Annotated in this window: 32 protein-coding genes, 1 tRNA gene and 1 pseudogene; 24 read left to right on the forward strand and 10 right to left on the reverse strand. The window is 60.2% G+C overall.

The features are described from left to right. The first annotated feature begins 383 nt into the window (after positions 1-383). The 8 genes from ACTNBY_RS07330 to ACTNBY_RS07365 all read left to right on the forward strand — a co-directional run bounded on the left by ACTNBY_RS07330 (position 384) and on the right by ACTNBY_RS07365 (position 8295). The gene (locus ACTNBY_RS07330; RefSeq protein ID WP_441063950.1) at positions 384-1466 is read left to right on the forward strand and encodes a DMT family transporter; all 1083 of its coding nucleotides are present in this window, start codon (positions 384-386) and stop codon (positions 1464-1466) included. Positions 1467-1649: 183 nt separating this feature from the next. Beyond that, on the forward strand, positions 1650-2573 hold the full coding sequence (locus ACTNBY_RS07335) for a PTS mannose/fructose/sorbose transporter subunit IIAB (RefSeq protein ID WP_154518543.1): 924 nt from the start codon (positions 1650-1652) through the stop codon (positions 2571-2573). Positions 2574-2609: 36 nt separating this feature from the next. Continuing rightward, positions 2610-3404 carry a PTS mannose/fructose/sorbose/N-acetylgalactosamine transporter subunit IIC gene (locus tag ACTNBY_RS07340; protein WP_154518546.1) on the forward strand — a complete coding sequence of 265 codons (795 nt, stop codon included), beginning with the start codon at positions 2610-2612 and terminating at the stop codon, positions 3402-3404. A gap of 13 nt (positions 3405-3417) precedes the next feature. Continuing rightward, positions 3418-4251, forward strand: a complete 834-nt coding sequence (locus ACTNBY_RS07345) for a PTS system mannose/fructose/sorbose family transporter subunit IID (RefSeq protein WP_154518549.1) — start codon at positions 3418-3420, stop codon at positions 4249-4251. A 198-nt stretch (positions 4252-4449) separates the two neighbouring features. Next, positions 4450-5433, forward strand: a complete 984-nt coding sequence (locus ACTNBY_RS07350; protein WP_441063951.1) for an SIS domain-containing protein — start codon at positions 4450-4452, stop codon at positions 5431-5433. 156 nt (positions 5434-5589) lie between these two features. Further along, positions 5590-6219 carry an HAD family hydrolase gene (locus ACTNBY_RS07355; RefSeq protein ID WP_441015582.1) on the forward strand — a complete coding sequence of 210 codons (630 nt, stop codon included), beginning with the start codon at positions 5590-5592 and terminating at the stop codon, positions 6217-6219. Between the two features lie 206 nt (positions 6220-6425). Then, the gene (locus tag ACTNBY_RS07360; protein ID WP_441063952.1) at positions 6426-7433 is read left to right on the forward strand and encodes a YitT family protein; all 1008 of its coding nucleotides are present in this window, start codon (positions 6426-6428) and stop codon (positions 7431-7433) included. Between the two features lie 142 nt (positions 7434-7575). Beyond that, positions 7576-8295, forward strand: coding sequence for a GntR family transcriptional regulator (locus ACTNBY_RS07365; RefSeq protein WP_427719478.1), 720 nt, complete (start codon positions 7576-7578; stop codon positions 8293-8295). A 24-nt stretch (positions 8296-8319) separates the two neighbouring features. On the opposite strand, the pseudogene ACTNBY_RS07370 reads toward ACTNBY_RS07365, so the two are convergent. Further along, a pseudogene (locus ACTNBY_RS07370) lies at positions 8320-8385 on the reverse strand (hypothetical protein); the annotation flags it as partial. A 308-nt stretch (positions 8386-8693) separates the two neighbouring features. Here ACTNBY_RS07370 and ACTNBY_RS07375 point away from each other — a divergent pair. The 3 genes from ACTNBY_RS07375 (at position 8694) to ACTNBY_RS07385 (ending at position 12547) form a co-directional block, all read left to right on the forward strand. Continuing rightward, positions 8694-10676, forward strand: coding sequence for a RecQ family ATP-dependent DNA helicase (locus ACTNBY_RS07375; protein WP_441063954.1), 1983 nt, complete (start codon positions 8694-8696; stop codon positions 10674-10676). Between the two features lie 2 nt (positions 10677-10678). Beyond that, on the forward strand, positions 10679-11434 hold the full coding sequence (locus ACTNBY_RS07380; RefSeq protein WP_441063956.1) for a GntR family transcriptional regulator: 756 nt from the start codon (positions 10679-10681) through the stop codon (positions 11432-11434). A 144-nt stretch (positions 11435-11578) separates the two neighbouring features. Further along, positions 11579-12547 carry an SIS domain-containing protein gene (locus ACTNBY_RS07385; RefSeq protein WP_441063957.1) on the forward strand — a complete coding sequence of 323 codons (969 nt, stop codon included), beginning with the start codon at positions 11579-11581 and terminating at the stop codon, positions 12545-12547. Between the two features lie 381 nt (positions 12548-12928). Here ACTNBY_RS07385 and ACTNBY_RS07390 read toward each other — a convergent pair whose 3' ends face one another. Continuing rightward, positions 12929-13906 (reverse strand): L-lactate dehydrogenase, encoded by a 978-nt coding sequence (locus ACTNBY_RS07390; RefSeq protein WP_441063958.1) that lies wholly within the window; start codon positions 13904-13906, stop codon positions 12929-12931. A gap of 211 nt (positions 13907-14117) precedes the next feature. Here ACTNBY_RS07390 and metA point away from each other — a divergent pair, with 211 nt between their 5' ends. After that, a complete protein-coding gene (metA, locus tag ACTNBY_RS07395) occupies positions 14118-15044 on the forward strand; it encodes a homoserine O-acetyltransferase MetA (RefSeq protein ID WP_427719472.1) in 927 nt (308 codons plus the stop codon). An 85-nt stretch (positions 15045-15129) separates the two neighbouring features. On the opposite strand, the gene ACTNBY_RS07400 is transcribed toward metA, so the two are convergent. Then, positions 15130-15726: a 5-formyltetrahydrofolate cyclo-ligase gene (locus tag ACTNBY_RS07400; protein ID WP_441063960.1), complete on the reverse strand. Its 597-nt coding sequence runs from the start codon at positions 15724-15726 to the stop codon at positions 15130-15132. A gap of 389 nt (positions 15727-16115) precedes the next feature. Next, positions 16116-19160 carry an insulinase family protein gene (locus tag ACTNBY_RS07405; RefSeq protein WP_441063961.1) on the reverse strand — a complete coding sequence of 1015 codons (3045 nt, stop codon included), beginning with the start codon at positions 19158-19160 and terminating at the stop codon, positions 16116-16118. A gap of 569 nt (positions 19161-19729) precedes the next feature. On the opposite strand from ACTNBY_RS07405, the gene ACTNBY_RS07410 reads away from it, so the two are divergent. Next, the gene (locus tag ACTNBY_RS07410; protein ID WP_441063962.1) at positions 19730-21196 is read left to right on the forward strand and encodes an ATP-binding protein; all 1467 of its coding nucleotides are present in this window, start codon (positions 19730-19732) and stop codon (positions 21194-21196) included. Between the two features lie 100 nt (positions 21197-21296). Here the strand turns inward: ACTNBY_RS07410 and ACTNBY_RS07415 are convergent, their stop codons facing one another. Together ACTNBY_RS07415 and dcm are read right to left on the reverse strand one after the other, a co-directional pair. Next, on the reverse strand, positions 21297-21788 hold the full coding sequence (locus tag ACTNBY_RS07415; protein ID WP_441063964.1) for a hypothetical protein: 492 nt from the start codon (positions 21786-21788) through the stop codon (positions 21297-21299). Positions 21789-21913: 125 nt separating this feature from the next. Next, the gene (gene dcm / locus ACTNBY_RS07420; protein ID WP_441063966.1) at positions 21914-23176 is read right to left on the reverse strand and encodes a DNA (cytosine-5-)-methyltransferase; all 1263 of its coding nucleotides are present in this window, start codon (positions 23174-23176) and stop codon (positions 21914-21916) included. Between the two features lie 141 nt (positions 23177-23317). Here dcm and ACTNBY_RS07425 point away from each other — a divergent pair, with 141 nt between their 5' ends. After that, on the forward strand, positions 23318-24823 hold the full coding sequence (locus ACTNBY_RS07425; protein WP_441063968.1) for a Sau3AI family type II restriction endonuclease: 1506 nt from the start codon (positions 23318-23320) through the stop codon (positions 24821-24823). 55 nt (positions 24824-24878) lie between these two features. Here ACTNBY_RS07425 and ACTNBY_RS07430 read toward each other — a convergent pair whose 3' ends face one another. Then, entirely contained in the window at positions 24879-25565 is a 687-nt protein-coding gene (locus tag ACTNBY_RS07430) for a DUF5710 domain-containing protein (protein WP_441063969.1), read from the reverse strand. Between the two features lie 387 nt (positions 25566-25952). Between ACTNBY_RS07430 and ACTNBY_RS07435 the strand changes: the two genes are divergently transcribed. Then, entirely contained in the window at positions 25953-26966 is a 1014-nt protein-coding gene (locus ACTNBY_RS07435) for a hypothetical protein (protein WP_441063971.1), read from the forward strand. A 545-nt stretch (positions 26967-27511) separates the two neighbouring features. On the opposite strand, the gene ACTNBY_RS07440 is transcribed toward ACTNBY_RS07435, so the two are convergent. Continuing rightward, positions 27512-27586 (reverse strand) — tRNA-Val (locus ACTNBY_RS07440). A gap of 290 nt (positions 27587-27876) precedes the next feature. Between ACTNBY_RS07440 and ACTNBY_RS07445 the strand changes: the two genes are divergently transcribed. The 3 genes from ACTNBY_RS07445 to glmM all read left to right on the forward strand — a co-directional run bounded on the left by ACTNBY_RS07445 (position 27877) and on the right by glmM (position 32679). Then, entirely contained in the window at positions 27877-28899 is a 1023-nt protein-coding gene (locus ACTNBY_RS07445) for a DMT family transporter (protein ID WP_441063972.1), read from the forward strand. Between the two features lie 150 nt (positions 28900-29049). After that, positions 29050-31344, forward strand: coding sequence for a DUF4012 domain-containing protein (locus ACTNBY_RS07450; RefSeq protein ID WP_441063974.1), 2295 nt, complete (start codon positions 29050-29052; stop codon positions 31342-31344). A 3-nt stretch (positions 31345-31347) separates the two neighbouring features. Further along, entirely contained in the window at positions 31348-32679 is a 1332-nt protein-coding gene (gene glmM, locus ACTNBY_RS07455) for a phosphoglucosamine mutase (protein WP_441063975.1), read from the forward strand. Positions 32680-32884: 205 nt separating this feature from the next. Here glmM and ACTNBY_RS07460 read toward each other — a convergent pair whose 3' ends face one another. After that, positions 32885-34459, reverse strand: coding sequence for a carboxypeptidase M32 (locus ACTNBY_RS07460; protein WP_441063976.1), 1575 nt, complete (start codon positions 34457-34459; stop codon positions 32885-32887). Positions 34460-34964: 505 nt separating this feature from the next. On the opposite strand from ACTNBY_RS07460, the gene pheS reads away from it, so the two are divergent. The 6 genes from pheS to ACTNBY_RS07490 all read left to right on the forward strand — a co-directional run bounded on the left by pheS (position 34965) and on the right by ACTNBY_RS07490 (position 42565). Further along, positions 34965-36041: a phenylalanine--tRNA ligase subunit alpha gene (gene pheS / locus ACTNBY_RS07465; RefSeq protein WP_154517607.1), complete on the forward strand. Its 1077-nt coding sequence runs from the start codon at positions 34965-34967 to the stop codon at positions 36039-36041. Between the two features lie 181 nt (positions 36042-36222). After that, positions 36223-38676, forward strand: coding sequence for a phenylalanine--tRNA ligase subunit beta (pheT, locus tag ACTNBY_RS07470; RefSeq protein WP_441063977.1), 2454 nt, complete (start codon positions 36223-36225; stop codon positions 38674-38676). A gap of 246 nt (positions 38677-38922) precedes the next feature. Beyond that, complete coding sequence (gene cbiM / locus ACTNBY_RS07475; protein WP_441063979.1) at positions 38923-40008, forward strand: cobalt transporter CbiM; 1086 nt, start codon at positions 38923-38925, stop codon at positions 40006-40008. Continuing rightward, on the forward strand, positions 39986-40822 hold the full coding sequence (locus ACTNBY_RS07480; protein WP_441063980.1) for an energy-coupling factor transporter transmembrane component T family protein: 837 nt from the start codon (positions 39986-39988) through the stop codon (positions 40820-40822). The genes cbiM and ACTNBY_RS07480 overlap by 23 nt, the downstream gene beginning before the upstream one ends. A 44-nt stretch (positions 40823-40866) precedes the next feature. After that, a complete protein-coding gene (locus tag ACTNBY_RS07485; protein WP_441063981.1) occupies positions 40867-41637 on the forward strand; it encodes an energy-coupling factor ABC transporter ATP-binding protein in 771 nt (256 codons plus the stop codon). A 79-nt stretch (positions 41638-41716) separates the two neighbouring features. After that, positions 41717-42565, forward strand: coding sequence for a hypothetical protein (locus tag ACTNBY_RS07490; RefSeq protein WP_441063983.1), 849 nt, complete (start codon positions 41717-41719; stop codon positions 42563-42565). On the opposite strand, the gene ACTNBY_RS07495 is transcribed toward ACTNBY_RS07490, so the two are convergent. Beyond that, positions 42562-43299 (reverse strand): hypothetical protein, encoded by a 738-nt coding sequence (locus tag ACTNBY_RS07495; RefSeq protein ID WP_441063984.1) that lies wholly within the window; start codon positions 43297-43299, stop codon positions 42562-42564. The two genes, ACTNBY_RS07490 and ACTNBY_RS07495, sit on opposite strands and share 4 nt — an antisense overlap. Positions 43300-43552: the final 253 nt, after the last annotated feature.

The raw sequence follows: 43552 nt of genomic DNA on the forward strand, positions 1-43552 counted from the left end.
GCGGCGCGGCTGCGCCTATGGCACTTCAACATCATTGTCGCAGCCCCGACCCGCGGTCACGAGCGGGGGCTCCTATCTTTTTAGTGCCCTCGGATTGGGTCATAGTGTCTGACGTTGCCAAAGCATCGGCGTCGCCTTGGTCCAGATGTGGCAGTTGAGGACGTTCCCTTTCTGCCGGCAGTTGGGGACAGTCCTAGTCGTTGGGAACGTACTTAAACGACTAGTCATTCAGGAACGTCCCCAATGACTAGTCGTTTAAGTACGTCCCCAATGAGTATGTGGGGGAGCAGATTTTTCCGTTCGGCGATTTGTGGCTTGAAAAATGTATATAACGACTATAACGTAGTATGAAACATATTGGAAACAATACCGAGGAGGCTGCGTTGAAGAAAAGCAATCTGGGCTATGTGCTGGTGCTGATCGCCGCGCTTATGTGGGGCAGCATCGGAATCTTTGTAAACGGCATCTCGGCCATGGGTGTTTCGTCTCAGAGCATGGCGGCCTTTCGCCTGTTGGTCGGAGCGCTTATCTTGGCGCCGGTCCTGATGTTTATGGGCTGCCGCCCGGGTGAGGGGTCTACCGTGGCTCAGGGTCCGCTGACCCTGTTCAAGGCAAGCCCTAAAGAGCTTGTTCCCTGCGCGCTTGTCGGTATCGTCGGTTTGGCCGCCGCCAACACCTGCTATTACGAGTGCATGGGCGAGGTGGGCATGTCCACGGCCTCGGTGCTGCTCTACACCTCGCCGGTGTTTGGCGTCATGCTCGGCCGCGTGCTTTATCGCGAGGACGTGACCCCTAACAAGCTCGTTGCCATTGTCTTTAACATCGTTGGCTGCGTGCTTGCAGTGACCAATGGCGACCTTTCCGGTTTTCATTTTTCGGTTTGGGGCGTCACGTCGGGTGTGATTGCAGGCCTTTGTGGTGCGTCGCTCGCGGTGTTTAGCCGAATAGCAACCAAGACGGTCCACCCGCTGGCTGTCACGTTTTGGGGCTTTGTTTTTGGCGGTGCGGTTATGGCAGCTATCGCGGTTCCGTGGCCAGATGTCGCCGCGGCAATGTCGCCACAGCTGCTGCTGCTGTTCCTTGGCTTTGGACTCATCCCCACAGCCGTGGCTTACATCTTATATATGCAGGGTCTGTCCATGGGGCTCGAGACGTCGAAAGTTCCCGTCGTAATGTCATTCGAGACAGTTGTCACCGTACTGCTGGGCATTGGTGTCTACGCCGAGCCCGCCGGCGCGATCAAAGTCCTGGGCATCGTGCTGGTGCTCGCGTCCATCCTGATTATGAATACCGACTTTTCCAAGCTGCGCAACAGTGTGTTTGTCGGTCATGTCATTGAGAGCATGACCTTTAAGCCCAACGCGTGGTGGACGGAGAAATCGCAGGACATGGATCTGTTTAAGGAACGCACCGGCATCGCGCTGGAGCCCACCGTACAGGAAAGTCCCTGGTACTTCGTGCGATAGGGAATTGCGTGCGGCATCCGACCTGGGGTTATCCAGCCAGGGCCCGCCTACCCAGCCCCAATGTTTCGAGTACGTTAACCCCGTAAACGGTCGATTTTTAACCGCGAACGGTCTTTATAGTAATTATCAATGTAAGTAGCGTATAAGACGTTATAATGACCATAACGAAAAGGAGGAGGCAAGATGAATCAGATCATTCTCGCATCTCATGGCGGCCTGGCCGCAGGCGCCAAAGACACGCTCGAGATGGTTCTCGGCGACGTGTCGAACGTCCACGTCGTGTCGCTTGCTCGTGACGACAAGGAGCCCATCACCAATAAGGTGGACGCCATGATCGCCACGTTCAACGCGGACGACACCGTCTATGTGCTGACCGATATGCTCGGCAGCTCGGTCAACAACAGCATGGTCGAGCTTTCCAAGAACGGCACGAAGTTCACGGTTGTCAGCGGTTTCAACATCCCGCTGGCGCTCACGCTCGCTATGAGCCCCGCCCCCGTCAAGGGCACCGAGCTCGCGGCCCTCATCAACGAGGCCCGCACTGGTCTGACCAACCCCAACGCACCGGTCGAGGCCGTCGCGGCTCCCGCCAAGAAGGCCAAGGCGTCCCGTCACAGCTCCGGTCCCGCCAAGATCGTCCTCGCACGTCTTGACTACCGTCTGCTGCACGGCCAGGTCGTCTTTACCTGGACCACCAAGGTTCAGGCCGAGCGCATCATCGTCGTCGACAACGCTGCCGCCAACGATGACATCAAGAAGGGCGCTCTTAAGCTGGCCAAGCCCCAGGGCGTGCGCCTGAACGTCTTCACCGTCGAGCGCGCCCTCGCCAAGATGGACAAGCTCAACACCCTTGGCGAGCGCGTTATGTTCGTCTTTGGCAACACTGCCGAGATGCTGCAGTTCTGCCAGGGCTACAAGCTCGACGCCATCAACCTGGGCGCCACCGCCAACCACGACGGTGCCGATCAGGTCGGCGGCAAGGACAGCTCCGTCTTCTTCGACGCCACCCAGAAGGCCGACATCAACCAGCTGCTCGACATGGGCATCAAGCTCTATGTCCAGCAGACCCCCACGTATCAGAGCGTCGACATCGACGCCAAGCTGTAGTCAACCAGGCTTTTGCCTGACTGAAAGGAGAAGGGTATGAATACGTTCATCAGTGCGGTGCTCGTCGGCCTCGTCGGCGTGTTCTGCATGTGGGACTCCCGCCTGCTCGGTCGTCTTAACTTCGAGCAGCCCCTCGTTGGCGCTACGCTCGTCGGTCTGCTGCTGGGCGATGTGCCCACCGGCCTTGCCGTCGGTGCCGCCGTCGAGCTGGTGTCCATGGGCCTGGTGCAGGTCGGTGCTGCCGTTCCGCCCGATATGGTCCTGGGCGGCATCGTGGCCGCTGCCTTTGCGTGCCTGACCGATGCTTCCGCCGAGACCGCCATGACGATCGCCATCCCGGTCGCCGTCCTGGGTCAGCTCCTCGGCATCGTGTTCCGTTCCATCATCGCCGCCCTCACCCATGTGGCAGATAGCGCGATCGATAACGGAAAGTTCAAGACCGCCTACCGTATGCACATCTGCGTCGGCACTGGTCTGTACGCCGTCATGTACTTCCTGCCGATCTTCCTCGCCGTCTTTGTTGGCACCGACCTGGTTCAGGCCATCGTCAACATGGTTCCCGAGTGGCTGTCCACTGGTCTTAACGTTTCGACCAAGATCATGACCGCCTACGGCTTGGCCCTGCTGCTCACCATGATGATCAAGAAGGGTATGACTCCGTTCCTGTTCATCGGCTTCCTGCTCGCCGCTTACCTCAACCTGTCCGTCATCGCGGTCGCTCTGATCGGTGTGTGCCTGGCTGTCGTCTTCATGGGCTTCAAGTTCAACGGTTCCCATGCAGCCGCCGGTGTCGATTCCGACTACGATCCGCTCGAAGACGACGAAGACTAAGGAGGAACACACTATGGCAACCGCAACCAAGGACGTGTCCCTGAACAAGAAGGTCAGCCAGTTCTTCTGGCGCTCCTGGGCCATCCAGGCCTCTTGGAACTACGAGCGTCAGATGAACATGGGCTTCCTCTATGGCATGGTTCCCACGCTCGATCGCCTCTATCCGGATGAGTCCGACCCCAAGCAGCTTGCTGCCAAGAAAGAGGCTTATCGCCGTCACATGGCGTTCTACAACTGCACTCCGCAGACGAGCGCTTTCGTCCTGGGCCTCGCCGCCTCCATGGAGGAGGAGTACGCCAAGGATCCCGAGAACTTCGATCCCGATTCGATCAACGCGGTCAAGACCTCCCTCATGGGCCCGCTTTCCGGTATTGGTGACTCCTTCTTCCAGGGCACCATCCGCGTTATCGCCTTTGGTCTGGGCGTTCAGCTGGCTCAGCAGGGCTCCATCATGGGCCCGATCCTGGCCATGCTCATCTCCATCGTGCCTTCCGTGCTGATCACGTGGTTCGCAGCCAAGATGGGCTATCAGGGCGGCCACGAGTACCTGAGCAAGCTTCAGGGCGGCGACCTCATGGAGAAGCTCATGTATGTCTGCGGCATCGTGGGTCTTATGTCCGTGGGCGGCATGATCGCTACGCTGATCGGCGCCACCACCCCGCTGCAGTTCGCTGACGGCACCGTCGTGATCCAGGACATCCTGGACGGCATGATGCCCCAGATGATTTCCCTTGGCCTCACCGGCCTTATGTACTGGCTCATCAAGAAGAACGTCAACACCGGTTGGCTTCTTGTGATCGCCATCGTGGGCGGCATCGCCCTCTCCGCGGCCGGCATCCTGGCCTAGTCGCGCCCAAGCGTCTAACCGCTTTCCCCGGGGAGCCTGCCTGGCATCCCATACCCCAGGCAGGCTTCCATCCCTAAATGTGTCAAAGGGACAGTCCCTATGTCACATCTTCAATGGGCCGGCGACTCGGTCCAAATCACGGTAATCCTGCGCACGTCCGGCAAAGTGGCGCCGCAAAAATCGAAAGGAATGTGTCAGATGTACGAGATCGACCTTAACCTCCCTAAGCAGATCGTCGCTGACGTCCTGTCCAACCACGAGATCCACAGCGTCGCCTTCGTTGGCTGCGGCGCTTCCATGTCCGACCTTTACCCCGCCAAGTACTTCCTGGCCAACAACACGGACAAGCTGAACGTTCAGATCTTCACCGCAAACGAGTTCAACTACGACACACCCTCCTGGGTCAACGAGCACACCTTCGTGATCACCTGCTCCCTCGGTGGCTCCACGCCCGAGACCGTCGAGGCCAACAAGACCGCCAAGAAGCACAACTGCCCGGTCGTCTCCCTCACCAATAAGGCCGGCTCCGCTCTGACCGTCGACGCCGACCACGTCATCATCCACGGCTTCCACGCCAACTACGCTGCCAAGTGTGAGAAGCCCGGCTATGCCATCGCTCTTGCTCTCGAGATCCTTCAGCAGACCGAGGGCTATGACCACTACGAGGACATGATCACCGGCCTCACCAACGTCTTCGACCTCTGCGAGAACGCCGCTCAGTCCGCCAAGGGTCTTGCCAAGCAGTTCGCCGAGGACTTCAAGGACGACAAGATGATCTACTTCATGGCTTCCGGTGCCTCCGAGAAGATGGCTTATTCTCACGCCGCCTTCCTGTTCACCGAGATGCAGTGGATTGACGCCGCCGCCTACAACACCGGCGAGTACTTCCACGGCCCGTTCGAGGTTTCCACCGAGGGTAAGCCCTACGTCTTCTTCATGTCCGATGGCGCTACCCGTCCGATGGACGCCCGCGCCCTCACCTTCCTTAAGCGCATGGGCGCCAAGGTCGCTCTGATCGACTCCAAGGACTACGGCCTGGCTGACGCCGTGCCCGCGAGCGTCGTCACCTACTTCAACCCGCTGCTGCACCTCGCCGTTATGCGCGAGTATGGCAACCAGATCGCCGAGGCCCGTCAGCACCCGCTGACCATGCGTCGCTACATGTGGAAGCTTTCCTACTAATCACAAGTAAGTAGACCTTACGGGTTGATTGAGAGGGGATGGGGTTTTCGCCCCGTCCCCTTTTTTGCTTTGGGGGCGTGTTTGTCGCGCCGCAAACCCCAGATAAAACCTACCAAAATAAACCTGTCCCTTTTTGGCAGGTGGAAGGAGGAGCGTATGATCAAGGCGGTGCTGTTTGACATGGACGGCGTGCTGGTCGATACCGAGTGGTTCTACAACCGTCGCCGCGTGGCGTTTATGGAAGAGAAGGGGTTCCACTTTGACGAGATCCCCGACCTTTCGGGGTCTAACGAGCCGGCCATTTGGAAGGCGCTGGTGCCCGACGATGTTGAGCTGCGTGAGCGCCTGCGCGTGGAGTACAAGCAGGTCTACAGCCCGCACCACCCCGTTCCGTATGCCGAGCTTCTCAACGAGCAAACGGAGCCGGTGATGCGTGAGCTGCATGAGCGCGGCGTGAAGTGTGCCATCGCGAGCTCGTCCTATCGCGAGCTGATCGACGAGCTGGTGGAGATTGCCGGCATCGCCGACGTGCTGGACTACACCATCAGCGGTCACGAGTGCAGTGCGTTTAAGCCCGACCCCGAGATCTACCAGCGTGCCATGGAGGCGCTGGGGGTGGAGCCTTCCGAGTGCCTGGTTATCGAGGATTCGCCTCTGGGCATCGAGGCTGGCAAGCGCTCTGGCGCCCGCGTCCTGGCGCTGCGTCCGCACGAGGGCGTCAACCTGGACCAGTCTGCCGCCGACGTTGTCATTGACAATCTGTGTGACATCCTACCTGCCATTTAGGGACAGGTTTATTTTGGCAGGTTTTATCTGGGCAAATGCCGAATTCGCCGTGAAGGGATCGCTCTCTTCACGGCGTTTTTCTTTTGAGCGGCCTCACGGTCCTTCTGATGGTTGTCGAGAGAGGGTGAATTGAGGCGCCCCCGCACGCTCCATGCTACAATCGCGGGCATGCCCCACAACTATATCTGCCTTCGAAAGGAGCCTGCGTGGCGGATGCCATCGATCAGCTCACGGACCGCGTGCTCGTACTCGGCCGCCTCACCATCGTCCGCCGTGCCATTACTGCCGTGGCAGTCACGGTCTCTGCCGTTCTCCAGACATTCCTGATCCAGGCGTTCATTCGGCCCGCTGACCTGCTTCCGAGCGGTTTTACCGGCGTCGCGGTCCTTCTCGATCGCGTTACCTCGCTAGGCGGCGTTCACATCGACATCTCGCTCGGTATGCTCGCACTCAACATCCCCGTGGCGCTCCTATGCTGGAGCGGCATTAGCAAGCGCTTTGTCCTCTTCTCGATGATGCAGGTTGTGCTCTCGTCGCTGTTCCTCAACGTCTTTCACTTTGCGCCGTTTTTAGGCGACAAGATCATGCTCATCATTTTTGGCGGCGTGGTCTCGGGCCTGGGTGCTGCCATCGCGCTTAAGTCCGGCGCATCCACCGGCGGCACCGACTTTATCGCGCTGTGGGTCTCCAACCACACAGGCAAGACCATCTGGGGCGTCATCTTTGGCTTCAACTGCTTTATCCTGGCAATCTTTGGTTTTATGTTTGGCTGGGACAAGGCGGCGTATTCCATTGTGTTTCAGTTTATTTCGACCAAGACCATCGACAGTTTCTATCATCGCTACGATCGTGTGACGCTGCAGATCACGACGCGTAAGGCAGACGAGGTCATGACTGCCTACGTAAACCATTTTCAGCACGGCATTAGCTGCGCCGAGGTCGTCGGCGGATACAGCCGCGAGAAGATGTACCTGCTGCACACCGTTGTCTCGACCTACGAGAGCCAGGACATTATCAGGCTGGTATGCGAGGTTGATCCCGGCGCCGTGATCAACGTGTTCCACACGCTCAACTTTGTGGGCGGTTGGTGGGGCGGTCATGTCGACGAACCCATGCCCACGGCTGTTCCTGATCCCGACAAGCCCGCACGCATGGCCAGCAGGCAGGTGCGCCTCAGCGAACAGGACAGCTTGCAGCAGGACGACGGCAAGTAAGGTATTTGGCATTTTGCCGGCTCTGCTCAATCCTGTCCCTTTTTGGTAGGGAGGGTGTATCGTTTTATCGTTATGAGGTAACATAAAACTAGACGTTATATACGTATTTGTTATCCCGATATTTCGATAAGAGTGATTAGATATGCCTGCACCCAAAAATGCGCCGCTGTACCAGCAGATTTACGACGAAATCAAGGATTCGATCGAGAAGGGTGTTTATGCACCCAAGGAGCGTATCCCGTCCGAGCTTGAGCTTGCCGAGCAGTACGAGGTGAGCCGTATTACGGTGCGCCGCGCCGTAGAGGAGCTGTGTTCCGATGGCTATCTGGTTAAACAGCAAGGCCGTGGCACGTTTGTCTCCACGCCGCACATCAACCGCCAGTTTCATGCCTCGATGCTGCAGACGTTTACCGCGCTGTGTGCCGACAATGGCATGAAGGCCGGCGCGCATGTAATCGATCGCCAGATCGTTCCGGCGCGCCAAAACGAGATGGAGTTCTTTGGCCTGCAGAAGGATGCGCTGCTGCTGCATATCAAGCGCGTGCGTACGGCCGACGGCGAGCCCATCTTTGAGGAGAACATCTTTGTGCCCTTTGATGCCTACCGTGAGCTGTTGACGGCCGATCTTGAGGACAAGTCGATTTTTGCCGAGGTCGAGCGTGTTGGTGGAACGCCGATTGCCTCGGTTGGCTACCGCACGGTCGAGGCCGTTCGCGCCAATGCCGAGCAGGCGGCCGAGCTGGGCATCGCTCCGCACGATCCGCTGCTCAACCTGCGTGCCGGCTTTACCGGTCCCAATGGCGAGCCGGTTTTGCTCGGCAAGCAGTACTACGTGGGCAGCCGCTACGTCATGGTCATATAAGTTACGCGGTTTTACCAAACCGCGTAACGGCTCGACGCTACGCCTTTGGTTCCGCCGTTCTAACGAACGGCGGACCGGTCGACGCTGCAAACGCCCCTAAGCGGCAATCTGACGTTCAATCGTCGGTCGCGTACCGAAGTACGCTTCCCTCCTCTTTCACGTCACCTTGCTCGCTTAGGGGCGTTTTCGCTGACTTATGCTCAACCAGCGACGTTTCCGCGCTTGTCAAGAATGTCCCCAATGACTACCCACCGTTTTTGGCCTGTGTACGGGTTCAAAGTGGGAGATTATCCACGCTCGTTCCCATCGGATTACATTGCCCGTGGCCGGCAGCCGTGCGGCACCGGTCCGCGTGGCGGCGTATAATCGGCGGCAGATGACTTGGACGTTAGGAAACCATGACCGATAGCATGCAGCAGATGGCGCTCGATACGCTCGGCGCCTATTTTGGCTACACCTCGTTTCGCCCGGGGCAGGACCGCATGGTCGATGCGATCCTTGCCGGCCGCGATGCGCTGGGCGTTATGCCCACGGGCGCCGGCAAGTCCATTTGCTACCAGGTGCCCGCGCTCATGCTGCCCGGTATCACCTTTGTGGTGAGTCCGCTGCTGTCGCTTATGGAGGATCAGACCCGTGCATTGCTCGCGGCGGGTGCGCGACCCAGCTATCTCAACTCCAGTCTTACTCCGGCCCAGCAAAACACCGTGCTCAAGCGGGCGCGCGAGGGCCGCTACCAGCTTATGTACGTGGCGCCCGAGCGTCTGCTCGAGCCGCGCTTTTTAGCTTTTGCGCGGGAGGCCGCGGCCGCCGCCGGCATTGGCGTGCCGCTCGTGGCCATTGACGAGGCCCACTGCGTAAGCCAGTGGGGCCAGGATTTCCGTCCCGCCTACCTGCAGATTCGCGAGTTCATCGATTCCCTGCCGCAGCGCCCCATCGTGGCGGCCTTTACCGCTACGGCGACCGAGCGCGTGCGTGCGGACATTCAGCAGATGCTCGGCCTGCAAAACCCCGCGACGGTGGTGACGGGCTTCGATCGCAAGAACCTCTACTTTGGCTGCGAGGAGATGGGCGACAAGGCCAAGGCCGCGTGGGTGCGCGACTATGTGATCGCACATTCGAGTGAAAGCGGCATCGTGTATTGCTCGACTCGCAAGACCGTCGATGCGCTGGCAAGCGAGCTTGCCGAGGCGCTGGGCTCCAGCGGCATTCGCGTTGGCCGCTACCATGCCGGCATGGGCAACGACGCCCGCCGGCAAAGCCAGCGCGCCTTTATCGACGACGATATCCAGGTAATGGTTGCCACCAACGCCTTTGGCATGGGTATCGACAAGCCCAACGTGCGCTACGTGATTCACAACAACGTGCCCGAGAGCATCGAGGCGTACTACCAGGAGGCGGGCCGAGCCGGCCGCGATGGAGACCCAGCCAGCTGCCATTTGCTGTGGAACGGCAATGATTTTCGCATGCGTCGCTTTTTGATCGATCGCGGCGATGCTGCCGACGAGGCGCTCGATGACGAGCAACGCGCGTGGGCGCTCCAGAATCGATACCGCCTGCTCAGCCAGATGGAGGGCTACTGCAATACCACCGGCTGCCTGCGCGAATACATGCTGCGCTACTTTGGCGACGAGGCTGCGGCCGAGCATACCGCCGAAGCCGGTGCTAGCGGTGCCGCCACGGACGACGCCGAGGGCTGCGGCAACTGCAGCAACTGCCTCACGCAGTTCGAGGTCGAGGACGTCACCGATATGGCCCGCGCCGCCGTGCGCTATGTGGCTACGCGTCCCATGCGTTTTGGCAAGTCGCTGATCGCCGACGTGCTCCACGGCGGCAACACCGAGCGCATTCGCCAGATGCATCTGGACGAGGACCGCGGCTACGGTGAGCTGTCGAGCGAATCGGTCGGGCGCATCAAGGACATCATCGGGCAGCTGTGCGGCCGCGGTTATTTGGCAACCTCACAGGGACAGTACCCGGTCGTGGGACTGGGCCCGCGTGCCGGCGAGGTCGAGGACGAGGCGTTTGCCTTTACCGTTAAGCGTCGTGCATCCAAGCGCAAGGCCTCGGCCCGCGCCCGCCGTGCGGTGGATCTGCTACGCGAGGAGGCCGAGCTGGATCAGCGCCCGCGCGTGGGCGACGATGCCGAGCTGTTCGAGCGCTTGCGGGCACTCCGCAAGGAGATTTCGACCGAGCTGGAGATGGCGCCGTACATGGTCTTCTCCGATAAGGCCCTGCGCGGTCTGTGCCGCCTGCGCCCTCAGACGCGCGACGAGCTTATCCGGGTCAACGGCATTGGCGAGAAAAAAGCCGACGCCTTTGGCGAGCAGTTTATGGCGGCGATTGAAGAGTTTGAATCCGAGCATGCACGGGATGGAGCGTAACGATGGCAGCCGATAGCAAGACCGACCGTACTGACGTGTCCGCCGTGCCGCTGTACCAGCAGGTTATGGACGACCTAAAGGGCGAGATCGCGCGCGGCGTGTACGCTGCCGGCTCGCGCATTCCTTCCGAGATGGAGCTCGCGAAGTCCTACGGCGTGGGGCGCATTACCGTGCGTCGCGCCATTGAGGAGTTGTCGCGCGCGGGATATCTCAACCGTCAGCAGGGGAGGGGCACGTTTGTGTGTGCGCCCAAGCTCAAGCGCAAGATTGTCCAGAAAGGCGACGTCCAGAGTTTTACCGAGGGCTGCGCTGCCAACGACATGGCGGCCGGAGCGCGCCTGGTGTCGCGCACGGTGATTGCGGCGACGCGCGAGGACGCGGCTTTTTTTGGCGTGGAACCCGGCTGCGAGCTCATCGTGGTCGAGCGCGTGCGCACGGCCGATGGCGTGCCCGTCATGCTCGAGAACAACGCCTTTGTGCTGGCCGACCATCCCTATCTGCAGCAGCTTGCCGACGAGGACCTCACCGACAATTCGATTTTTGCGCTCGTTGCCGTGCATTCGGGCCGCGCACCGCTCAAGTCCGATCCCTGTACCGTGGAGATCGCGCTCGCTGATGTTCAGACGGCCCCGCTGTTGGAGGTGCCGGTCGGCGAGCCGCTCTTTTATATGGAGGCGTACTTTACCGATGCGGACGAGCGGCCCTTGCTGCTCGGGCGCCAAAAGATCGTGGGGTCGCGCTACGTGTTCGACATCTAACGTCCATAGATAGAACAATACAGAACAAGTTTGGTGAAATGAATTCACCTGTGACAGCTTGCGTGCTATAAATAGGACAACATAGAACGACCGCAGGTACGAGCTGTCGACGCTCAAAGCCGCCACACAGGGAGGAATGTCACCGTGAACGCGCACGATCTGGTTCAGGAAATTATCGAGCGCAAGGGTAAGATCGAGAATGTCTTTTGGATCGCCTGCGGCGGTTCGATGATTGACCTTATGCCGGCCAATGAGCTGCTCAAGCGCGAGGCAACCACGTTTGCCTCGACGGTCTACACGGCGCGCGAGTTTTGCCTTATGGCCCCCAAGAGCCTAGGGCCGAAGTCACTCGTCATCGCCTGTAGCCACAGCGGTAACACGCAGGAGGTCGTCGACGGCTGCGAGATGGCGCTGGCCGCCGGTGCCGAGGTCGTGACTATGACTGACTACGCGGGCTCCAAGATCGATAACGGCAAGTGGACCACCTGGGTTTACCCGTGGGGCAAGGGCGAGTCGCAGGCCGAAGTTCCGCAGGGCATCGGCGCTCTGATCGCCGCCGAGCTGCTCGACCAGCAGGAGGGCTACGAGGCGCTCGCCGACATGTACGCCGGCCTTAAGCAGATGGACGCGCTGCTGCCCGCTGCCCGCGAGAAGGTCAACGCCGAGCTGGGCGATCGCTTTGCCGAGCTCTGCCAGCAGCACAAGTTCTTCTATATCCTGGGCTCCGGCCCCAACTTTAGCCAGACCTACGCCATGGCCATCTGCTCGCTCATGGAGATGCAGTGGCAGCACTGCTGCTACATCCACTCCGGCGAGTATTTCCACGGTCCCTTCGAGGCTACCGAGCCCGGCGTGTTCTACTTTGTGCAGCTTGGCGCTGGCGAGTGTCGTCCCATGGAGGAGCGCGCACTGGCATTCCTCAACACACACACCGATACAGTCATGGTGCTCGATGCGCTTGAGTACGGCGTGGGCGAGGTGCCTGCCAGCGTGCGTTCGTACCTGGAGCCGATCTTCTTCTATGCGATGAGCTGTGAGCTGCGCGCCGCCCGCGGTAAGGTATTTGACCACAGTCCCGAGGTTCGCCGCTACATGGGCGTCGAGCAGTACTAGGTAACGGGGAACGCGATTTTTCATGACGGGGCCTTCGCCAAGCGCGGGCCCCGTTTGCGTTACGGCGCCCCTTTTTGTTTGTCGAAAACGAAGTCAAATACTTTTCTCGAGAAGTGAACGACCTATTTTGGACCCCCGAAACATCGACATTTTTTGGCGCCAAAACAGCAGGAAAATCTTAATGAAACTGCAGGAAATGGTCTCCACAAAGTGCCGATGCTTCGAGGGCTCGTTTTTGCTCGTTCACTTTTCGGGAAAAGTATTAGACCTAAATCTGCAAGCGTGTCGCGTGAGTCAAAAAGCGGGCCGCGCCGGTGGGTTTCCGGCGCGGCCCGCTTTACATTGTGTCCGTATGAGTGAGTTGTCGCATCAACCGGCGGACTACTTGGCGTCGTAGGCCTCGGCGTCCCACCAGTCGAGCTGGGCGATGTTGTCGCGGATATGCTGACAGCTCTTGTGGAAGCCCTCGAGCTCGTGCTCGGAAAGGTCGAGCGTGTAGACCTCCTCGACGCCCTCGGCGCCGATCACGCACGGCAGGGAGGTAAAGATGCCCTCCTCGCCATACTGGCCGGTCATAAGCGTAGAGGCCGAAAGCACGGCATGCTCGTTGTGCAGCACGGCGGCGCAGACGCGCGCGGCGGAGTTGGCAACGGCGTACTCGGTGCACTGCTTGCCGGCGTAGGTCACATAGCCGCCCTTGCGTGCGAGCTCCTCGACCTCCATGTGGTCGAAGGCGTACTTGTCGGGGTTCTCGGCCTGAAGCTCGTTGAGGCTCTTGCCGGCGATGGTTGCGGCCTTAAAGGCGGCCAGCTGGCTAAAGCCATGCTCGCCGATCATGTAGGCGTCGATGGACTTGGGGCTCACCCCGACCTTCTTGGAGATCTCGGTGCGCAGGCGGGCAGAGTCCAGGCCACAGCCCGAGCCGATGATCTTCTTGGGATCGTAGCCGGTCAGGTGCCACAGCTCGGTGCACACGACGTCGCAGGGATTGGAGATGCTCACGAAGACGCCGTCGAAGCCGGCATCGACGATGCGCTTGGCAAAGGTGCGGGCGGCGTCGGTGGTAAAGAACAGCTCGCCGTCGCGGTTGCCGGCGGCCAGTGCGACCTTGCCGGCGGCGTTGACGATGACGTCGCAGCAGGCCAGCTCCTCGTAGTGGTCGTAGCAGTTGACGATCTTGGTGTTGTACGGGACAAACGAAAGGGAGTCGCGCAGGTCTTGGACCTCGGACGTCACCTTTGCCTCGTTGATATCGCAGAGGTACAGCTCATCGGCAATGCCCTGCATGAGCAGGCTGTTGGCGACATGTGCTCCTACGTGGCCCTGGCCGACCACACCGATCTTACGCGTCTGGTACATATACGTATCCTTTCGGCCGAGTTTTTCGCATCGAACCATTGTAGCGTCCTGCTGCCACTTTGCTAGGCTAAAGCGCCGTAGATTTTTGGGACATGCCTTAATCTCTACTTTTGGAGTGATTTGGGCCGCTGACGGTGTCTCGGGGCGATGCACTCGCGCGGATGGGGCCGCTCGTTGTACCATAGCTGCAACTGACTCGTAAGGAGCATCCATGCCCATTCGCATCCCCGACGCCCTCCCTGCCGCCGCGCAGCTCGAGAGCGAGAACATCTTTGTCATGACCGAGTACCGCGCGCTGCACCAGGACATCCGTCCGCTGCGCGTGCTCATCCTCAACCTCATGCCAACCAAGATCGCCACCGAGACGCAGATCATGCGCAAGCTCTCCAACACGCCGCTGCAGGTAGAGGTGGACCTGCTACGCACCAAGACGCACGAGGCCACGCACGTGAGTGCCGGCCACCTGGAGACGTTCTACCGTACGTTCGACGACATCCGCGATATCCACTACGACGGCCTGATCATCACGGGCGCGCCGGTGGAGCAGATGCCGTTCGAGGAGGTCGACTACTGGCCCGAGCTCTGCCAGATCATGGATTGGTCCACCACGCACGTGCACTCTACGCTGCATATTTGCTGGGGTGCACAGGCAGGGCTCTACCATCATTACGGTATCCAGAAATGCGACCTGCCGGCCAAGGCGAGCGGCGTGTTTGAGCATTATCTGGTGAAGCCGCAAAGCCCGCTGGTCCGCGGCTTTGACGACCGCTTCTATGCCGTGCACTCACGCAATACCGATGTGCGCCGCGAGGACGTGGAGGCCGAGCCACAGCTTGAGGTCGTGGCCGTATCAGACGAGGTGGGCCTGTACATCGTCAAGTCGACCGACAGTCGCCGCTTCTTTGTCTTTGGCCATCCCGAGTACGATACCGACACGCTGCGCCTGGAGTACGAGCGCGACGTGAAGCGCGGGCTCAACCCCCAGGTGCCGGCGCATTACTTCCCAGGTGACGACCCCACCGCCGAGCCGCGCAACGTCTGGCGCAGCCAGGCCCAGCTGCTCTACACCAACTGGCTCAACTACTACGTCTACCAGACCACGCCCTACGACCTGGCCCGCGCCGGCGAGGAACACTAGGCTACGGCCGCGGTTGTGGCTGCGGCTGCGGCGTGACGAGCGTGGATTTTCGGATGCCCATCTTGTGGGTGCGATACAACGGCGGTTAGGCGCTGATGATGTGGGGTAGCGGCAGGTCGTGGGTGTCGGTGGGAACGTGGTCGACACGCTGCTCGTCAAAGGCGATGCCGATGATTTGGCATGCGGGCGAGAGCGTGGGCAGGTAGCGGTCGTAGCAGCCGCCGCCATAGCCCAGGCGCGCGCCGGTGTGGTCGAAGGCTACGAGCGGCACGACGATCATATCGAGCGCCTCGGCAGGCACGATAGGAAAGCGGCTGCTGTCGACGTCCGTGGCTGCGAAGGCCCGCGTAGGGTGGGCGATAAACGGGGCCTCGGACGCATCGCCGGCAGCAACTGCCCGCATGCACATGCGCTGGCCACAAGCCACGGTGTCAGCTGCCGAGAACACGCACGGATAGGCCACGCGCCAGCCGTGTTTTGCGGCCGCTGCGGCAAACGCGGCAGGATCTGCCTCGGAGCCCATGGCGGCATAGACGGCAACGGTGCGCGGGGCCGCGGGACCCGAGCCGCCCAGCAACTCAACGAGCCGCGCGCATACAGCAGCAGACTTTGCCGTCCGCATATCCAAATCTAGAGCGTCGCGCCGGGCAATTACCGCCCGCCGCAACTCGGCCTTATCCATCCCGGCCCCTCTCTCAAACCTACCAAAAAGGGACAGGTTTATTTTGGTAGGTTTTATCTGGGCAAATGTCGAAACCACCACGCAAACCATCGCAAGGGGAGCAGCTCATGGACACCTTCGTGGGTTTTGACGAAGAGTGGGTGTTCGCGGCGGTGTGTCTCGATCTGTAACAGTAACTCGGCAAAATCGGGCCTAGATGTTACAGATTGAGACAAAGGGCCGGCGTCATCCGAAAACGTCTCGATTTGTAACATCTGGAGCCAATATTGCTGCCTAGATGTTACAGATTTAGACAAACTGGTGTGACGGGCTGAGCTGCCCCGCCCAGGCAGCGGCAAAAGAAAAGGTAGATTTTCAGGCATGTCCCAAAAATCTACCTTTGCTGTGCGTTAGCCCAGCAGGTCGAGGACGTTGAAGCCGGCGTTGCTCTTGGCGATGACGTCTCGGCCGCCAAAGACGCAGGTGGGCGAGACGGCTGCAATGCGCGTCACGTCGGCGCCGAGCGAGCGCAGCTCACCGGGCGTGGCGGCGAGCATCTGGGCGCGGCGCTCCTCGCGTGCATGCGGATCGAGTCCGGCCAAGTAGGTCGTGTTGCGGCGTTTGGTGAGCGCGTACGGCTTCACCGGCGCGTCCATGCCGCTCACGCAGCTCACGATAAAGCCCTCAAAGGCGGCCACGTCGGGCTCAAAACTGCCGAGCCATTCGCCTGCGCGCGCCACGCGCTCAATCGAGGGGTCGATTGCCGGGTCGCGGTAGGTGTAGAACGCGGCCTGACGCTCGCCTGCCGCGCGGAATCCGCAGCCGTACGCCCCGCCTTTCACGCGGATCTCGTTCCACAGGTAGTCGTAGGAGAGCGCGTTGGCGGCAACCGCCCAGGCGCCCGTCACGTCAATGCCCAGGCGACGCGGGTCGCATGCGCTTGCCGCAAAGCAGATGTCGCTGGGGATGACGAAAGCCTCGTGACGGTCGCACGGCGTCGGCACCACGAGCGTGTCGCGGCCGGCAACAGCACCGTCGCCCGCGCCCAACCCCAGGTCGCCCGCGGCGGCCCAGTACGCGTCAAAGTCCTCATCGCTGCCGGTAAAGCTCGCCAGGCAGCCGTCGGCCACAAAGATGCGGCCTGCCAGCTCGGCAAGCTTGGCGCGCAGGTCGTCCAGACACTCGTCAAAGTGGTCGAGCAGATCGCGCAGGAACAGGTAGAAGTCCACGCCCGAAAGCTGCTCGCGCACCACGGCCGAAGGCGAGCTGTAGCTCATCGCGCGACCAAGAGCCGCCGAGTGACCGTTGTTGATGAAGCCCTGCTCAAGCCCAATGCGAATCTGCGTGAGCACGTCGCGCACGCGGTCGGCGTCGGCATCGAGCAACAGCGTGCTCGACCACACCTCGCGCGGCAGGCTCGCCAGCGCATCGATCTTTTCGGACAGGGCGCCGGCGCTCACCAGCAGGTAGGGGCGCACGCCGTCCACGTCGGGCTGGGTCATGACCTCGGTCGTAAAGCTCAAAAAGCCCAGCTTGCCGGCGATAAGGTTGTCGAGCTCCTCGGCCGAGTGTTCGCTCGTGGGTAGCTGTTTGAGCAGGCGGCAGAGCAGGGTCACATAGGGCAGGTCTTCAAACGCGACGCAGCTCAGGTCGAAATACTGCATGGCGTAGGCCAGGCGGTTGGTGGGGATGCCGTGGCGCAGGCAGGGGATGGGCGCGGTCGTGTCCACGACCAGCGGCGGCTCGGGGCGCGCCTCGCCAATGTCGGACACGCGAAGGCGTGGCAGCGTGGCCTTGGCCTCGGGCGCGTCATCCGCCTCCTGCGCGGCGCGCAGCGCAGCCGTGCGCTCGACCACATCGGCCAGCTCGGCATCGGTCATGGTATCGCGCTTGGCTGCCAGCTCGGCAGCCTCGGCACTCTCCGCACCCTCGGCGGCATCCACCGGCACCAGCTCGACCAGCGCCATGTGGTCGTTCTCCAGCACCAGCTCGCGCAGCAGGTCCTCAAAATAGCTGCCGTCCAGCTCGCCGCGCAGCTCCTCGTACACCGGGCCGTACTTGAGCGCCAGCGTCGCGGCGTCGTCATCGTAGAGCCAGGTGCTCAGCGCGTCGCACGCAATGGCCACGCCGTCGGCGATACCGTAGTCGCGCTGGCGCAGGTCGTATTCGTTGCTGCTGATGATGGCCTCCAGGCGCTCGCGCGGAACGCCGTGCTCGCACAGGTCGCGGCAGGCGTCCTGGAACACGCGGCGCAGCTCGCGCGCCACACCGGGCTGAGCGTTTTGCAGCATGATGAGCTCGTAGGGCTGCAGGCTCTCGGCCGCGGTGTAGCTCACCACGTTGCCGCCCAGGCCGGCGGCAAGAATGGCCTTCTTAACCGGCGCCTCGTTGGAACCCAGCAGTGCCTCGAACAGGATGTCCGCCGCGATCGTGCGCTTGCGGTCGAGTGCGCTGCCCAGCACAAGACCCAGGCCCACCAGGGCGTTCTCGGGTGTGGTGGCCATCTCGACACGCTTGTACTCGCAGGTCACGGGCGCCTGCACGACTAGCGGATTGGGCGCCAGCGTGGACGGGTTCTCGCCGGCTGCAACGGCAGCGTCCATGCGGCGGCTCGCGGCACTCGGCTGCGACAGATAGCGCTCGTCCAAAAAGGCCAGTGCACGGTCCACGTCCAGGTCGCCGTAGAGCGTGATGTAGGAGTTGGAAGGATTGTAGTGGCGCGCGTGCGTGTCCAGGAACTGCTCGTAGGTGAGCGCAGGGATCGCGCGCGGGTCGCCGCCGCTCTCGTGCGCATAGGCGGTGTCGGGATAAAGCGCGGCGTTGACGGCATCGTCCAGCACGCTCATGGGGTCGGACAGCGCGCCCTTCATCTCGTTGAAAACCACGCCGTTATAGCGCAGCGTGCCCTCGCGCAGGCTCGCGGAACTGCCGTTGCCCTCGCCCTCGGCGCCCTTCGGCAGGTCCAGTTCGTAGTGCCAGCCCTCCTGCTCAAAAATGGTGGGCTTGGTATAGATGGCCGGGTTGAACACCGCGTCCAGGTACACGTCCATCAGGTTGTACAGATCCTGCTCGTTGGTGGTGGCGACGGGGTAGATGGTTTTGTCGGGGTAGGTCATGGCGTTGAGGAACGTCTGCATGGAGCTCTTGATCAGGTCGACAAACGGCTCCTTGACGGGAAACTTGGCCGATCCGCACAGCACCGAGTGCTCGAGGATATGGAACACGCCGGTGGAATCGGCCGGCGGCGTCTTAAAGCCAATGGCAAAAGCCTTGTTCTCGTCGTCGCACGCCAGGTACAGCAGGCGAGCGCCCGAGGCGGTGTGGCGCAGCACGTAGGCGTCCGAGTCGAGCTCGGGCACGGTCTCGCAGCGCTCGACGGCAAAACCGTGGCAGGTGGTGCCGGGCACCAGCAGCGCGGCGGCAGCGGTGCGCGGGTCGGTTGAGGTGGTGGGCATATGCAGTCTCCTTTGACGCCCCAGCGGGGGCGAATCGAGTCGAATCCTCGTGAGTATACCCATATGGGGCCGCGGCTCTGCGGCGAACTGGAGACGATGCCGGCGGATTGGACAAAGGCCCCGCGTGCCCGCCGCGCGAGCGTGGAAACTTGGACGCCTATCGAATGAGAGTTGATTTTCGGACGGAATCAGCCTCAAAACGCCCAAAAACCGTCCAAATATCCACCCTCATTTCCCGACCGTTCAAAATCCACGCTCATCCGCCGCCCGCACATCTCTCATATCTCATTCGTCTCTAATACGAGAGATAACAGAAAGATGAGAGATAAATATGAGAGATAACAATGCTGCAAAGAGACAGGCAACCATGGTATTGTCTCAATATAGATTGTTTTACCAGCGAAAACATGTTTAAATGAAACAGATGACAGACATCTTATCTTTCATCTCTCACTCCTCTCTAATATGAGAGATAACAGAAAGATGAGAGATAATTACGAGAGATAACTGAGAGACGAAGGAAATCTATTCGTGGCATTCTTCGCAGAACCGAGCGAAAGGACGTGCAGATGAACGAGAACGAGCTGATCGGTCTGCTCGAGTCTTTAAGGCGCATGGGCTCGGACGATCTTAGCGTCGAGGTCAAGGAGAGCGCCACGACGCTTTCTCGCGACGTATGGGAAACGGTTAGCGCATTCGCGAATACCGCCGGCGGAATTATCGTGCTCGGCGTGAGCGAGCGCGCGGGCTTTGTCCCGGTTGAGGACTTTGAGACCGAGAAGGTGCTCAACCAATTTGTCGCAGGCATGGGTGATGCCGGCGGTCGCGGAAAACTGGCCAATCCGCCCAAATACACTATTGAGCGCGTGGAGCTTCGGGGCACCGTGGTTCTCGTTATCACGATTGAGGAGCTCGACCCGTCGAGCAAGCCCTGCTATGTAATAGAACGCGGCGCCCAGGGCGGCAGCTACAAGCGCATTGATGACAAAGACGTGCCACTTTCATCGACCGAGGTTTTGGCACTGTCGTCATACGAGCGGACGAGTCCTAGCGATCGCGATGCAGTGCCCGGCGCGGTTGCAGGCGATCTTGACGAGGCGCTGGTCGATCGCACGATAGAGCGTGCTTTCTCGCTGACACCTCGGGCAATGCGCGGCGCGCCGGACAAGAAAACGAAGCTGGAGCGCCTGAATTTCCTCGACTCCCAGGGCAAAGTTACTAAGGCCGGGCTCCTGGCTGCGGGTGCCTATCCTCAGCAGTTCTATCCTAAGCTCTTTATCGATGTGGCGGTCTATGCCGGAACGCAGAAGGGCGCGGCGGGGTCGTTGAGGTTCATGGACCGTACGATCTGCGAGGGAACGTTGGGCGAAATGATCTCGGATGCCGTCGCGGCAGTCGCCAAGAATTTGCGGCGAACCTCGACGATCCAAGGCGTCTCGCGTGTCGACTCGCTGGAGATTCCCGAGGAGGTCCTGCGCGAGGCAATCGCCAACGCCGTAATCCACCGAGAATACGGAGATCGGTTCTGTGGGCAGTCGGTCGCTGTTGACGTCTTTGATGACCGTATCGAAGTGACGAACCCCGGCGGCCTATACGGAGGAAAGACTCGCGAGAACTTGTTTGACGGCAGCTCCCGGTGCCGCAACGCGACGCTCATGAAACTCATGTCGATTGTTCCGCTGCCGGATGGCGCAGGTTCGCCGGCTGAGGGCAATGGCTCGGGCATTCCGATGATGATCGATGCCATGCGCGCGCATGGTTTGGCCGAGCCCCTGTTCTGCCCGGGATTCGATCGGTTCAAAGTGGTTCTCTATCGCTCAAAGGTCGAGCCGGTCGACCACGGCGGTGACTTAATTGTGGCGGCACTTAAGCGTTGCGGTGAGCTGGGTACGCGCGAGTTGGCGGAGCACACAGGGCTCACAATTTCCCAGGTTAGGTCGCGCGTCAACACACTCATTGCTCAAGGCGAGCTTGAGCCTACAGCGCCGGCGACGAGTCGCAACCGCAAGTATCGACTGTCGGAGCGTGCGGAATAAATGCGCCAGCGGACGAGGTGACCCAATAATCGACTCTCGATTGGCGCCCGCTAAGGTAAGGCGGTTGTTGCCCAGTCGACGGCGAAGTTAAAAATCCGGCTTACGCTGGCATAGTCCCGAACCCATCCATCAAGAACAGCCTAAGAACCAGCTTGATGGCATATCCCGGTTTGATTTCTGCCGCGTCAAAGACGTGGCGCTCGGCGAGCTCGCTGCAGTATGCGTAGATGTCGCGGATAAGGTCCGCGCCCGAAAGCGTAAACATGTAGCCCGCGTCCGAAAGCGCATTGGGCGCGGCGGGCAACTTGGCCATGTGGCAGAACGTTTGCAGGTCGGGCGCCATAACATTCTGGTAGTCGAGGTGGCCGCTGGCATCCTGTGCGGCAAGCTCCAATTGGCGCACAAAATCCAGCGCCGCCGCTAACACAAAGCTCGGCGTAGGCGCATTGACGTCCTCCGTGGTCGCCACGAGCCTGCCCGCCGCCTGCGTGACAAGCCAAGCGACCTCGCGCTGGCAACGCACGGCCTTGCGCGTAACCGGTTTGATGGACGAAGAAGAAACGCTTCCCTTAGGCGGATTCGAAGCAGCCATAAGACCCTCCCATGAACAATCCGGCCCAATAAGCCCGGATGAAACACGTGCTACATCAGTATACAGGGGAGTGGGATGGAAAAACGGAGCCGACAGCGTGAACCGCCGGCTCCGGATTGCTTGCCTTAGAGGCCGTACACCTCAACCATAGCTTCACCAATACGGTGGGGCACGCCGGTGACGAGTGCGTTGCCCATGCAGAAGGCTCGATGGCCGTCGGTCATGCCCGTATCGGTCCAGCCTTTCGGGAATCCCTGAAGCTGATCGAGCTCGTCGGGAACAAGACGGCGGAAACGGCCATCGGGACATTCGATGACGTGCTTGAAGCGGCTCGCTCCCGTGCCGCCTTCTCCTGTGAGGATGGTGCGGCTCGGCTTGTCGGTGGCATCCGGGAAGCTCATGGCTCCCTCGGAATACGTGTACGTAAAGCCTGTCTTTTTGTTAGTGCGCTCTTCGCGCTTGCTGCCCTTAAGGTAGCGCCAGTCGGGAAGCTTTTCGTCGGAGATGTAGAACTGCTCCGGGACATCAGCCTCGTCGACAAGCACGTCGCCAAGCACGTGGCGCTCACCGTGATAGTCTTCGGCAAAGTCGCAGGTCAGAACATGACAGCCCTGCATGACGCCGGCATTCTTGAATTGAGAGGTCTTTTGGCCGACGCCAAAACGAGTTGAGTTCTCGTAGGGGTCGGGTAAAACGTCGAGCTCGGACATCTCGTCGGGATAGATGGCGGGGAAGGCTTTAGCCATGACGCCGTTGTGCATGCGATCAACGAGATCAACCCTGCCAGCGTCCTTTTCGCAGAAGATATAAACACGCTTGCGACGCTGGGGGAAACCGTATTCGGCAGAGTTGACCACGCGCCATTCGACCGTGTAGTCGAGGTCGGCAAGACAGCTTAGGATAATGGCGAAGTCGCGACCGCGTTGAGACGCGGGCGATTTGAGCAGGCGGTCGACGTTTTCGAAGAGGCCGAACTTGGGTTCCTTCATCTCGAGGAAGTGATAGATGTCCCACCAGAGGACACCCTTCTTGCCCTCGATGCCGTGCGCCTGATTGAGAGGACGCGCGACAGAGTAGTCTTGGCAGGGAAAGCCACCGACGACCATTTGCACATCGGGGATTTTAATTTCGCCGGCTTCAGCCTGCTCCAAGACCTTATTGATATCTTCGTTGACAACGGAATCTTCGCCAAAGCGGTCCATGTAACAACGTGCCGCAAACTGACGCGCCTTGGTTCCGGGCGGTTCCCACTGATTTGCCCAAATGGTGCGGAAGGGGCCGGCTGGTTTCATATTAAACTCGGGATGTCGAGGGTCGGCATAACCTTCGAGACCCAAACGAAATCCACCGACGCCCGCAAAAAGCTCGGCAATATTAATCTCAGACACGTTTCTCCAATCGCTGCTGTGTCCGTTTATGGTGCTCACAACAATAGCCGATCGGGGGGACAAGATCAAGACCTCAATTTTCTGGGCGTTAGTAGTTGCTCTGAACTACTATGGGGCTAGTTGCGACGTTCGGAGGTACCCATGTCCAAGAAGCACCTCGACTTCAAGCGCATGCTTGACGATACTGATTTTTCTGACCCCTCAAGCATCGAGCGCTATGCTGCCAATCTCGACGGGATGACGTTTCGCGATATTCTTGAGCTTGGCATTGCGCCGGAGGGGGAGAGCGCGCCCAAGGACTTTGGTTCCAAAAAGTACAAGGGCGGCATGGGGACCCTAATCGAGGAGCGTTACTTTGGCTACAAGGCCAACAGCGACGACCGGCCGGACTTTCCCGAGGCGGGTGTCGAGCTCAAGGCAACGTGTTTTGACGTACTTAAAGACGGTCGTAAATCTGCCGGTGAACGTCTTGTCTTGACGATGATTCCCTACGACCGTCCCGTTTCGCTCGACTACGACAGCTCGCATCTCAAGACCAAGCTCAGCAATATCCTGCTGATTTACTACGGCCGAGATCGTTCCATCGATAAATACGACCAGCGCATTGAGCGTGCGGTCATGGTGCGTCTTCCCGAAGAAGACATGAAGATCATTCGCGCCGACTACGAGAAGATCATTTCTTATATTCAGGATGGCCGTGCGGACGAGCTTTCAGAAGGCATGACAACTTATCTGGGTGCTTGCACGAAGGGCGCAACTGAGGCCACGATGTGGGCGGACCAGTATTATGAATACTTCAATACCGATACGGGTGAGATTGAGCACCATCGCGCAAAGCGTCGCGCCTTTTCCCTCAAGCGCTCGTATATGGACTATGTGCTCCACACTTATGTCCTCGGTGCTCCGCGAGTCGGGGAGAGCATTGTTCAGGACGATGGCAAGTCTATCGATTTCGAAAGTTACGTAACTGGACTTATCGAGCAACACTATGGCGAAACTGATCGCCAGATTGCGGAGCAATACGGGTTGGAGTACACGGGCAATAAGGCGCAGTGGACAACGCTCGTCTATCGTATGCTCGGAATCAAAAACAATGCTGCCGAGGAATTCGTCAAGGCAGGCATATCCGTCCGAACCGTTCGAGTTAACAACAGGGGGCACATCGAACAGGCTATGTCGTTCCCACCGTTTGAGTTCAAGCGTTTGATCGAGGAAGACTGGGAAACGTCGCCTTTTCATGCGTGCCTTGAGACCAATCGCTTCTTCTTCGTTGTGTTTCGCGAGGACCACGATGGCGTGCTGCGTCTCGACCGTTGTTTGTTCTGGGCGATGGGAGAAAACGAAATCGAAGGCCCTGCGAAAGCTTGTTGGGATGAGACGCGAAAGGTTATACGTGAGGGCATTGAGCTCAATCCGTATCGGGATGCGAGCGGAAAGCTCAAAGTGACTAACAATCTGCCCGGTATGGCAGACAATCCAATTGTTCACGTTCGTCCGCATACGTCAAAAGCGGCTTACAAGTTTGCCGATGGAACAGAGGTCGGTGACATCGCAAGGAATGCTTACGAACTGCCCGACGGGCGTTGGATGACGAAGCAATCGTTCTGGTTCAACAAGGGCTACCTGGAGCATATTCTGGGGCTGTAGTGTTTCGAGATCATTTAACAATCAGCCCCTGCTCCTTGATACCTCGATGTCGTCTCTACAAATAAACCCCCTCACCGAGCTTCTTGTGGAACTTGGCGTGATGGTCGCGTGCCCAGGTAAAGAGTGCCTGGTCAAAATTGGTATGCGTGGCCGGGACGCCAAAGACGCCGGCAACTTCGACGCGCACAAACTCCAGTGCCGGCAGCTTGTTGATGGCAGTGAGGGCAAACGGGGACGAGGGCTCCTCGAACAGATAGCGGCTGCCTTGCAGCGCGTCGCAACTGGTGCACGTGTTGCCGAGTGACGGGGCTTTGGAGGCTCTCGCGCCTACGGGCTTGTAGCCACAGCGCTTAGAAAGATAGTCGCGGATCTCGCCCGGGACGCAGCCAAGAGCGGGAACAATGGCGAGCGCGTTGGCATTGGTCGTGTCGATGGCAATGTGCCCGGCCTTGTTGGGTGCGTGCGCGATGGCGATGCCCTCGTCGTTATCGGTTCGATAGGGAATGCCGAAGGCCGCGACCGAGGTCTCTTTGTGACACTTCCAGCACTCGCGCTTGCCCAGTACTAGATATATATACGGCGCAGAGGGGTCGGATCGGTCAACACCGGGCAGCCACTCGGCAAAGGGCTCGGGGTTGACGCCGCTGGGTACATACCAGATCTTCTTGGTCCGGTCCCATTTGGCGCCCAGCGCCTTGGCTTCTTCTTTGCGCGAAAAGGGAACATCGAGCTCGGTGCGCATGGTGGCTCCTTGGTGCTACAGGTGTAAGTGGCTCAAGGATACCGCAGGGTGTGGACGTTGTGGCGTTTTTCCGAGAAGCCGCGGTGCGGACTGGTTGGTTACGCCTTGGATAAACTGGCAAGTAGATGGTCGACTTTTGGCCAGTTGGGCGGCAACCTTGCCAAAAGCTTGACGGATTGCGGTTTGGGCATCGGCGAATGAACACTTTGGCGCACCTCGGCGAAAAAACCGCCGGTCGTTTGTCGGAAACTTAACAGAACCGCCAGCCGCCGCCGGCGTGCGTGCTATCTTCGCGCCATGAGGTACTTTATCGTTTCACATAACGCCGCATTGGCGCTGTTGGCGCACATGCCGAACCCTCGCTTTGGGGATTCGGAGCCAGAGGTCGTGTCGATTGCAGGTGCCTGTGCGCTCTTGGACCAAGAAGCGCAGGAGGTTATCGATCGCTATGACCTGGGGATCGAAACGCTGGATTTGCTGGTGCCGTCGCGCGCCGGCCGTCGGCAGAGCAAGCATGTTAAGACGCATCTGTGCACCAACGAGCTCCCGGCGGGTTCGTTTATCTCGCTGGGCCACTGGATGGGCGACCTTGATGCGTATGTGTGCTCTCCCGAGCTGGCGTTTTTGCAGGCTGTGCACGATGGCGATGTGGCAGCGGCCGTCTATGCCGGCTATGCGATGACATCGGATTACCGGCTGGATAACCTTGCTCCCGGTGGGGTAACAGGCAGGGATGCGGGCATGCGCGATAGCAGGCTCACGACTAAGGAGCTCATCGAGGCGTATATCGAGAAGTCACCCAAGGTGAGGGGTATCGCGAAGGCAAAGGCGCTGCTTGCATATGTGATCGAGGGGTCGCGCTCTCCGAGGGAGTCGGGGCTCTGCATGTTTATGTCGCTGCCTGCGCGCTACGGCGGGTATGCATTGGGCAAGGCCGAACTTAACAAGAAGGTCTTCATTCGCGATGGATACAATGACGGACGTGATCACAAGCTTCGCGTGTTGGAGCGCACACCCGACATAACGCTTACGGCTAAAGTCGAGGTGGGCATGGATAAAGTAAAGGCCGGGCTGCTGCCAGAGGTGCTGACCGCGATGGTCGATTACGATAGCGATGCCATTCATGACGGACGCGAGAAGATTTACAAGGATGCCGAGCGCCGCAACGAGTTGGAGCTGTTGAGCGGCGTGGCACACTTCACCGTGACGACTGAGCAGGCAAATGACTACGACAAGCTCATCCGGCTGTGCGAACGCATCCGACGGAAGCTGCATCGGAACAAGCGACCCATTTTTAACAAGCCCATGAGCGAGGAGCAGCGATACTTTGCCCTCAAGCGCGTCGAAGCGAAGCGGTTTAAGCTTTGGCAGGTCGTAATCGAGGCGCGTCAACATTGGTAGGGGCGGTTGCTGGGCATGGGACCAAGGGCCTCATTGTCAGGTCTAATACTTTTCCCGAGAAGTGAACGAGTCAAAACGGACCCCCGAAACATCGACACTTTTGGTGGCTTATTTCCTGCGGTTTTATCATTGGAATCCTGCGGTTTTGGCTGTAAAAAGTGTGGATGCTTCAGGGGTCCAAATAAGGTCGTTCACTTCTCGGGAAAAGTATTAGACCTGGTTATGGGAAGGCTGTCCGGATGTGGCCGCGAGGCTTGCGAAGGCCAGATCGGGGCGGTCGCCAAGGCTGTTTGGGTGATTTTGGGGCTGGTTGGGGCGGTCGCCGGGGTTGTCTGGGCGACTTTGGGTGTGGCAGGGGTAATTGCCGGCGATACCGAAGCAACTTGGGGTCTGCCGGGATGATTACCGGTTATGTAGAGGCGGTATCAGCCTCGATTGGGATGGTTATTGGAGCTGCCGAAGCGGATTTGGGTGCCACGGCGCCCTTTTGGCTTAGCACATAAAACAAAACAGCCCAGAGGCATAGCATCTGGGCTGCGAACATTTGGTGGGCGTTACAAGATTTGAACTTGTGACCTCTTCCGTGTCAGGGAAGCGCTCTCCCCCTGAGCTAAACGCCCGATCAAGGGTGCGCAAGTGCGCAAGGGATAATATAACGGAGCTTGAACTCGGTGGCAAGAATATTTTTTAAAATCGCTAACGTTGTGGAATCAAAGGGCTTTGTCGCGCCCATTTTAAAAGAGCTCGCTGCCGTGATTTGGCTGTCGCATAATGCAAAGCCGTTGCGATGCCGAACCATGGAAGAGACGTCTGCGGAATTGTCCTACCGATAAGCGGACAAGCCCCCAGCTGGTGCCTTCGCCGTGGTAAGGTAAGCCGAATTGTTTCCAGGCTGTTTCGGGGGAGCGGGATGAGCAAAGAGCGTGTCGAGCAGGTCGAAGGCGCAGGGGCTTCGGTGCCGATGACCGATATATCGAACATTGATGTGCCCGAGGGCACCGATGAGCTCAGCCGCAGCACCCGCCGTGCATGGCGCGACCGCCTCAACGACGCCCAGACGCGCAAGATGATCGTGGGCATGTTGGCTACGCTCGTGGGCGGCTCGTTTTGGGGCTTCTCGGGCACCAGCGCGAGTTTTCTGTTCGACACTTATCACGTTGATACCCTGTGGCTTATGAGTGTGCGCCAGATTCTCGCCGGCCTGCTCTTTATGGTCGTGGTGGTCTCGCGCGATCGCGAGCGTCTGGTCAAGCTTTGGACGACGCCCGCTGATCGCAAGCAGCTGCTGCTCTTTACCGCTTTTGGCCTGCTCTTTAACCAGTTTTGCTATCTTTCGGCCGTGCGCCTGACCAACGCCGGAACCGCGACGGTCCTTCAGTGCCTGCAGCTGGTCATCATTATGAGCTACACCTGCGTGATCGACCATCGCATGCCTCGCGTGCGTGAGGCCGTTGGCATTGGGTTGGCCCTGGGCGGCACCTTTTTAATCGCTACCGGCGGCGACCCTACCAGTCTGAGCATATCGCCGCTTGGCCTGGTTGCGGGCCTTATGTGTGCGGTCAGCGCCGCCTGTATGGCGGTGATTCCCGCCAAGATTCTGTCCGAATACGGCAGCCCTATTGTTACGGGCTCGGCTATGCTTACGGCGGGTGTCGTTTCGAGCGTCTTTGTGCAGCCGTGGGCTCATATGCCGGCGCTCGATGCCGCCGGCGTCGAGGCGCTCGCGGTGTTTGTGGTCGTGGGCTCGTTTTTGGCGTACATGCTCTATATGCAGGGCGTCAAGGACATCGGCTCGGTGCGCGCGAGCCTCATCGGGACCGTGGAGCCGGTCTCGGCAACCATTACCAGCGCCGTTATGCTGGGCACGGTATTTTTGCCGACCGACCTTATCGGCTTTGCCATGATTATCGTAATGATGTTTTTAACGGTGTAGTCGACGCAGCGGCTGATACAAGTTAAAAACTGAATAGGGATTCGCGCATGTTGCGTGTAATCAGGACGCATGTCTGGAGTTTAGCTGCGCGCGTTCAATATGACATAAACTGATAACGTTTATCGACTTTTGTATTGCGAGGATTTCTCTATGGCTGGAAATCATTTTAAGGGTAACGGAGACGGCCGTCCTGCGGTCCCGCCGCGTTCTAACGGGGCGGGAAGGCCCAGCGCTCCGGGCGGCATTGGCCAGAACGGCGGCGGCAATCGCACGTCTCCGGGCGAGACGGCGATGTTCACCGCTCTGTATGAGCAATCTCAGAAGGCAAAAAAGGCCGCCCGCGCAAACGGTCAGGCCGCTGCGACCGGGGCTACCCCCGCAGTGCCGCCGCGCGAGGTCTCCGCAAATCCCGCGGGCAATGCGGGCAGCGCCAATGCTGCCGGCAACGCCTCGTCGTCCAAGGATGTAGGAATCACGGGCAACTTGGGCACGATTTACACGGGAGCTTCCGAGACCGGCACGTTTGCCCGTCTGGACGATAGCGGTGCCGAGTTTGTGGGCTCGGGTTCCAAAGAAGACTATTACGATTTTGGCCTGAACTACGGCGGCGGCACTTCGTCGAGCACGACGTCGGACGGGTTGGTCCGTCATCGTCATCGCAAGGGCGAGAACAAGAACCGTTATGCCGCCACAGCGGTCGTTGCTGTCGTCGCGGTTGTCCTCGTTGCACTTGGCGTGAGCTGCTTCATGTTCTTTAACTCGGCAAAGACCGTGAAGGCCCAGGCAAAGGAGGCCGTGGGTATCGTCGCAGACCTTAAGGGTAAGGTCACGTCGGGCGATTTTTCGACCCTACCCGACGATGCGAAGAAGATCAACGACCTTTGCAGCAGCATGAAGGCGGAGACCTCGAGCCCGCTGTGGACGATGGCCTCGTTTGTCCCGGTGTACGGCAGCGACATTAATGCCGTCCGCACCATGGTCGACGCTCTGTCCGATGTTTCGAGCGGCGCGCTGGTCCCCATGGCCGATAATCTCGCTCAGGCAACGCCCGGCAAGCTGTTCCAGGACGGAACAATCAACGTGTCCGCGCTGCAGGCGGTCGCCGATTCGCTCTCCGATAGCTCGAGGGCGTTCAAGAGCGCCAATGAAAAGATTCAGGGTATTGGCGATACGCATATCGCCCAGGTGACCGAGCTGGTCGATAAGGCAAAGGACGGCTTTGCCACCCTCAACGGCGCGGTTGACGCGGCGGAGAAGGTCGCCCCCGTTCTGCCCCAGATGCTCGGCGCCAACGGTCAGACGCGCCATTATCTTGTGCTCGCGATGAGCAATGTCGAGATCCGCGCCTGCGGCGGTTTCCCGGGTTCTCGCGGCGTGATGTCGGTGACTGACGGTAAGCTCGAACTGGGCGATTTTGTCAAAGTCGACTTGATGAAAGAGCCTTTGAGTCCGCTTCCCATCACCGATGAAGAGGCAAACTTGTTCACGACCGGATGGGGCCTGACGGGATTCAACACGCTCGGATACACGATGGGCGACGTTACGATGACGCCCGATTATCCGCGTGCGGCTCAGCTTGTCAGCGATATGCAGAAGGCCATTGTCGGAGATGACATCGACGGCGTATTTGCAGTCGATCCGGTATTTTTGCAGTATATGCTCGGCATTGTAGGCGGCACGCAGCTTCCCGACGGCACCGTCGTCGACGGAAGCAACGCTGCAAAGGTACTGATGCACGATGTTTATTGGAATTACCCGGTAGAGGAACAGGACGCCATTTTTGCGGCGGTTGCCGGATCAGCTTTTAACAAGATCGTGGACGAACTGGGCTCCAGCGATATTACTCAGATTGCTGCCGCCATCGAAAAGGGTGCTTCCGAGGGTCGCATCCTCATGTATTCGAGAAACGACGACGAGGAAAAGGCCGCGAAGGACCTTGGCATCTCCGGCGCTCTCCAAACCGATACGTCGGAGGCTCCGATCTTGGGCGTCTATGTGAACAACTACAGTTACTCAAAGATGGATTGGTTTCTCGATAAGCGAGTCACCATCGATTCTTCGGTTGAAAATGCCGACGGTTCGACGACGTATCGAGTGACCACTACGCTCAAGAACACGATGACCCCTCAGGAGAAGGCCGAGATGCCTGGTTATTTCCGGGGCCATAACGGCATTAGCCAGGATATTGATGACGAGGTGCTGAGACTCTATCTCTATGCTCCCGCGGGAGGCAGCATTTCGGACATTAAGACTTCGGGCTCCGGTTCTATCGAGATGAGCGAAGCGACGCACGATGGCCTGAAGGTTGCATGGGGCGGCGTCCACATGCTTCTTGGACAAGACATAAAGGTTGAGTACACGGTCACGACTTCGAAGGACTCTGGGCACAAAGAGCTTGAGGTTCGCACCACACCAACCGCTCAAACGTTCGAACAGGATAAGTAAGATATGAAGTACTTTGGCACCGACGGATTTCGCGGCGAGGCCAACGTCGGGCTGACCGTAGAGCATGCGTACAAGATCGGCCGTTTTGTGGGTTGGTATTACGGCGCCAACCGCGAGCGCAAAGCACGCGTGATCGTGGGCAAGGACACGCGTCGTTCGAGCTACATGTTCGAGGCGGCGCTGGTGAGTGGCCTGGTCGCGAGCGGTGCGGACGCATATATGCTGCACGTGATTCCAACGCCGGGCGTGGCGCATCAGACCGTGGAGGGCTGCTTCGATTGCGGCATCATGATCAGTGCGAGCCACAATCCGTTTTGCGATAACGGCATTAAGCTGGTCAACAGCGACGGCTTTAAGATGGACGAGGACGTGCTGGAGCTCATCGAGGACTATATCGATGGCAAGGGCGAGGTGCCGCTGGCCACGGGCAACCAGATTGGTGCCACGGTGGACTATATGCAGGGCCGCAACCGCTATATTGCCTCGCTCATTGCAAGCGCGAACTTTTCGCTGCAGGGCGTCAAGATTGGCATTGACTGCGCCAACGGCTCGGCGTCCTCTGTCGCCAAGCCGGTGTTCGATGCGCTCGGCGCCGATGTGCGCGTGATTAACGCCGCACCCGACGGCTTTAACATTAACGTCGACTGCGGCTCTACGCATATGGAGCGCCTGCAGCGCCATGTGGTGGAGCAAGGCTTGGACGTGGGCTTTGCCTACGACGGCGATGCCGACCGCTGCCTGGCTGTGGACGAGCGCGGCCGCGTGGTCGACGGCGACCAGATTTTGTACGTGTGCGGCGTGTATCTCAACAAGCACGGGCGCCTCTCGGGCGGTACCGTGGTGCCGACGATCGCCAGCAACTTTGGCCTGATTAAGTCGCTGGAGCTTGCCGGCCTGAGTGCCGTGACCAGCGGCGTGGGCGACCGCCACGTGTATGCCAAGATGCGCGAGGGCGGCTATAGCCTGGGTGGCGAGCAGACGGGCCATACGATCTTTGGCGATATCGAGCGTACGGGCGACGGCATAATGACCTCGCTGCGCGTAATGGAAGTGATTCGTGCCGAACGCGAGACGCTTTCGCAGCTCGCGGTGCCGTGCAAGCTGCTGCCGCAGGCGCAGGTTGCCGTACGCGTGGCGGACAAGGATGCTGCGCTGGGTAGCACGGGCGTGCAGGCCGCCATCGCCGAGGCCGAGGCGTTGCTGGCAGGCGAGGGCCGCGTGCTGGTGCGCAAGAGCGGAACCGAGTCGGTGATTCGCGTTTTGGCCGAGGCCCCCGACCAAGACGCCGCCGACGCCGCCATGAAGCGCATCGCCGCCGCGCTGGAGGCTCTGTAGTTACGCAGTTTTACCAAACCGCGTAACCGCTCGACGCTACAAACGGCCCCAAGCGGCAATCTGGCGTTCAATTTCAGGGGCGCGACCAGAAGGCCAGCGCCCTTTCATTTCACGTCACCCTGCTCGCTTGGGGCCGTTTTCGCTGACGTTGCCAAGACATCGACGTCAACATGGTTGGCGTTGGCGATGGCGTGCAGGTCAATCCTTACAGCTGGTACAGCGTGGTGAACTTGTCCTGCAGGTAGCTGCAGTAGTAGCGGGCGTCGAATGCCATACCGCACGCGCCCTTGATGAGCTCCGGCGCGTCCTTGGCGCGGCCCCACTGCCAAATGTGCTCGCCCAGCCAAGCGCGGACGGGTGCCAGGTCGCCGCTCGCACAGGCGCCGTTAAGGTCGACACCGTCGCGGCACATGGCCGGCACAAACATGGCATCGTAGGCGCTGCCCAGCGCATACGTGGGGAAGTAGCCAAACGAGCCGCCGCTCCAGTGCGTATCCTGCAGGCAGCCGCGCGTGTCGTCGGGAACAGGAATGCCCAGGTACTCGTCCATAAGGCGATTCCAAAGCGCGGGGATGTCCTTGGCCGTGGCCTCGCCGGCAAACAGCATGCGCTCAATCTCGTAGCGCACCATAATATGCAGCGGGTAGGTGAGCTCGTCTGCCTCGGTACGGATCAGCGACGGCTGCGCGATGTTCACGGCGTGGTAGAGCGTGTCCTCGTCCACGTTGCCGTAGACCTCGGGCGCGTGACGGCGCAGCACTTCGAGCAGCGGGCCCATAAAAGCGCGACTGCGGCCTACGGTGTTCTCGAAAAAGCGGCTCTGGCTCTCGTGAATGCCCATGGAGGTGCCGCCCTCCAGACACGTACGCGCGTAAGCGGGATTGACGCCCAGCTCGTACATGGCGTGCCCCGCCTCGTGGATGATGCTATAGACGTTGGAGATGCAGTCGTTCTCGTAGATGTGCGTGGCGATGCGCGCATCGCCCACCGAGAAGCCCTCGCTAAACGGGTGCTCGGTAAAGGCGAGCGTGGTGTCGTCCAGGTTAAGGCCGACGAGCTTCATCAGGTCGAAGCTCATGGCGCGCTGGGCGGCCTCGGGCACATGCGCGTGCAAAAAGTCGGCAGTAGGCTGCTGCCCGCGCTCGCCGATGGCGTGAACGAGCGGCACGACGGTGGCCTTGACCTCGTCACAAAACGCATCGAAGCTCTTGGCGGAAAGGCCGCGTTCGTACTGGTCGAGCCAAACATCGTATGGGTCGTGCTTGGGGTCCATGAGCTCGGCCTGATGCTTGAGCTGGGCGACGATTCTATCCACGTAGGGCTCAAAGCTCGCCCAGTCGTTGGCCGTCTTGGCCTTGTGCCACACGGCGTCGGCCTCGCAGGTGAGCCTGGTCCAGGCCTCGGCCTCTTCGGTGGGAATGGCGCTTGCCTCGCGCTGGTCGCGGCCGAGCACACGGATCTCGTCGAGCAGCTGTGGGTCGTCGATCTTGCCGCCGGCGACGGTCTCGTGTGCCAGCGAGCTTACAAGCTCGACGGACTTTTTGCTGGTCAGGAGCTTGTGATGTTCGCCGGCAAGGGTGCCCATAGCATCGGCGCGGGCCGCAGCGCCGTTGGCGGGGGCAATCGTCGCGCCATCGAACTCGGCAATCTTGAGCAGGTACTCGCGGGTCCATAGTTTGCCTTCGAGCTTGCGGAGCTTCTTGATGCCCTTGCCCGCCTTGGCGTTCTTAGAGGCCTTGGCCACGGCGGCCTTGGCTTTCTTATCGAGTTTCTTTCCCATACCTATATCCTTGATCTCGCAGACCGGACGCCACGGGTGGGCGTGCGGCCAGTTTGCACAGCTACCCGCCTTGTACCCAGTGCGAACAAAACGGAACGCGGCGATATGCTCGCAGAATGTGTTATCCTATAGCCCAATGCGTTGACGGAGAGGGTTTTGCCCGCCGCGTCGCCGGCAAGAGAGGGAAGGTCATGGGCTGCAAGCCTTCCTGCGGTGGCAAGGGCCAAGCGTTCACTCCCGAGCAGCAACCTCAACGGGCGCGCGGCCAGCGGCGGCGAAGCCCCAGTAGGGAAGCCGTGAGCCTCGCGATAAGGGGCATAGAGTGGGCACGGCGGGCCAGACATCCGCCGGGTCAAACAAGGTGGTACCGCGGAATTCAACCGTCCTTGGGCAATGCACATGCCCGAGGACGGTTTTTTGTTACCGAACCGGGCCGCGTTTTTGCAACGCCAGACGGCGGCAGTCGTCCTGGCGAGCGGGGAACGCGAGAGACGAAAGGGAAGACATGAGTCTGATTGATGATCTGGTCAAACTCGAGGAAGAGGCCAAGGAGCTCGTCGCAGGCGCCGACGACGCCGCCAAGCTCGAGGCTGCGCGCGTTGAGCTGCTCGGCCGCAAGGGTCGTATTACCGGCCTGATGCGCATGATGGGCAAGCTCGCCCCCGAGGATCGCCCCGTTATGGGCAAGCGCGCCAACGAGATGCGCCAGCTGATCGAGGGCATGCTCGACGAGCGCACCACCGAGATGAAGGCCGCCGCCCTCAAGCACGCACTGGAGCACGAGGCCGTCGACATCACGCTGCCGGGCATTCGTCCGCAGATCGGCCACCAGCACCTGATCAAGCAGATCATCGAGGAGGCCGAGGATATCTTTAGCGGTATCGGCTACACCGTCGAGTCCGGTCCCATGGTCGACACCTCCTACTACAACTTCACCGCGCTCAACGCCCCCATGGATCACCCGAGCCGCTCGGCCCGCGACACCTTCTATGTGGTCGACAACAACCCCGGCAGCGTCGCGCACCCCGAGGCGCATGCCCACGGCGAGTCCGATGTGCTGCTGCGCACCCAGACCTCGGGCGTGCAGATTCACACCATGGAGTCGCAGAAGCCGCCCATCTACATGATCTGCCCGGGCACCGTCTACCGTCCCGACACGGCCGACGCCTGTCACCTGCCGCAGTTCAACCAGATCGAGGGCCTGGTCGTCGACGAGGGCATCACCTTTGGCGATCTTAAGGGCACGCTCGACTACTTTGTTAAGTGCATGTTTGGCGAGGACCGCAAGACGCGTTACCGCCCGCATTTCTTCCCCTTCACCGAGCCTTCCTGCGAGGTGGACGTGAGCTGCCACGTCTGCGGCGGCAAGGGCTGCAACTTCTGCAAGCACAGCGGCTGGATCGAGATCTTGGGCTGCGGCATGGTCGACCCCAACGTCCTGATCAACTGCGGCATCGACCCCGAGAAGTACACCGGCTTCGCCTTTGGCATTGGCGCCGAGCGCGTCGCGGCCCTGCGCTACGACCTGCCCGACCTCAGAACGCTCATGACAGGCGATATGCGTTTCCTGAATCAGTTTTAAGTTGACCTGTCCCGGCGGCTTCCCGAGCCACCGCACCTTGCCCCTCAAACCGTCGCTTGCGTACCCAAGTACGCGGCGCTCCTCTTTCGGGGCAATCTGCGGCACCTCGGAAACCCGTCTCCGTAGCTGGAGTTTTCCGTCTGTTTATTGCAGACGTTACAGATGAAAGGAGACCAGTTAGATGCGTGTTTCTTACGACTGGCTCAAGACCATGATCGATATTCCGGAGGATCCCAAGACCCTTTCGGACGAATATATCCGTACCGGCACCGAGGTCGAGGCGATCGACACCGTGGGCGAGTCTTTCGACCACGTGGTGACCGCCAAGGTGCTCACCAAGACCCCGCACCCCGATAGCGACCATATGTATGTGTGCTCGGTCGACGTGGGTGACAAGAACCTCGACGCCGACGGCAACCCCGCTCCGCTGCAGATCGTCTGCGGTGCTCAGAACTTTGAGGCCGGCGACCACATCGTCACGGCAATGATCGGCGCCGTGCTTCCCGGTGACGTCAAGATCAAGAAGAGCAAGCTTCGCGGCGTCGTGTCCATGGGCATGAACTGCTCCGCGCGCGAGCTCGGCCTGGGCGGCGACCACTCCGGCATCATGATCCTGCCCGAGGATACGCCCTGCGGCATGCCGTTTGCCGAGTATGTGGGCTCGAGTGATACCGTGCTCGACTGCGAGATCACGCCCAACCGCCCCGACTGCCTGTCCATGATCGGCATGGCCCGTGAGACCGGTGCCATTTTCGATCGCGACTTCCACGTTGAGCTGCCCGCCATCAAGGCGGAGACCGGCCGCGCGACCGACGACGAGCTTTCGGTCGAGATCGCCGACGAGGGCCTGTGCGACCGCTATGTCGCCCGCATCGTGCGCAACGTGAAGGTCGGCCCGTCGCCCGACTGGATGGTCAAGCGCCTTAACGCCCTGGGCGTGCGCCCGCACAACAACATCGTCGACATCACCAACTATGTGATGATGCTCACCGGTCAGCCGCTGCACGCTTTTGACCTGGACACCTTTGCCGAGCGCGATGGCAGGCGCCGCGTGGTGGTTCGCGCCGCCCAGCAGGATGAGAAGTTCACGACGCTCGACGGCGAGGAGCGCACGCTCGACGCCGGCATGGGCCTTATCACCGACGGCGAGCGCCCCGTGGCGCTGGCCGGCGTTATGGGCGGCATGGATTCCGAGATCGAGGACGACACCGTCGACGTGATGGTCGAGAGCGCCTGCTTCGACGCCGGTCGCACCTCGCACACCAGCCGCGATCTGTCGCTGATCTCCGACGCCTCCATCCGCTTTGAGCGCCAGGTCGATGAGACCGGCTGCGTGGATGTGGCCAATGTTGCCTGCGCGCTCATCGAGGAGATCGCCGGCGGCGAGGTCGCTCCCGGCTACGTAGATGTGTTCCCCGCGCCCAAGACCATCGACAGCATTAAGCTGCGCCTGGCCCGCGTGCACGCCATCTGCGGCGCCGACATCGAGCCCGATTTTATCGAGCGCTCGCTCACCCGTCTGGGCTGCACCGTCGAGAGCGACGGCGAGGACTTTATGGTTACCCCGCCGAGCTTCCGCCCCGACCTGCCGCGCGAAATCGACCTGATCGAGGAGGTCCTGCGCCTGTGGGGCATGGGCCGCGTGACGGCGACCATCCCGGCTGCCAAGAACCACATCGGCGGCCTGACCCGCGAGCAGAAGCTTACCCGCAAGGTCGGCGAGATCCTGCGCGCCTGCGGCCTCAACGAGACCACGACCTTTGGCTTTGCCGCGCCGGGCGACCTGGAGAAGATCGGCATGTCCACCGAGGGCCGCGGCTGCCCCGTGGTACTTATGAACCCGCTGGTGGCCGAGCAGACCGAGATGCGCCGCTCGCTGCTGCCGGGCCTGCTGCAGTCTGTGGCGTATAACGAGGCCCATGGCACGCCCAACGTGCACCTGTACGAGGTCGGCAGCCTGTTCCACGGCCGCGAGAACGCCAGCCTGCCCAAGGAGACCAAGTCCGTGGCGGGCGTGCTCTCGGGCCAGTGGAGCGAGCAGTCTTGGAACATGAAGTACCGCAAGCTGCGTTTCTTCTTTGGCAAGGGCATCGTCGAGGAGCTGCTCGCCCAGCTGCGCATCGAGAAGGTTCGCTTCCGTCCCGTCGAGGGCGAGGGCTATGCCTTCTTGCAGCCGGGCCGTGCCGCCGAGGTTCTGTCTGGCGGCACCGTGCTGGGCTGGGTCGGCGAGATCCACCCCGAGGCGCGCGAAGCCATGGGCATCGACGAGGTCGTCGTTGCCTTTGAGCTCGACCTGGACAAGCTGATCAAGGGCGCCCGCAACCAGGAGAACTACCGCGAGTTCTCGCAGTACCCGGCTGTTGAGCACGATCTTGCTATCGTGGTCGACAACTCCGTGACTTGCGAGGACCTTGAGCGCCGCATTACCAGCGCCGGTGGCAAGCTGCTCGAGGGTGTGCGTCTGTTCGACGTCTACCGCGATCCGGTCCGCGTGGGCGTGGGCAAGAAGTCCATGGCCTTTGCGCTTACGTATCGCTCCGACGACCACACGCTTACCAGCGAAGAGGTCGAAAAAGCGCACCAGAAGATCGTCACCAAGGTGTGCAAGGGCGTAAACGGCGAGGTCCGCGGCTAGGCCCTGCACTGGGGTATGGGTCAGCGGTGGCTGCTGCCGAGCCTTACGTGGCTGCTATCCTCGGTATAAGGCACTGCTGAGCCTGCATATATGACACGCGCATTACATAACGGCGTGCTGCTTTGTCGGCAGTGCGCCGTTTTGCTATGATAGCCCGTGGCGTGTTACGAATCTGACAATACGTAACACTGGCAAGGTGATTTAAGCGGCGTTGTAATTCTGTGCGCCGATAACCGGGAGGCGTACATGCACATTCCAGATAATTATCTGTCCCCGCAGACCGATGCCGTCATGGCAGTGGCGATGGTGCCCGTGTGGGTTCACTGCATCAAAAAGGTGCGCGCCACGCTCGATCGCGAGCACATGGCGTTTCTGGGTATCTGCGCCGCATTCTCTTTCTTGCTCATGATGTTCAATGTGCCGCTGCCCGGCGGTACCACGGGTCACGCCGTCGGCGGCGCGCTCATCGCGCTGCTGCTGGGCCCGGAGGCCGCGGCCATCGCGGTTTCGGTCGCGCTGGCGCTGCAGGCGCTGCTGTTTGGCGACGGCGGCATCCTGTCCTTTGGCGCCAACTGCTTTAACATGGCCTTCGTGCTGCCGTTTGCCGCCGCTATCGTGTTCCGTGCGCTCAACAGCCGTTTGCACGACAAGAGCTGGGGCACCTCGGTTTCGGCCGTCGTAAGCGGTTGGGTCGGCCTGTGCCTGGCGGCCCTGTGCACGGCGATCGAGTTTGGTATTCAGCCGATGTTCTTTACCAACGCTTCGGGAGCTCCGCTGTACTGCCCCTTCCCGCTCTCTATTGCCATTCCGGCCATGATGATCCCGCACATGTTGGTAGCCGGCGTGGTCGAGGGCGTGGCGACGGCCGCCATCTACGGTTTCATTAAGAAGACGGCGCCGAGCGTTATCGTCGGGCCCGAGGCCGCCGATGGCCAGCTTGCTGCCGAGAGCGCTGCCGCCAAGAAGACCTCACTGGTCCCCACGCTCATCCTGGTCGCCGTGCTTGTCGTGGCCACGCCGCTCGGCTTGCTTGCCACGGGTGACGCCTGGGGCGAGTGGGACGCTGAGGGCGCCGCGACCGCCGTTCAGGAGGCTGGTGACGACAGTCTGCAGACTTCGGTCGGTCTCGATACCCCGACCTTTGCCGATGCCCTGCCCACGGGCGATTATCTGCAGGCCTATTCCGAGGAGCAGGGCCTTGGCTTTGCCGGCCAGGCCGCGATGTATATTCTTTCGGGCGTGATTGGCGTGGCGGTGCTCACCATCGCATTCCGTCTGGTCTCGCTAACGGTCAAGGAAAGCGGAGCCCATGGCGACGGTCGAGCTGCCTAGCTGGCTTGCGGTCGAGCAGCGATACGAGCCCGTGGGGGCTCGGCATCGTGTGATGCAAAAGAATGTCCTGCATCTGGCGAGCCTGCTTGAGCGGGTTCGTCTAGGCGGCGGCGCACATAAGGGCGGGTCGATTATCGACCGCGCCCTTTCTTCCGTTTCGGCGCCAGTGCGTTTGGTGGGGATGTTCGTCTGCGTCCTGTGCGTATGCCTGACGCAGAGCCCGCTGTACTTGATGCTGATGACAGCGATCGCGTTGGTGCTCGTTGCGGTGCGCCCCGTACGCGGGCTGCGCGCGACCTTTGTGCCGGCGTTGGCTGCCGCGGGGTTTGCCGTGGTTTTGGCGCTTCCTGCCCTGCTGCTGGGTGCTTCTGCCACGGGCGCCATGCTCAAGATTGCGCTCAAGACCTTTGTTAATGTGTCATTGGTGCTGGGCGTTTCGTGGACGCTTACCTGGAGTCGCATGTCGGCGGCGCTTAAGATGCTGCACCTGCCCGACGAGGTTATCTTTACGTTTGATATGGCGCTCAAACACATCGAGGTGCTGGGTCGCACGGCGCACGACCTGTGCGAATCGGTCATGCTGCGCAGTGTGGGCCGCGCGCCTGCAGGATTTTCGCGTACCGATTCGATCGCGGGTATCATGGGCATGACCTTTATCAAGGCGATGGAATGCAGCCGCGCGATGGACGAGGCTATGCTTTGCCGCGGTTTTGCCGGCGCATATCCGGCGCCTGCACGGAACGGCTTTGGCTGGCGCGACGCGGTCTATGCGGCTGTTGTGGTGCTGCTCGCCGTGTTGTGCGCGGTGCTGTAGCGCGGGCGGTCAAGCCGTCGATGTGAATAGGGAAGGGCGACGTTTTGGCAAACGATACAAATGGTGCGATGGGTGCGAGCGGTGCTGCCGGCGCCAAGGCCACGCCGCTCATCGAGTTTCGCGACGTGGTGTTTTCCTATGCGGGCCATACGGTGGTCGATGGCGTGTCGCTGCAGGTTAATCGCGGTGAGCTGGTTGCGCTGGTTGGACCCAACGGCTGCGGCAAGACGACGATCATGCGGCTTATCAACGGCCTTGAGCTTGCGGATGCGGGTACGTACCTGTTTGATGGACATGTGGTCGATGCGGCATATCTCAAGGATTCCGCGACGACCCAGCGGTTCCATCAGCGCGTGGGCTTCGTGTTCCAAAACGCCGATGCACAGATCTTTTGCGCCACGGTCGGCGAGGAGGTCGCGTTTGGCCCGGCTCAAATGGGGCTTTCGGCGGACGAGCTCGGGCGCCGCGTCCGTGATGCCATGGAGCTGTTTCAGGTTGCCGATCTGGTCGATGCTTCGCCCTATCAGCTTTCGGGTGGGCAAAAGAAGCGTGTGGCGCTGGCTGCCGTCGTGTCGATGAACCCCGATATTCTGGTGCTCGACGAGCCTACCAACGGACTTGACGAGGACTCTTGCGACATCGTGGTCAACTTTCTACTGGCTTATGTTGCTGCCGGTAAGACGGTCTTGATGAGCACGCATCATCAGGATTTAGTACGACGTCTTGGGGCCCGTGCGATTTATATCGATCGATATCACCACGTGGTCGGGGCTCCCGTGCCATCATATGGAACCGAAAACGGTGCAGCAGAATAGTTGCCGCATAGTGGGGTTGCGGCCGCGCACGTGACTTGCTGCGAATGGTATAGTTATCCGGGTTTTTACGGGGGTAGCTATGCCAAGCTGGAATATTCATATCGCTCAGACGGAACGACTTCTGGCGCGTGCCGGCGCGCTTGCCGATAACGTGCGCGACCGCAATGCCTTTTTGTTTGGCAGCGTGGTTCCGGACATTTTTGTGGGGTACATGGTTCCCGGTATTGCCGACCCCATCCCGTATCGCATCACGCACTTTGCCAAGCCCGAGCCCATTCCTAAGCCACGCGAGCATGAGTTTTGGGACACCTATGTGGCGCCTTTGCTTAAAGGTGCGCCGACGGGTGCGCCGGCTGCAGCGACCTCGATTGTCGAAGAGCGTGAAAGGCTCAATCGGGTGCACTATCCGCAGCGCTACAAAGACGCCGAGCCGGTTGACGGCCCCGGCGCCGCCGAGTTTTCGCTCGCGCCCGATGACGTGGCGCAGTCGCTGCTCGATTTGACGCTGGGCGTTTGGTCGCATCTGGTGGCCGATACCGTGTGGAACACGCGCGTGAACCAATATCTCGAGGCGCGAGGCGGCAAGCCGTGCGAGGAGTTCCGCATTAAGAAGCAGGGAGACTTTGACTGGTTTGGCAAGACGCTCGGCATCGTTTCTATCCCGCGTGCGACCGATCGCCTCTATACCGCGGCGGCCCAGTTTGGTCAGTATTCGATTCCACAAGAGTATGTGCTCAAGACCATTGGCGTTATGCACGAGATTGTGCGCGAAAACCCCGGCGATCCGGATCATCCGCCGTACCGTCTGCTGACCGAAGAGTTCTTTGACGCAACGTTTACCGAGGTCGTCGAGCTAACCGAGGCGGGTTTTGCCGCCCGCGTTGCCGCTTCTGACGTCCCCGCAGTCCCTCTGATCGCTAGCTGCTAGCCGGCAGACGTAACGGTGAACAGTTCATCCCAATCGACCAATAGCTCCCGCCGAAGGGTTTCTGCGGCAGTGAGTTCCAGCTTAGATTTTGGAACGTAAGGGAGCCCCGCCTTTTTATGAATTAGCTCGGCGATGCTGTTAAAGCTCTTCGTGTCCTTGATTTGATCATAGGTTATCTGGATAACGTCATAGCCCATGCTTGTGAGGGCGGTGGTGCGCTCGGCATCGGAGAGGCTCGCGGCTTCGCTGTCATGGGCGGAGCGGCCTTGGCATTCCAGAATGACGCCCATGCTGTCGGTGCTGCTCTCTATGAGGATATCGGCGTAGCAGCAGGTTTTGTCATACAGTGAGCGCGCGGCGTCGCTGAGTGGGATGCGCACGTTGTTTGCGATATTGATGCCCATGCCGCCCTCGTTGCGGGGGAGCGAGACAAGCATGGAGGTCTGTACTTCGAAGGGCGAGGCGGTCTGTCCCGTCATGTGCTCGGCCGCCCAGCGCAGTTGTTTAACGCCGCGCAGGCCTGCGGCCTGCTTGGCGAACGCGGCGATATCCGCTGCGGAAAGAAGCGGCGTGCGCTTCCACAAGTTGGTGTCATTGCCCTTGGTGTCGACAACACGTTTCCAACCACAGTCGGGCGGAATGAGCTTAAGCGAAATTGCTTCATCGAGCTGCTGCTGAGCCCGTTTACAAGGCGTGAACACTGCAAAGGAGCCGCACATCTCGTAGCAAGCCATGAGTAACTGGTTGCGTGAGACCTGCGTAGCAAGGTTGAGCAGCGTAAACTCGGGCGACGTGACATCAAATCCATGCTCAGTCTGCCTAAACGACCCAGGAGGCGGCTCTTGGGTTAGCAGACGGCTATGAAATAGCTTTCCGTTAGCGGGGTGTTCGTAAGACAGTTAAATAGGCAAAAGGCGTGACGAAAGTGATCACGCCTTTTTTCATGTAAGGATAGCCGCATAGCGGCGCAAGGGATGGATCCCCTTG

Source organism: Collinsella sp. HCP28S3_E12 (assembly GCF_052065595.1).
Lineage (GTDB): Bacteria > Actinomycetota > Coriobacteriia > Coriobacteriales > Coriobacteriaceae > Collinsella.

Excerpts from the sequence above, each read along its gene's own strand:
- ACTNBY_RS07335 (WP_154518543.1), top strand. The coding sequence starts at position 1,650 with ATGAATCAGATCATTCTCGCATCTCATGGCGGCCTGGCCGCAGGCGCC.
- ACTNBY_RS07340 (WP_154518546.1), top strand. The coding sequence starts at position 2,610 with ATGAATACGTTCATCAGTGCGGTGCTCGTCGGCCTCGTCGGCGTGTTC.
- ACTNBY_RS07345 (WP_154518549.1), top strand. The coding sequence starts at position 3,418 with ATGGCAACCGCAACCAAGGACGTGTCCCTGAACAAGAAGGTCAGCCAG.
- ACTNBY_RS07350 (WP_441063951.1), top strand. The coding sequence starts at position 4,450 with ATGTACGAGATCGACCTTAACCTCCCTAAGCAGATCGTCGCTGACGTC.
- ACTNBY_RS07355 (WP_441015582.1), top strand. The coding sequence starts at position 5,590 with ATGATCAAGGCGGTGCTGTTTGACATGGACGGCGTGCTGGTCGATACC.
- ACTNBY_RS07365 (WP_427719478.1), top strand. The coding sequence starts at position 7,576 with ATGCCTGCACCCAAAAATGCGCCGCTGTACCAGCAGATTTACGACGAA.
- ACTNBY_RS07375 (WP_441063954.1), top strand. The coding sequence starts at position 8,694 with ATGACCGATAGCATGCAGCAGATGGCGCTCGATACGCTCGGCGCCTAT.
- ACTNBY_RS07380 (WP_441063956.1), top strand. The coding sequence starts at position 10,679 with ATGGCAGCCGATAGCAAGACCGACCGTACTGACGTGTCCGCCGTGCCG.
- ACTNBY_RS07390 (WP_441063958.1), bottom strand. The coding sequence starts at position 13,906 with ATGTACCAGACGCGTAAGATCGGTGTGGTCGGCCAGGGCCACGTAGGA.
- metA (WP_427719472.1), top strand. The coding sequence starts at position 14,118 with ATGCCCATTCGCATCCCCGACGCCCTCCCTGCCGCCGCGCAGCTCGAG.
- ACTNBY_RS07400 (WP_441063960.1), bottom strand. The coding sequence starts at position 15,726 with ATGGATAAGGCCGAGTTGCGGCGGGCGGTAATTGCCCGGCGCGACGCT.
- ACTNBY_RS07405 (WP_441063961.1), bottom strand. The coding sequence starts at position 19,160 with ATGCCCACCACCTCAACCGACCCGCGCACCGCTGCCGCCGCGCTGCTG.
- ACTNBY_RS07410 (WP_441063962.1), top strand. The coding sequence starts at position 19,730 with ATGAACGAGAACGAGCTGATCGGTCTGCTCGAGTCTTTAAGGCGCATG.
- ACTNBY_RS07415 (WP_441063964.1), bottom strand. The coding sequence starts at position 21,788 with ATGGCTGCTTCGAATCCGCCTAAGGGAAGCGTTTCTTCTTCGTCCATC.
- ACTNBY_RS07425 (WP_441063968.1), top strand. The coding sequence starts at position 23,318 with ATGTCCAAGAAGCACCTCGACTTCAAGCGCATGCTTGACGATACTGAT.
- ACTNBY_RS07430 (WP_441063969.1), bottom strand. The coding sequence starts at position 25,565 with ATGCGCACCGAGCTCGATGTTCCCTTTTCGCGCAAAGAAGAAGCCAAG.
- ACTNBY_RS07445 (WP_441063972.1), top strand. The coding sequence starts at position 27,877 with ATGAGCAAAGAGCGTGTCGAGCAGGTCGAAGGCGCAGGGGCTTCGGTG.
- ACTNBY_RS07450 (WP_441063974.1), top strand. The coding sequence starts at position 29,050 with ATGGCTGGAAATCATTTTAAGGGTAACGGAGACGGCCGTCCTGCGGTC.
- glmM (WP_441063975.1), top strand. The coding sequence starts at position 31,348 with ATGAAGTACTTTGGCACCGACGGATTTCGCGGCGAGGCCAACGTCGGG.
- ACTNBY_RS07460 (WP_441063976.1), bottom strand. The coding sequence starts at position 34,459 with ATGGGAAAGAAACTCGATAAGAAAGCCAAGGCCGCCGTGGCCAAGGCC.
- pheS (WP_154517607.1), top strand. The coding sequence starts at position 34,965 with ATGAGTCTGATTGATGATCTGGTCAAACTCGAGGAAGAGGCCAAGGAG.
- pheT (WP_441063977.1), top strand. The coding sequence starts at position 36,223 with ATGCGTGTTTCTTACGACTGGCTCAAGACCATGATCGATATTCCGGAG.
- cbiM (WP_441063979.1), top strand. The coding sequence starts at position 38,923 with ATGCACATTCCAGATAATTATCTGTCCCCGCAGACCGATGCCGTCATG.
- ACTNBY_RS07480 (WP_441063980.1), top strand. The coding sequence starts at position 39,986 with ATGGCGACGGTCGAGCTGCCTAGCTGGCTTGCGGTCGAGCAGCGATAC.
- ACTNBY_RS07490 (WP_441063983.1), top strand. The coding sequence starts at position 41,717 with ATGCCAAGCTGGAATATTCATATCGCTCAGACGGAACGACTTCTGGCG.
- ACTNBY_RS07495 (WP_441063984.1), bottom strand. The coding sequence starts at position 43,299 with ATGGCTTGCTACGAGATGTGCGGCTCCTTTGCAGTGTTCACGCCTTGT.